The following is a 55,694-nucleotide window of genomic DNA, read 5'->3' as shown; positions in this document are numbered from 1 at the left end:
AGCAGTTTGTCGCTGGTGATGGTGCGCGAGGTCAGGCGCGCCATCTTGTACCGGGAGAGATGGTCGCGCCGGCCGTTGTGGTCGAGCTGGCCGAGCAGGCTCTTGCCGAGCGCGGTGGCGTGCGCGGAGGAGCGGAAGTCGAACCACTCGTTGACGGCCGGGGTGGCGGGGCCCGCGGCGTACTGGTCGACGGTGATCTCGCCGTCCACGTACCGGCTGACGTAGACGGCGGCGCCGATCGAGTCCCGCAGCCGGTCCAGGGTGTGCTGGACGGTCTCGCGCAGGGCCTGCCGGTGTCCCTCGGCGGAGCCCAGGCGGGCGAGCGCGGCGCCGGTGACATAGGCGCCGTCGGCGACCTGCTCGACGTAGCCCTCGCGGCGGAGCATGCGCAGCAGGGGCGTCAGCCGGTCCGCGCCGAGGCCGGTCCTGCGGGCCAGCTCGCCGGCCGTGACGCCGGTGGTGTGCCGTGCCACCGTCTCCAGCACGCGCAGGGCTTCCTGAGCCGAGTGGTAGGGCGCGGTCGGCTCGTGCTTGAGCGCCACGGTGGGTCCCCCCTGGTCGCTTTCCGGCCTGATCCTGTTCCGGCGTGATCCTGACTGTGATCCTTGCTGGCGAATCATTTCCACGATAACGGCCAAGGGGCCCGTGCGGAGGGGTTGTTGACGAGAATCCGTTCCTGTCCGGGACCTCTCAACTGCGGAACCGGCCCGCTGGCATATGCCCGGGGCATCTCCCGTCGCCGGGAGCTGGGACTCTCAGAGCACCGCGCCCAGGAACTCCCGGGTCCGCTCCTCCTCCGGATCGTTGAAGATCTTCTCCGGCGGACCCGACTCCACGATCCGCCCCGCGTCGAACATCAGTACGTGATCCGATATGTCTCGGGCGAAATTCATCTCGTGGGTCACACAGAGCATCGTGATGTCGGTGCTGCGCGCGATGTCCCTGAGCAGATCCAGCACCCCCGCGACCAGTTCGGGGTCGAGGGCCGAGGTCACCTCGTCGAGCAGCAGCACCTGCGGCCGCATCGCCAGCGCCCGCGCGATCGCCACCCGCTGCTGCTGGCCGCCCGACAGCCGGGACGGCCGCGCGTCGCACTTGTCGGACAGCCCGACCAGTTCCAGCAGTTCGCGGGCCCGCTCCTCCGCCTCGTCCTTCGACAGCCCGAGGACCGTGGTCGGCGCCTCGGTGAGGTTTCTGAGCACGCTCATGTTCGGGAACAGGTTGAACTGCTGGAACACCATCCCGATCTTCCGGCGCACCGTCCGGACCTGCCGCTCCGGCGCCGGGAACAGCGCCTCCCCGTCGACGGTGATCGTCCCCTCGTCGGGCTTCGTGAGGGTCATCAGCATCCGCAGGATGGTCGTCTTCCCGGACCCGGACGGGCCGATGAGGGTGACGTGCTCGCCGGGCTTCACGGAGAAGTCCAGACCGTCGAGGACCGTCTGGTCCCCGAAACGCTTGGTGACACGGGTGAATTCAACGGACAAGGCGACGCTCCAGGGTGCGCAGAAGGACGGAGGCGAGGAAGGAGATGACGATGAAGGCCACGCCGATCACGGTGAGGGGCTCGGTGAACCGGAAGCTCGCCTGCGAGAACAGCCGCGCCCGGCCGAGCATCTCCAGCACGGTGATCGCCATCAGCATCGGCGTGTCCTTGAGCATGGCGATGACGTAGTTGCCGAGCGCCGGCACCACCCTGCGGACCGCCTGCGGCAGGATCACCGCACGCCAGGTCCGCGCCCTCGACAGGTTCAGCGCGATCGCCGCCTCCCACTGCCCCGGCGGCACGCCCTCGATACCGGCCCGGTAGACCTGCATGGTGTACGTCGAGTAGTGCAGCCCGATCGCCATCACACCGGTGGTCATCGCGGACAGGGTCAGCCCCCACTCCGGCAGCACGTAGAAGAGGAAGAACAACTGCACCAGCAGCGGGGTGTCCCGGACGAACTCGGTGACGGTCCCCACCGGCCAGCGCACCCACCGGGTCGGCGCCCGCATCAGCAGCGCCCACACCAGGCCCAGCGTGAACGCGATCAGCGACCCGACGGCCAGCGCCTGGAGCGTGACGACGAGCCCGTCCCGGAAGAGGGGCATGAAGTCGCGTACGGCGTCCCAGTCCCAGTTCATCGCAGCCCCGCCTTCAGCCGTGTCTCCAGACCGCGCATCAGCCGGGTGAGCAGGAACGCGATCACGAAGTAGATGAGCAGCACGTACGTGTAGATCTCGGCGCTCTCCTGGAGCGCGAGGCGCACCAGGTTGCCGCTGAACGCCAGGTCGCCCATGCCCATCACCGACACCAGCGCGGTGCCCTTGAGCAGCTCGACCAGGAGGTTCGAGAACGGCGGGATCATCTCCGGCACCGCCTGCGGCAGCAGGATCCGGCGCAGCCGCTGGCCGGGGGTGAAGCCGAGCGCGATCCCGCCCTCGTTCTGCGCCGGGTCGACGGCGAGCAGCGCGCCGCGCACGATCTCCGCGCCGTACGCCCCGTAGGTCAGGCCGAGGGCCAGGGTGCCCGCCCACAGCGGGACGAGCTGCCAGCCGAAGGCGGGCGGCAGCACGAAGAACACCCAGAAGATCATCACGAGGGCCGAGGTCCCGCGGAACACCTCGGTGTAGAAGCCCGCGAGGAAGCGGACCGCCCACCACCGGTGGACGCGCCCGATCCCGGCCACGAAGGCCACGGCGGCGCCGAGCAGCGCGCTGAGCACCAGGAGCTGGACGGTCGTCCAGACCCCGGTGAGCACCAGCTCCCAGAGTCCTGTCGTCATCCGCCGCACAGCTCCTTCGCGGTCAGGTCCGTCATCTCGGCCTCGGTGAACCCGAAGGGCCGCAGGATCCGGAACAGTTCGCCGCTCTTCTTCAGCTTGTGCAGCTCGGTGTTGAAGGCGTCCCGCAGCCGGGTCTCGGTCGGCCGGAACGCGAACGCGCCGCCGTCGACGTGCGGTCGGCCGTCGACGAGCGGGGTGAACGGCTTCGTCGCCTCGGCCTTCGCCGACTTCTTCACGACCTCGCGGGCGGTCAGGGCCGTCCCGGCGAACACGTCGGCCCGGCCGGCCTCCACCGCGTTCAGCCCGGCGACCTGGTCCGGCACGATCAGGATGTCCTTCTCCGGATACCCCGCCTCCACGGCGTACTGGATCTCGGCGTACCCGGTGCCGGTCGCGAACCGGGCCTTTTTCGCCACCACGTCCCGGTAGTCGCGCAGCCCCATCGGGTTGCCCTTGCGGACGATGAACGCGTCCAGCATCTGGTAGTCCGGGTCGGCGAAGATCACCTGCGCGCAGCGGTCCGGATTGACGTACATACCGGCCGCCACGACGTCGAACTGCTGGGAGTTCAGGCCCGGTACGAGCGAGCCGAACTCGGTGGGCACGGGCTGCACCCGGTCCACCCCGAGCCGCTTGAAGATCACCCGGCCCAGCTCGGGCGCCTCGCCGGTGAGCCGCCCGTCCCGGTCGATGTAGCCGAACGGGATCTCGCCGGCGATGCCGAGCCGGACGACTCCGGCCGCCCGCAGCCGCTCCAGCAGGTCACCGCCGTCGGAGGAGGCGGTCGCCACCCGGGAGCAGCCCACCGCCCCCGCCGCGCCGAGCGCCGCCACCCCCGCGAGCAGCGATCGGCGGGTGGTGGTGGCGGGTGGGCGGGTCGTGGCGGATATGGGGTCTCTGGGGTCTCTGCGGTCTCTGGGATGTCCGGTGGGTCGAGCCATGGCGGCGCGGCTACCCGGGTGCCGGCCGGTTATGCGGGGGCGTTCTGTGAGGGGAGTGTGGGGAGGAGGAGCACGTCCGTCACCGGCCGGGCACGTACCCCAGCGCCTTGTCGACGACGTTCTTCAGCGGCCGTCCCGCCGCCCACCGCTCGAACAGGTCCACGAACTGCGCGCCGAGTTCGTCGTGCCGGCCGACCGCGGTGCCGCCCATGTGCGGGGACACCAGCAGGCCCGGCACCCGCCACAACGGGCTGTCCGGCGGCAGCGGCTCGGTGGCCGCGACGTCCACCGCGGCGCCCGCGATCCAGCGGCTGCGCACCGCCCGGACCAGGGCGTCCTCCACGACCAGCCCGCCCCGGCCGACGTTCACGAACCGTGCCGAGGGCTGCATCACCCCGAACCGCCGCACGTCGAACATGCCGGCCGTCCGCTCGGTGAGCGGCGCGGCCGCGATCACCCAGTCGGCGCGGGCGAGCAGCCGGTCGAGGTCGTCGGGGCCGTGGATGCCGGTGCGCGCGACCCGTCCGACGAGCGCGGTGGTCAGACCGAGCGCCTTGAGGGACCGGGCGACCGCCCGGCCGACCGGTCCCGACCCGACGACCACGGCCCGGCCGCCGGCCACCCGCGGGGTCTCCCGGGGCCGCCACTCGCCGCGCCGCTGCGCCTCCCAGGTGCCGGGCAGGTCCTTCGCCATCGCCAGGACCAGGGCGGCCACGTACTCGGCGACCGGCTCCTCGAAGAGACCGCGCGCGGTCGTCACCACCGTGTCGGACGCGGCCAGTTCCGGGCACAGCACCCGCTCCGCGCCCGCGCTCGCCGTGTGCACCCAGCCCGGCCGCGGCCCCTCACCCGGCCAGGCGGCCCGTACGGCGTCCGAGGCGGCGTCCCACACCAGCAGCGCGTCGGCCTCCGGCAGCCGGGCGGCGAGGGTGGTGCCGTCGGCGTGGAGCACCCGCACCCGGCCGGTGAGCCGGCCGAGCCGGGGGAGGGGATCGGCGTCGAGGACGAGGAGCGTGGGGACGACGGCCATCCGGAGCCTTTCGTGACCAGGGCCGACCACGCTCGCAGCCCGGCCCGGCGCCGTCAACACGCCGTGACAGGGCCTGACGGCCGGACAGGTGACGTGCGGGGCGCGGTGCGCCGCGTCGGCTGGGTACCCGGGTACTGCCGGAAACAAGAGCAGCAGCAGGAAGGCTGGACATGACCGCACTCGGATTCCTCTCCCCGGGCCCCTCGGCCGCGGACGACTACCCCCGTATCGAGCAGCTTCTGGGCAGCGACATCCGGCTCGACCTGGTCCGCACGGACCGGCCGGCCGAGGGCGTGGAGCAACTGCGCCTCGCGGGTGTGGAGGCCGTCGTGTGGGTCTGCGCGGACGAGGGCGTCGCCCCGGACCCGGACACCGCCCGGAACCGGCTGCGCGACCTGGCCACGACCGCCGGGACCCCGGCCTCGTCCACGCCCTTCGCGTTCGTGCGCGCGGCCCGGGAGATCGACGCGACGACGGTCGCGGTGAGCGCGTCCGGCACACCGCAGGAGACGGCCCGCTTCGCGGAGTTCCTGCGGGCGGGGGGACTTGAGGTCGTGGGGGACACGGGTGCCGGCCCGGCGGGGGCGGCAGGCGGGGGCGAGACGGCCGACGGGGGCGAGACGGCCGACGGGGGCGAGACGGCCGAGGGGGACGAGGAGGCAGGCGGGGACGAGGAGGCCGCCCTGCTCGCCCTCGCGCGGGCCGCCGACGATCCCCGGGCCCGGGCGGTGCTGCTCCCCGACCCCGACCTGTCCACGGCCGCGCATCTGCCCGCCCTGGAGGCCGCGCTGGGCAAGCCGGTGCTCACCGCGAGCCAGGTCGCCGTCTGGGAGGCGCTGCGGCTGACCGACCGGCGGGTGCACGCGCCGGAACTGGGGGCGCTGTTCACCCGGGAGCCGATCGTGCAGGTGTGAGACACCGGGGGACGGCACGGGGCTCGCGGGAATAAACGGGGACACCCTCCTGTTACGGCGCGTTGGACACCGTAGGCCCCGAGAGCAGGAGGACCCCGTGGCGGCAGACGAGACGGCGGCGGACGCGACCGCGACGGACGGCCCCGCGGCAGACGGTCCCGCGACGGACGAGACCGCGGCGGACGGGATCCGCGGCACCGCGCACGGCACCGCGCCCGCGCCCCTGTCCGTCCTCGACCTGGTCACCGTCGGCTCCGGACACACCGCCACCGACGCCCTGCGCACCAGCGTCGACCTGGCCCGGTTCACCGAGTCCCGCGGCTTCCACCGCTACTGGGTCGCCGAGCACCACTCGATGCCCGGTGTCGCCTCCTCCTCGCCCGCGGTGATCCTCGCCCATCTCGCCGCCCACACCGAGCGCATCCGGCTCGGCTCGGGCGGCGTCATGCTGCCCAACCACGCCCCTCTGGTCATCGCGGAGCAGTTCGGCACCCTGGAGGCGCTCGCCCCGCACCGCGTCGACCTGGGCCTGGGCCGCGCCCCCGGCACCGACGGGGCGACCGCCGCCGCCCTGCGCCGCGCCGACGGACCGCCCGAGGGCGCTGACGACTTCCCCGAGCAACTCGCCGAGCTGACCCGGTTCCTGGACGACGACTTCCCCGCCGGCCACCCCTACGCCCGGATCCACGCCGTGCCGGGACCGGTGCAGGCGACCGCCCCGGGCGGGGTGCAGTCCCGGCACCGCCCGCCGGTCTGGCTGCTCGGCTCCTCCGGTTTCAGCGCCCGTCTGGCCGGACTGCTCGGGCTGCCCTTCGCCTTCGCGCACCACTTCTCCGCGCAGAACACGATCCCGGCGCTCGACCTGTACCGGGAGTCCTTCCGGCCCTCCGCGGCGCTCGCCGAGCCGTACGCCCTGATCGGGGTCTCCGTGCTGGCCGCCGACGACGCGCGCGAGGCCCGCCGCCAGGTGCTGGCGACCGGCCTCAACATGGTCCGGCTGCGCACCGGACGCCCGGGGCTGTTCCCCTCCCCGGAGGAGACCGAGGCCCATGTGTTCACCGAGCTGGAGCGGGAGTTCGTCGACTCCTGGGCGGCGAACATCGTCCACGGCACCGCCGACGAGGTCCGCTCCGGTCTCGACGACCTCCACAAGCGCACCGGCGCCGACGAGCTGATGCTCACCAGCCACGCCCACCGGGGCGAGTTGAGGCTGCGCTCCTACGAACTCGTCGCCGACGCCTACGGGTTGCCGACCGCGTAGGGCGCCGCGCCCAGCAGCAGTTCGGAGATGCGGTCCGGCGGCACCGGACGGGAGTACAGCCAGCCCTGTCCGGTGTCGCAGCCGATGCTGCGCAGCCGGGTGGCCTGCGCGGAGGTCTCCACGCACTCGGCGGTGACGGTCAGTCCGAGCCGGTGGGCGAGGTCGATCATCGCCGCGACGACCACCTCGTCGGCCGGGTTCGGCGCGGCGCCCGTCCCCTCGTACTGGAAACCGCGCACGAACGACCCGTCGAGCTTGAGCACCGACACCGGCAGCCGGCTGAGGTAGGCGAGGTTGGAGTAGCCGGTCCCGAAGTCGTCGATGGCGATGTGCACGCCCATGTCGCTGAGCGCCTGGAGGGCCTGGAGCGGGCGGCCCGCCGAGCCCATCACGGCCGACTCGGTCAGTTCGAGCTGGAGCAGATGCGGGGGCAGCCCCGTCTCCGCGAGGATCTCCGCCACGTCCGCGACCAGATCGGAGTCCCAGACCTGACGGACCGCCACGTTGACGCTGACGAACAGCGGCGGCTCGTCCGGGTTGTCGAGCTGCCAGCGGCGGGCCTGCCGGCAGGCGGTGGCCAGAACCCAGCGGCCGAGCGGCACGATCGAGCCGTCCTCCTCGGCGAGGGCGACGAACCGATTCGGCGGCAGCAGTCCGAACCGGGGGTGGTCCCAGCGCACCAGGGCCTCCACCCCGCGCAGCCGGCCGTCCGCCATGCCCACCAGCGGCTGGTAGTCGAGCCGGAACTCACCGCGCTCGATGGCGGGCCGCAGGGTCGAGGCGAGCGCCTGGCGGGTCATCAGATGGGCGTTGCGCTCCGGGTCGAACAGCGTCCAGCGGTCCTTGCCGTCCACCTTCGCCCAGTACAGCGTGGTGTCGGCGGCCTGCATCAGCCCGGTCGCGGTGGTGCCGGCCGCGTGCCGTTCGACGACCCCGATCGACGCGGAGACGTTGATCCGCTGCCCGGTCAGGTCGAACGGCGCCTGGAGCGCCTTCAGTACGGACTCGGCGAGGTCGGCGAGCTGCTCGGTGCCGGTGGAGTCCTCCACCAGCAGCGCGAACTCGTCCCCGCCGAGCCGGGCCACCAGCGGTACGCTCGGCCGGTTGCGGCCGGCCTCCTTGGCGCACTCCGTCAGCCGCTCGGCGACGGCGGCCAGCAACCGGTCGCCGACCCGGTGGCCGAGGGTGTCGTTGACCGCCTTGAAGCCGTCCAGGTCCAGATAGCACAGGCCGATCCGGCCGGTCCCGCCCTGTTCGTACGACTCCGCCTCCAGCGCCGCCGTCACCCGCTCGAAGAACAGTGTGCGGTTGGGCAGCCGGGTCACCGGATCGTGCATCTGGAGGTGCCGCAGCCGCGCCTGGAGATCACGGCGGGCGCTGATGTCGGCCACCGACAGCAGCACACCGGGCGTGCGGTCGTCCAGCGGGGAGACGGTGATCCGGGCCCACAGGGTGCGCCCGTCGGGGTGCTTGAGCCGCCGGGTGCAGCGCAGCCGGGCCTGCCGGCCGCCCAGTACCTCACGGTAGGCGTGCCAGGTGCGGGCGTCGGAGGCGAGGTCCAGCAGATCGGCGGCGACCCGCCCGGCCAGAGCGGCCGTCGCGGCACCGAGCAGCTCGCCGAGCGCGTCGTTGGCGTCGACCACCGCGCCCTCGCGGTCCACGAGCGCCATGGCGAGCGGGGCGGTCGCGAAGACGGACCGGTAGGCCGCGCCGTTCGCCCTCTTCGTCTTTCCCGCCTCCGGTGCTCCCCGCGCGCCTCCCGTACCAGTGGCAGTCTCGTTGTCACTCTCTGTGACGGCTGACCGGTCGAGGTCTGCCGCGGGCGTCGGCCCTTCGGACGTTCCGCTCACCGCTCGCTCCCGCAGTGCACTCGATCTCTGTCCGCGCAGGAAAGTGTGCCGATCATAGAGGCTGCCCCCGGACCCGCGCAGCCACTGTCCAGTGTCCCGTAACGACCCACGGTTCTGACAGATCGTTTCTGCCCGTAGCCGGACCGGTTCTGCGGACCCCTGACCGCATGTGACGTTCCGTGAGAAGACCGGGGGTGTCGGAAGTGATGCCCGCTTTCGCCCGCCTCACTCTTCTGGGGCAGACAAACAGGGCGTAGTACGACAAATTCACACAGGCTGGGTGGCGGTGTCCCGCGAACCGCTCCCGGAGGTCCGACGTGCCGCGACTCTTCCCGCGCCCCCGACTGCGCAGCACCGCGGCCATGGCCACCACCCTGTCGGCGCTCGTCGCGACCTCCCTGTTCAGCGGCCCCTCGGTCGCCGAACCCTTCGCGACCGCCCCCTGCGCCCTGAAGCGCACCGCCGCCCACCACTCCGAGGGCCTCGACACCTGGAACACCGCCTACCCGCGCCCCGCCCGTTCCCTCGACGCCGTGATGGTCTTCCTGTCCTTCCCGGACCGGGTCCCGACCGTCTCCCCGGCCGAACTGGCCGCCGACCACTTCCCCGCCACCAGCCGCTTCTTCCGGCAGGCGTCCTACGGCCGGTTCACCCTGCGCGCCCACCCGCTGAAGCGCTGGATCCGGATGCCGAAGCCGTCCACCGCCTACGCCATACAGCGCGACTGGAGCCCCGGACACCGGGCCGCCTATCTGCGCGACGCGCTCGCCGCCGCCGACCCCCGCGTGGACTTCTCCCGCTACGACATCGTCTACTTCGTCGCCGACCCGGACGCGCCCGGCGTCGACTCGGACGCCACGAAGGTCGTCAACCTGGACGTCCCGCTGCGCGCCGACGGCACGGACATCCGGCGGGTCGTCACCGTCTTCGAGAAGCATCCGCCGGACCGGCTGGTCCTCGCCCACGAGACCGGGCACGTCTTCGACCTGCCCGACCTGTACCGGCGCCCGGCCGACGGCAAGGGCGACTGGGACACCCATGTCGGTGACTGGGATCTGATGGGCAGTCAGTTCGGGCTGGCGCCGGACCTGTTCGGCTGGCACAAGTGGAAGCTGGGCTGGCTGGAACCCCGCCAGGTGGTGTGCGTGGGCGGTCCCGGTCCGGCCCGGCTGACCCTGGAGCCGCTGGGCGCGGGGCCGGGCGTGCCGGTCACCCGGGCCTCCGGCTCGCCCGCCTTCGGTCTCGGCCACGGCACCAAGCTGGCCGTGGTCCGCACGGGCCCGCGCAGTGTGCTGGCCTTCGAGGCGCGTGAGCCCGTGGGCAACGACCGGCAGGTCTGCCGGGCCGGCATCCTCGTCTACCGGGTCAGCAGCGACGCCCAGTCCGGCCGGGGTCCGGTGGAGGTCGTCGACGCCCACCCCCGCACGGAGGCGTGCTGGGAGTCGTCCGTCTACCCGCCCCTCGCGGACGCCCCGGTCGGGGTGGGGGAGACCTTCACGATCCCCGGCGCGGGCGGCGTCCGGGTGGAGGTGCAGAGCCGTACGGCGGCGGGGGCGTGGACGGTACGGATCACGCCGGCGCACGTGTGAGTGAGGGCGTGCGACAGGTGCGCGGGCATGCGAAAGGCCCCTCGCTTCCACGAGGGGCCTTTCGCTGTCTGTGCGCCGCCAGGGACTCGAACCCCGGACCCGCTGATTAAGAGTCAGCTGCTCTAACCAACTGAGCTAGCGGCGCCTGCTGACGTCGTAGACCTTAGCATCCTGATCCTGGGGAGGAAAAATCGAAATACGCACCGCCGCGCGGGCCGCCCGGACGGCCGCCCAGAGCAGGATCTCGGGGCCCGGCAGCCAGGGCTGGCGGGTGTCCGGGGCGACCAGCCAGCGGGTGCCCGACAGGGCGGGGGCGGCGGGGCAGGTGGGGGAGACCGGCGGGGCGGCGTCGCGCACCGAGGGCACGGTCACCGCGTCGCCGGTGCCGTGGCACAGCAATGGCGGGATCGCGCCCTTGCGGTCGTACTCCTCCCAGCGCAGCAGCGACGGCAGCCGCTGGGCGGTGCCCGGCGCGGCGAACAGCAGGGTCCGGCCGCGGAACACCGCCACCGGCCCGGAACCCGGCCCGTCGCCCCACAGCCGGTCCAGCATCAGCCGCCCGAACACCGCCGGCACGCTGACGACGTCGAAGACGGAACCGCACGGCAGCACCACCGGGGCGTCCGGCCGCTCGTCCCACAGGGCGAGGGTGCTGCGCGGGTAGGTTCCGGCGGAGGCCAGCCAGGCGGCCCCGTCCGCGGTCACACAAGCGCTGCTCATGACCGACAGGTGTACCGGGGGTGAGCACCCGGCTTCCGAGAGTTGCGCAAAGCCGGGACAGGGGGGAGGGGGAGCGGGTATCTTGCCCGCCCGGCATATGCCAGACGGGGCTGCGCGGCTCGCGCGCGCGACGGATGGTGCCTCTCGGGTCGCGGCCTCACGGATCGCGGGCCCCACGGGTCGTGGCCCCACAGATCGCGGCCCCACGGGACGTGGCCCCCACAGGACGTGGCCCCCTGGATCGTGCCCGACGGATGGTGCCTCTCGGGTCGTGACCTCATGGGTCGTGGCCCCACGGATCGCGGCCCCCACGGGACGTGGCCCACGGATCGTGGCCCCACAGGATCGTGCCCCACGGTCCGGTGGTCTACAGGGGGTCGAGATGCCCCCGGCTCTCGGCGTCGCCGCGCAGCAGGTCCCGGCCGAACTCGACCATCTTCTTCGCGTAGTCCTCGGTCCACTCGGCCCGCTCGGCGATGTCCGCGGGCGTCAGCCGGTCGAAGCGGCGCGGATCGGCGAGCTGCGCCGCCGCCATCGCCTGGAACTCCACCGCCCGGTCGGCGGCCGCCCGGAACGCCACCGTCAGCTCCGTCGCGCGCGTCAGCAGCGCGCCGGGGTCGTCTATCGACTCCAGGTCGAAGAAGTGCTCCGGATCACCGGCCGCCTCCGCCGGCTCGAAGAGCAGGGGCGCGGGGCGTAGCCGCGGTTCGTGCCGACGCGGCGTGGGCTCCGCCATGTCTTCTCCTCCTCGTGCGCTGCGAATGCGGACCACCTTCCATTGTCCCCCGGCCCCGCAAGAGGCCCTCGGCTCCACGTTCTGTCGGTGGGGCTTCCGGGGCCCGCTCGTCCAAGGCTTCCCAGGGCCCCCGCCACTCAAGGCTTTCAGGCCACGCGATGTTCCCCGGGGAGCGTGACGAGGTGGTGCGCGCCCGCGCACGGGCCGCTCGACAGGGCGGGTCAAGGCGGCTCGCCGCGCAGTTTTTGTGCAGGTATTGAAGGGGTGTGGGCGTCGCGCCGCCGCTATTTGAGTGACCTGTGTCACCTCTTGCAACTGCACGCGAAATTGCGCCTTCCCGCAAATTTTCGTTGAACCGTCTACGAATCAGCGGATCGCCAGCTTGTGCGGGGTGGCGCGGCGGCGTGCGAGGTGGCGATCCATGGCGTTACGCGACTGCAAATCCGTCGAGAAGTGCGCCGGACGCCATCGGGCGAGGGTCCTTGAAAACTCGTGGCCGGAGGGCTGCACGATCGGGCGTTCCGGTCCGCTTATCTGTTTCTCAGAGCAATCACGCTCAGGCGCGCGACCCACGCCGAACGGGGGGCGGACGTGGTCAACGGCGCCGCTGAAGAAGGAGGAAGGACCACCGGTTCTGTGAACGACGACGTAGGCAGCTCCACGCCCGCGCCCGCCCCCGGCACCGTGGCACGGCCCCTCGTGCCCGGAGGGCGCTCGGGCACCCTGGTTCACCACGGTCCCCCGTCCACCGCGTCCTCGGCCGGCGGCCGGGAGGCCGACGCGGAGAAGGCGATGGCCGAACTCATCGACTCCATGCCGCCGGAGTTCTGGCAGTTCCACGCGCGCTACGCCCGGGCGTACTACGCGTACACGCTGATCCACCTCGGCGACGAGGCCGTCAGCCGCTACCTGGTCGACATGACCTTCGTCTACCTCGCCATGGACTGGCGCCATGTGGCCCCCCGTCCTGACCACTACGCCTGGTCGCTGCTGAAGGACCGGGTGGCCGCCGAACTGGAGGAGCGGGGCCGCACACCGGCCGCGACGGAGACGCTGGCCTTCAGCCGCGCCGTCCAGGCCGCCGCGGCTCCGTTCCTGGCCTCGTTCCGTGAACGCTTCCGCGCGGCCTACGGATGCCGGGACGGCGAACTCGCGGACGAAATAGAGCTGTTCGAGCACATGGCACGGCTCAGCGAGCGCCACTTCGACGTCCTCGTGCTCCAGAAGGCGCTGGGGTTCAGCACCAGGGACACGGCTCTGATCATGGGCGTCAGTCCGGCGACGGTCCGCTCGACCCGCCGCAACGCCAAGGAGCGGCTGGCGGCCGCCATGGGATGCCGGCTCGACCCCGACCCCGACCCCGACGCCGACCCCGACGACTAGAAGACCACGCGAAGACGACCCGAAGGAGAGCACCATGACTCGCTCCCCGCGCACCATCGACGACATCCTCGACCGTGCCCGTGTCCTCCAGGGCCCGTACACCCGCGCGGACCTGGAAGCCGCGCGGGAGACGGTGGCCCGCAGGGTCAACGAGCTGCGCTGGGAGCGTGCCCTGGACGACACGGCGGTGCCGTCCACCCGGTCGGCGGTCCGGCACGAACGGGCGATGACCGACCTGCGTCTGCTGGCCCGCGCCGTCATCCGCGACCCGGGGGCCGTCGGCCGGGTCACGGCGTTCGACGACCACCGCGAACCCGACGGCGCGCTGGCCTTCGCCTGCCTGCTCTATGTCGCCGAGCCGGACGGCGGCGCCCAGTTCTGGTGGGAGTACGCGGCCGGGGCGGGCAGTGTCACCGGCGCGCTGTGCCTGTATCTGATGCACCTCAGCCGCAGCGAGCTGCGGGACGCCAGGCACTGGGCGCATCAGATAGGCGATCTCCGCGACCTGGGCTGGGACGGCTATATGCCGGTCGACCATCGGGCGGAACGGGTGGACGCCGACCCGCTGTTGGGCACGGCCGTCCGCTACGTCCTGCCGCCCGGGCGGGCGGTGCCGGAGGCGGCGGTACGGGACGCGGTGGGCCGGCTGGCGGCGGAGGACGCCGGGCTGGGACCCGTACGGCAGCCCACCGCCGATCTCGCCGGGCGCTGGTGCGACCTGGCGTCGGTATGAGGCGGTTCGACGCGTACGCGCGGCGACGGTACGCGCGTACCTGGACAAGGAGTTCGCTTGCACTTCCCTTTTGACGGTGACGGACGGTCGGCTCCCCTCGGCGCGGACGGTGTGACAGCCCGCGCCGCGCACGCCGCGCTCCTCGAACTGGACGCCCTGAGGCGGGAGACGGCCCGAGGGCAGGAACCCGCCCCGGACCTGCCGCCTTCGGGTGTCCCCCGCCAGACCGAGTACTGGGTCGGCAAGGCCGTCCGGGCGAGGCGTCGTCTCACCGATGCCGTGGCGAAGAACCTGCGCGCGGTGTCCAACGTCGCCGGCCGGCCGGTGACCGTGCTCGGCGCCGACGGCTGCCTGGACGAACGCATGCTGGCCTTCCGGGCCCGCGTCGCCCGGGACGAGCCGGTCGTGTCCGTCTCCGACAGCGGATGCCTGCGCCGCTGGCTGTCCACCACCGACGGCAACGCCGCGTCACTGTCGATCATCACGTACGTCCCGGGCCGGCCGCTTTACGCCGCCGTCGTCACCGCAGGTGCCGCGCTGCTGTCGGACTGCTCCGGCTCCTGGCGCCTGACCCTCGCCGACGGCTGGCAGGCGATGACCGGAGAACCCCTGGTCGCCGATCCCGACCCCGACCACATCGTCCTGCCGCAAGCCCTGGAGCATCTCGCACCCGGGCTGAGCAGGCACTACGCGGAACCCATCTTTCCCCGTGACACCAGCTCCGCCATCGCCCGGGCCGTCCTCGGCGGTGCTGTGCCCGTCGCCGTCCACTTCACCGAACACGTCCTCAACTCGGCGATACTTCCCGTCGCCGTCGGTCATGGCATGGCCGTCCGCGTCGACAGCGGCAGGCTCATCGAGAAGCCCTGGGACGCCAGCCGTCACCTCTACCAAGCCCTCACCGGCGAGATCCCCTTCGGTGAGGAACACGTCATCGCCCGCGACATGTGGGCCATCAAGCGCGCCACGCGCGTCCTGGCCCGCGAACGACACCTGGCGGCGCGGACGCATCCGCTCGACGCGCCCTTCGACACCGCCTACGAGGACGACCTCTTCGGCTTCGACTTCGACGACTTCGGTGACGACGTCTGACCGTCGCGCCGCCCTCCCACCCCGCCTCCGCAAGGACAGTGCAGTGACCGACCACCTCAACCTCGTCACCGACGAGCCGGCTCCGACCACCGGATGGCGCTTCAGCGTCGTCCCGCCCAAGGACGTGTGGACCACCTGGTACCGCACCGCGAAAACCGTCCGCCGCCCCGCCGGCAGCCTCGCCCTGCCGGCCATCGCCACCACCGCCACCCTGCACTTCACCCACACCCTGCACCGGGGCGACAGCCTCATGGCCCTCGGACTGACCGCCCTCACCGTCGGCTACGACGCCGTCATCGCCGTCTGCCGCACCCGCCAGAAGACCGCCGACCAACAGCACCCCGCCGTACCCGACGGCACCCGCCAGGCGGCCTGAGTCAGGGGCTCCACCGCACCCGATGCTCCCCGAGGTGTGCCAGCACCGCGTGGCTCGCCTCCCAGCCGTCCGGGGCTGTATTCGTCGGCCGCCTCCGGCGGCGTGCCGGACGCCGTCCGGCGGGGAGGGCGGTGGAGGGGCTGCGGCTGGATCGCCGGGGGCGGCCACGTTGGGGTGGGGTGCGCGGCGCGCGTCGGTCGCCGGGGAGGTCAGGGGCTCCACCGCACCCGATGTTCCCCGAGGTGCGCCAGCACCGCGTGGTTCGCCTCCCAGCCGTCGGGGAACTTCACCAGCGTTCCCAGTTGGACCGGTTCCGTGGACGGGTAGTCGTCGAGGAGGTCGCCGACGCCCGCCCGGCAGACCACCACGCACGCGTGCCGGTGGCGGGAGGCCAGGACGCACAGGCGGCCGGTCTCCAGGTGGAAGGCGGTGGCGTCCGGGCGGCCGGAGAGCGGGTGGAGGACGACCGTGACGTCGAACTCCATGCCCTGGAGCCGGTTCGCGGTGTCCACGGTCACGTCCGTCACCCCCAGCTCGGCCAGCGCGGCGCGCACCGCCGCCGCCTGGTCGCGGTGGGCGGTGCCGACGGCCACCCGGTCCGCGGTCAGCGGGCTCGGGTCCGGTGAGCGCTCCGACGTCGCCGCGCCGCCCCGGTCGAGGAGCCGCCGTACGACGACGGCCACCGCCCGGACCGCCTCCGGGTCGGTGCGGGGCGTGTGCCGCGCGGGCAGCTCCAGCAGGCCCCAGCCGGACTCCGCCGCCTCGTCGATCACCCGGTCGGGACCGGAGCCGTCCGAGGGCACGGCGAAGGAGAGCCGGCGGTCGCCGTGCCCGGTGCCGCTGCGGAACGGCGTGTACGGGTAGAAGGCGTCCGAGACCAGCGGCGCCGCCGACGCCGGGAGCCGCCAGGACACCGGCAGCCGGTGCTGCGGCAGTTCGGGGTTGTGGGCCAGCAGGGTCGTCACCGCCGAGGCCGACGGGTCGTACGACAGGCCCGCCCACTGCTCGCTGCCCACGATCGCGAACGGGTCGAGCTGCCCCGGGTCGCCCACGAACAGCGCCCGCTCGAACAGCCCGGCCACCGCCAGCAGCCCGTCCGAGCGCATCTGGTACGCCTCGTCCACGATCGCGTGCCGCCACGGCTCGTCGACCTTCACATGCGCCCACTTGGCCGCCGTGGAGATGACGACCGGCAGCCCGGCGAGATCGGCGGCCTTCGCCGACTTGCGGACGTTGTCCAGCGCGTCGAGCGCCTTGTCGTAGGGGTCGGCGTCACTGCTGTGCAGCCGGCCCACCGGCAGCCCGGGGCTCTTCTCGGCGAGCCGCAGCACCAGGTCGTCCACCTGCGCGTTGGTCTGCGCGACCACCATCAACGGGCGCCCCACGTCGGCGAGTTCCAGCGCCGCGCGGACCACGAGCGTGGACTTGCCGGCCCCGGGCGGGGAGTCCACGACCACCCCGCGCGCGGTGCCGTGCAGGGTGTCCCGCAGGATCGCGTCCGTCGCGCGTCCGGCGGCGGTACCGGGGTCGAGGACGGCCCCGGCCCCCGCCGCGCCTCCCTCGACGCCTTCCTCGACGGCTTCCTCGATGGTCACAGGACGTCCTCCTGGGTGACGGAGTCGGGGGCCTCGGGGGCCCGCTCCCCGGGCGGACCGCCGTGCGTCCACGGCGTCTCCTCCGGGTCCGGCAGCTTCGCGCCGCCGCGCTGCTCGTGCTCGAACAGCGTGAAACAGAGCCGGTCGCCCTTCTCGGGCACCGACCCCGGCTCGGGCTCCTTGCCGCGGCCCATCTTGTCCACGATCCGCAGCACCAGCAGATCCTCGGCGGGCCGCTCCACGAACTCCGCCGCCTGCGGCTTCCCGCCCAGCGACCGGAACACCTTCGCCCGCTCGGCGAGATGCGGCCGGTCGTCCGTGCGGACGGTCACCAGTGGGCGCGGACTGGGCCGCTTCCCCTCGCTGTACGCCATCACGACGTCGACGACCTCGCCCGCGAACGCCTCCCCGGCGAGCCGCCGCCCCGCCATCACCAGCGGGTCGTCCAGCGCCTCCTGCGCCTCGAGCCGGGCCTGCTCCCGCTCGCGCGTGGCCAGTTTGTTCGCGGCGGTCACCGCGTCGTCCCGGCGCGGCTGCGGGGGCTCGCCGGCCACGACCCGGTCCCGGTGGCCGGTGAACGACCAGCGGTCACGGGTCCACCGCTCCTCGACATGCGCCCCCTCGGGCAGCGCCCGCAGCAGGTCGAGGCCCTCCCACACCCGCTCCCAGGTGGGCAGCGTGCGGCTGCGCACCAGCTCGTGGATCTCCCGCTCGGCGCCGGTCAGCGCGCCCAGCCGGTCGTCGGCCTCCAGGCCGTCCTCCGCGGCGGCGAGGGCGGTCCGCGCGCGGTCGTAGCGCTCGATGGCCGGGGCGAGCAGCTTGTTGTCGAACGCCGGGTCGGTGGCCGGGCCGGCCGGCGGGCACAGCAACTGCCCGCCCGCGTCCCGCGCCAGCTCCGCGCGCAGGGCCGCCTCGGCGCCCGTCGTACCGTCCGGCGGGGCGATCCAGGCGAGCAGCGCGCCCAGATGCTGGTCCTCCAGGCCGGACTGCCCGGTCGCCCAGTGCCGGCCGAGCACGTCGGTGAGCGCGAGGAGCAGCGACGAGCCGGGCACCCGCGCCCGCTCCCCGAAGTGCGTCAGCCACCGGCCGAGCAGCGGCACGCGCGGGGGCGCGGGGTACGGGGTCTCCGGGTCCTGCTCCGCCGTACGCCGGAAGCGCATCGAGCGGCCGAGGAGGCGGATGTACTCGACGCCCGCGCGGCTCGGCACGACGAGCTGCGGCGCGTCGGAGCACAGCTCGACCTCGACCTTGACGCGCTTGCCGGTCTCGGGGTCGGTGTCGGTGCGCTCGGCGGCCTCCACACCGTCCGCGTAGGAGTCGATGTACGGCAGCACCACGTCGGCCAGTTCGGCCAGGAACGCGAACCTGAGGTCGCGGTCGCGCGGCTGCGGCACGGCCAGCAGCCGCGGCGCGTCCCGGTCGGTGCCGACGAGCGCGCCGAGCGGGGCGCCCGCCTCACCGGCGGTGGTCAGCGGCACGAAGACCAGCGGCCGGTCGGAGAGGTGCCGGTGCCGGACGGTGGCGGCGGGCTGGGCGCGGCCGGTGGTCAGGGCCTCGAGACGGGCGAGGGAGGCGATCAGGGACACATCGCCCCCAGTGCCTCGGCGCGCAGCCGGGCGGCCCGGCGCAGGGCGGCGACGGCCGGGTCCTCGGGGTCCCCGGCCTCGCCGCGCGCGGCCGCCAGGACGTCGTCGACCCGGCTCAGCCCGCCCAGGTCGGCGCGGACGGACCGGCCCAGGCTGGTCACCGCGCCGGCCGCGCGGGCCCGGTCCCGGCAGTGGAACGCCAGCTCGCACGCGGCCAGGCACTCCGGCGCGTACGTCGCCGGGACGGCCTCGACGGCCGCCGTGAGCTGCTCGGCGGGCAGTTCGGGGGAGAAGCAGATCCCTTCGGGGAGCGCGTCGGCGATGTCCTGGACGCGGGTGAGCCGGGCGAGCTGGCGGCTGGTGACCGCGCGCTGCTTGCGCACGTCCACGGCGGACGCCGTCGGCAGGTTGGAGAAGTCCTTGGGGCAGACCAGCAGCACCCGGTGGCGGACCTTCGGCGCGGGGTCGAGCCGGGCGGCGACCTCCTCCAGGGCCAGCACGTAGACGGCGGCCTGCCGGGCGGCGGCGCCGACCTTCGCGGGGTCCGCCGAGCCGTCCAGCATCGGGAAGGACTTGATCTCCACGACGGTCCAGGTGCCGTCCGGGTGCACCACCACGGCGTCCGGCTCCAGGAAGGCGGGGGAGCCGGCCACCTCCAGCGCGAGCATCGGGTGGTCGAGCAGGGTCCAGGTGCCGCGCGCGGGACCGGTGGCCTCGCGCAGTGCCAGCGCCGTCCGCGCGGTACGGCCCTCGGGGCCGGACGCGGTGAGGTCGGGGACGCTCGCGGAGGCCGGGGGCTCAGCCCCCGGGTCCAGCCGTTCGTGCACCAGGCGGAGCAGTTCGGCACCGCCGTCCGCCTTCACCTTCGCCTCGAAGGCGTTGCCGCGCGTGAGGGCGAACTGGGACTGCCCGAAGGCCGACGGGGAGCCCAGCGCCCCGGCCAGCGCCGCCTTGTTCACCCCGGCGCCGTCGAGCAGGGCGCGGCGCTTGCAGCCCGGGTTCGCGGCGAGCGCCGCGAGGGCCCGGGCGTCCAGCGCCTTCGCCGGGACGTCGGGGCCGCGCAGCTCAGCGAGCCGCTGCCGGAGCGCCGTCCCCCGCGTCCGAGGGGGAGGCACCGGGTTCGGTTCCGGACCCGAACCCTGAGTCGCGCTGCCGTGGAATTCGCTCACCCGTGGAAGTCTGGCATCCGCCACTGACAATCGAGGCGGATGCGCCCAGGGAGTCCGCCGGGACCGGCGGTACGGCGACGGCACCGGCGGTCGTGGAGCGGGCCGCGAAGGCCGCCTTGACCCGGTCGGCCGCGCGCATCACGAGCGGGGCCAGCAGCAGGCCGACGCCCATCACGGCCGCGCCCGCGGCCGCGTCGAGGAAGTAGTGGTTGGCGGTGCCCATCACCACGATCGTCGTCACCAGCGGGTACACGATCGCGGCGGTCTTCGCCAGCCGGGTGCCGCCGTGCCGCCACAGGATCACACCGCACCACAGCGCCCAGCCCACGTGCAGACTCGGCATCGCCGCGTACTGGTTGGTCATGCCGCCCATCCCGCGCGGGGCGCTCGCCTCGCCGCCCCACCAGCCGTACGAGCTGTACTGGGCCATCGTGTCCACGAAGCCGTGGCTCTCGGCCAGCAGCCGGGGCGGGCAGGTCGGCAGCAGGGTGAAGCCGATCAGACCTATGAAGGTCGACGTCATCAGCCAGGTGCGGGCCGCCCGGTATATCTCCGCGCGCGAGCGGAACAGCCAGACCAGGATCGCCGGGGTGACCACGTAGTGCAGCGAGGCGTACCAGAAGTCGGCCGGGACGCCGAGCCACGCCTCGCGTGTGAACAGGCGGTTCAGCGGATGCTCGGCGTTGAGGTACAGCGCCTTCTCGAAGCGCAGGATCGCCAGGCCGTGGTCGACGGCGGTCGTCACGTCGCCCCGCGCCAGCAGCCGGCCCGCCGAGTAGCAGGCGTACACCAGCAGGATCAACGGCAGCTCGGTCCACCAGCGCAGCCGGGTGCGTGGGGCCGCCTCGGTGCCCGGTGTCTCGGTCTGCGGCAATCCGATCGCCTCCCCCTTCATGTCGCGCGGCGCGCGGAACGAGCCACTTTACGTCGTACGAACGCGCCCGGTCCGAGCGCCCCCGGCACTCAAAGACGCTCAGATCGCCCCCCGGGTTGCCCCCTCCCAGGGTGCGCGATGATGGAGGGGTCCCGCCCCCGATTTCTCCCCGATCCCTCTCGGGGTCGTCCCGGAAAGGTCCCCCATGGCACCGCGCATCCTGCTGGCCCGGCACGGACAGACGGAGTGGTCGCTGTCCGGCAAGCACACCGGCAGGACCGACGTGCCGCTCCTGGAGGAGGGCCGCCGGGGAGCGAAACTGCTCGGCGAACGGCTGCACCGGGCGCCGTTCGACGGCCTGGACGACGTCGAGATACGCACCAGCCCGCTGGCACGCGCGCGGGAGACGTGCGAGCTGGCGGGCTTCGGTGAGCGCGCCGACACCTGGGACACGCTCATGGAGTGGGACTACGGCGCCTACGAGGGCATGACCCCCGCCGAGATCCAGGCGGTCCGGCCGGGCTGGCTGATCTGGCGCGACGGCGTCCCCGAGGGCGAGTCCCTCGCCGAGGTCACCGCCCGCGCGGACGAGGTCGTGGCCTGGGCGCGGTCCGCCGACCGGGACGTGCTGGTCTTCGCCCACGGGCACATCCTCAGGTCGATCGGGGCGCGGTGGCTGGGACTGCCGCTGGACTTCGCGGCCCGGATCCGGCTGAACCCGACCTCGCTGTCCGTCCTGGGCTGGGCGTACGGCGAGCCGGCCGTCGAGAGCTGGAACGACCTGGGACACCTCGCGGGCTGACCGCCGGGCCGGCTCCTCCGGGCCACGAGGGGGCTACGCGCTGCGCGGCGCCGGTACCTGCTGCCGTTCCCCGGGTGCCGAGGCGTGCCGCTCCAGGAAGGCCGACACCCCGCTCGCCCGCCGGTGCGGCGCCAGCACGCGTGCGGTGCCGTCCAGCATCCCCTGCACCCGTGACGACTGGACCTGGTCCAACAGGTCCAGCACCCGCAGCCCCGCCGTCGCCGCCTCGTCGGGGCGCCCCCCGCGCGCGAGGTCGTCCGCCAGCTCGGCCGTGTAGAGCGCGATGTTCCGGGTGAAGTGCGGGTCCTGGAGTCCGGCCGCCCGGCTCGCGTGCCGTGCCGCCCGCCCCCAGTCGCCCAGCGTCGACCAGCACTGCGCCTCCAGGCCCTCCAGCTCGGCCTCGCCGTAGAAGCTCATCCACTCGGGGTCGTCGTCGCGGGGGCCCTGTCCGAAGAGGGCCTGGGCGCGGATCAGGGCCTGTTCGCAGCCGGCCCGGTCGGCGAGCCCGGCCCAGCCGCCCGCCTCGCGCAGCGCCAGCAGGGACATCAGCCGGGGTGAGCCGAGGGGGCGCGCGACGCGTTGCGCGGCCTGCGCGGCGCGCACCGCCTCACGGGGGCGCCCGGCGTCGCGCGCGAGGAACGCCGTGTTGCAGAAGGCGTGCGCCTCCAGCGCCTGGTCGCCGGTCATCCGGGCGGTGGCGAGGGCCTCGGCGTAGTGCGAGCGCGCGTCCTCGAAGCGGCCCGAGTCATGGGCCAGCCAGCCCACGGAGATCGCCAGCTCCCCGGCGCCGGAGTGCAGCCGTTCGGCGGTGGCCTGCCGGGTCGCCCCGGCGTCCAGCAGCGCGTACGCGGCCCGCAGGGGTGCGGCCGCCCGCCGGTAGAGGCCGTCGGCGCCGTGCCGGTCGTCCAGCAGCCGGATCCTGCGGACCGCCTCCTCCAGGGCGCTCGCCTCCCGGGCCCCGACCGGGCGGACCCGGCGCTCCGCCGCGACGGCGTCGGCGGTGAACCCCAGCGGGCCCAGCGAGACGGCGGCCACGGCGGCGCCTCCGCCCGTCATGAATGCGCGACGCAGCACGTCGCTCTCCTCGTCGTTGTGGTGCGTGTCGTACGGGTTCTGCGTGTCATACGGCTCGTACGCCCCGCGCGTCTCACCCGCCCCACGCGTCTCACCCGTGAGGTGCGCGGGGCTCGTGGTGTGCGCACCGGGCGTGACCTCCGGGGCGCGCGCCCCGCGTCCGCGTACGGAGGAGCGGGGCGCGAAGCCCAGATCGGTGAGCGTGCGGCCGGGGAACATGTGCAGGAACACCCGCTCGTACGCGTAGTTGGGACAGCGGATCTCGCCCGCCTCGACCCGCCCGATGTAGCGCGCGTCACAGCTCACCCGCTCGCCGATCTCGCGCGCGGCCCGCCGCACGAGCGCGGCGAACTCGGCCGGCGAGCGCTGTCCGCGCAGGTGCCGGAAGGCGAGGTTGGGTCGGGATGGCCGGTTGGGCCGGGGTGGGGTCACCGTCGACGACGCCATGGCCGGGTCCTCTCGTGCGAACCGTCGAACCATGCCGGGATCGGGGCGGGTCGACCGATTTTCGACGTGATCACCCTGATGTCCGGCGGGCAAGAACGTACCTGCTGCGATTGGGCCGCCATGCGGTGTTTGGCTACAAACCGGATATCTCATCCGGGATCTGCCATGAACTGCCATCCTTTGCGGCGGACTTCCGCCGTAGCCGTTGACGGCGTGACGCGTTGAATGCTGTGGACGACAGGCGGGCTGCGCGGTGGAGGCCGGGATGGAGACCAGCCAGAGCAACGATTTCTGTACGTCGTCGGTGACGGCGTGCGACCTCGTGACGGTGCCGACCCGGCAGGGTCTGGAGGCGGTCGACATCCTGCGGCGGGGGGACGGGGAGGTGGTGGGGCCCGTTCTGCACGACGACGGCGACGACACGCTCGCGTTCCTCGTGCCGCCCGGCACCGCGGCCGCCTGGGACGTGCCCGGCAGCGTCTGCACCGAGACCGACGGCCAGGGACTGAGACTCGCCCCCGAGCCGGTGGCGGGCTCGGACTGGCTGGTGCCGCCCGGCGAGGCGGACCTCGCGACGGACCCCGCGGTCCTGCGCCGCGCCCTCGGGGAGGCGGCCCGTCTGATCGAGGCGGCGGACAGTTGCCGGTGACGCCCGCCCGGTGCTGAGCCGCCGGTGACGCGGGTCCCCCATGGATCGGCGCCGCCCGTGCGCCCTCCCCGGCCTGCGACCATGGACGTATGGGAAAGTCCAGGAGCAGCAGCCGGCGTGAGCGGGACCGTGAGCGGGACGCCGCGGCCGCCGCCCCCGAGGCCGTCGACGGCGGGTCGGCGCGGTTCGTGCCCGATCCGGACCGGGCGCGGGCCTGGACACTGCTCATCGACGACGCGCCGCAGTCGCACGTCGACCTCGACGACCCGGCCCATCTCTCCTTCGAGTACCAGCGCCGCCTCGGTCATGTCATCGACCTCACCGCACCGCCCGGCCGCCCCCTGCACGTCGTGCACCTCGGCGGCGGCGCCTTCACCCTGGCCCGCTACGTCGCCGCCACCCGGCCCCGCTCCACCCAGCAGGTCGTCGAGCGGGACGCCGCGCTCGTGCGGCTCGTGCGCGAACGGCTGCCGCTGGACCCCGGCGCGCGGATCCGGGTGCGCTCCCTCGACGCGCGGGAGGGGCTCGGCAAGATCCCGGACGGCTGGGCCGACCTCGTCATATCCGATGTGTTCAGCGGCGCCCGCACCCCCGCCCACCTCACCTCCGTCGAGTTCCTCGACGAGGTCCGCAGAACCCTGAAGCCGGGCGGCACTTACGCCGCCAACCTCGCGGACGGCCCACCGCTCGCACATCTGCGCGGCCAGATCGCCACCGCCGCCGCCCGGTTCGCCGAACTGGCACTGGTCGCCGACCCGACGGTGCTCCGGGGGAAACGGTTCGGCAACGCGGTCCTCGTCGCCTCCGACCTGCCGCTGCCGGTCGCGGAACTGACCCGCAGGGCCGCCTCCGACCCGCACCCCGGCCGCGTCGAACACGGCCGGGCGCTCACCGACTTCACCGGCGGGGCGGTACCGGTGACGGACGCGTCGGCGGTCGCTTCCCCGGCGCCACCGCCGTCGGTGTTCCGCTGAGACCCCAGCGTCTCGCCGCCCCGGTCAGTACGTGCCCACCTCGACCCGGGGCGGGCCGTCGTGCCAGGTGCAGAAGACCGACACCCGGTCCGCTCCCGAGGCGAACTCCACCCGGATCCATGCCTCCGTCTTCCACACCTGCATCGACCAGCCCGCGCCCGGCGTCGCCGAGACGAGCGTCGCGTAGGTCTTCCGGAGGTCGAAGACGACCCGGCCGCCGTCGGTGTCGTAGCTCTTGACCGTCCCGGAGGAGGCGGCGGGGGAGGAGGGCGCGGTGCTCGGCGAGGACGACGTGGAGGCGTCGGGGGTGCGGCTCGGGGCCGGGGCCGTCGCGGACGGGACGCGCGAGGGGCCGGGGGAGGGAGACGTCACGCTGTTCCCGGAGGGCAGCGGCCGGGAGTCCTGCGAGGTCGCGGTCGCCTCCGCCGCCGTCAGCGGAAGGGCGCGCGGAGGATCGTAGGCGGTGCCCGCCATCACGGTGTGGACACCCCACCACGACAGCGTGACCGCCGCGCCCGTGGCGAGCAGCCAGGCCAGTACGTGTACGAGTCCTCTGCGCATCGCGGGCCATCTTGCCCCACCCGCCCCACGGGTGTCGCCCACCGGGTCACCGGTTGTCCACAAGACGGGAGTTGTCCACAGGCCCCGACCGGGCTCGTCGGCATGGCGTACGGTGCGGCGCATGGCAAGTGTGCTCGTGGTCGAGGACGACCAGTTCGTACGCTCGGCGCTCATCCGGCATCTGACCGACGCCTCGCACACCGTGCGCAGCGTCGGGACAGCCCTGGAGGCGCTGCGCGAGGTCGCCCATTTCCGTTTCGACGTGGTCGTCCTGGACCTCGGACTGCCCGACCTGGACGGCTCCGAGGCGTTGAAGATGCTGCGCAGCATCACCGACGTCCCGGTCATCATCGCGACCGCGCGCGACGACGAGACGGAGATCGTCCGCCTGCTCAACGCGGGCGCGGACGACTACCTGACCAAGCCGTTCTCGGTGGAGCACCTGTCGGCGAGGATGGCGGCCGTGCTCCGCCGCTCCCGCTCCGCCGCCGGCGAGGCCCCGCCCTCCTCGGTCATCCGGGTCGGCGGTCTGACGGTCGATCCGCTGCGCCGTCAGGCCGAGCTGGACGGCGCCCGACTCGACCTGACCCGGCGCGAGTTCGACCTCCTGGCGTTCCTCGCCGGCCGGCCCGGGGTGGTCGTGCCGCGCCGGGAACTGCTGGCCGAGGTGTGGCAGCAGTCCTACGGCGACGACCAGACCATCGACGTCCATCTGTCCTGGCTGCGCCGGAAACTGGGCGAGACGGCGGCCCGGCCGCGCTATCTGCACACCCTGCGGGGTGTCGGCGTGAAGCTGGAGCCGCCGGCGGAAGCGGGGTGGGCGGGATGAGATGGGCCCTGGTCAAGGTCTGCCTGGCGGTCACCGCGATGGTCGTGGTCGCCTTCGCGGTGCCGCTCGGTCTGGTCATCAAGGAGATGGCCCGCGACCGCGCGTTCTCCAACGCCGAGCGGGAGGCGGCGGTCGTGGTCCCGGCGCTGTCCATCACCACCGACCGCGAGCAGTTGGAGCGGGTCGTGGCCTCGGCCGGCTCGGACGACGGGATGGCGGTGCACATCCCGGCGGGTGACGGCCGGGGCGCCGTCGACCTCGGCCGGCAGCGCGCCGCCGACGCCGACATCGCCGCCGTACGGAAGCTGGGCCGGGCCTCCACGGCCGAGGTGCCCGGCGGGTCCGCGCTGCTCCAGCCGGTCGCGCTCAGCCTCGGCACGGTCGTGATCGAGGTGTTCGTCCCCGAGTCCGCCGTGAGCAACGGCGTGGCCACGGCCTGGGCCGTACTCGCGGCCGTCGGGGCGGGCCTGGTGGTCGGCTCGGTCGCGGTCGCCGACCGGCTGGGGGTGCGGATGGTCCAGCCGGCCCAGCGCCTGGTCGAGGGCGCGCACGAACTGGGGGAGGGCAAGCTCGGGGCGCGGGTGCCGGAGGAGGGGCCGAACGAACTGCGGCTGGCGGCCGTGGCGTTCAACTCGATGGCCGACCAGGTGGTCCAGCTCCTGGCGAACGAACGGGAGCTGGCGGCGGACCTGTCCCACCGGCTGCGCACCCCGCTGACCGTGCTCCGGCTGAACGCGGCCTCGCTCGGCGACTCCCCGGCCGCCGAGCAGACCAGGACCGCGGTCGCCCAGTTGGAGCGCGAGGTCGACACCATCATCCGTACGGCCCGGGAGGCCAAGCCGCAGACGGCGGCGGCCGGACCCGGCGCCGGGTGCGACGCGGCCGAGGTGGTCCGGGAGCGGATGGCGTTCTGGTCGGCGCTCGCGGAGGACGAGGGCCGCAAGGTGCGTCTGGCCGGGGTGGACCGTCCGGTGCGCATACCCGTGGCCCGCGCCGATCTGGCCGCCGCGCTGGACGCCCTGCTCGGCAATGTCTTCCGGCACACCCCGGAGGGCACCGCCTTCGCGGTCGACGTGCACAACGGCGACGACGCGGTGATCGTCCTGGTGTCCGACGCGGGTCCCGGCATCCCCGACCCCGAGACGGCGATGGCGCGCGGCCGGGGTTCGGGCGCCGCCGGCTCGACAGGGCTGGGCCTGGACATCGTGCGCCGCCTCGCCGAGTCCACCGGCGGTGACGTCCGGATCGGCTCGTCGGTCCTCGGCGGCACGGAGATACGCCTGTGGCTCCAGCTCGACGGCCGCGAGCCGGTCCGCAGGGGGCACCGGGGTGCGATGCGCAGACGGAGACGGGCGGCGGCGGCCGGGTGAGCCGGGGGAGCCGGGTAGGCCGGGTGGGCCGGGGGACGGCGATTCTGACACCGGGCGGCTTTCGATCAATCCCGATCGCTGTCGTTCGAACTCGGTCCGTCACGATCGTTTAACCGTCCCCGATGTGCTCCTTAAGCGCGCCCTAAGGCCGTCGACGGCCGTCCCTGTCGGGCGATTTGCCGGGTTCGGGATCGCTAGCGTGCTGCCGCGTCCCACCCCGTGAACAGTGAAGGCAGGCAGCCCATGAGTACGCACCGGCGCAGGGTCAGTGGTCGGAACAAGGTGATCGGCGGGGCGGTCGCCGCGGCGGTGGTCGGCGGCGCGGTCGTCCTCGTGACCGGGACCGCGCAGGCGGCCGGGGTCGGGGCGGCGTACACCAGGACGAGCGACTGGTCGACCGGGTACACCGCGCAGTACGTCGTCACCAACAACAGCGGTGCGACCAAGGGCGATTGGAAGCTGGAGTTCGATCTGCCGGCCGGGGCGAAGCTCGGCTCTCTCTGGAACGCCGGGTCGAAGGTCAGCGGACAGCACATCACCGTGGGCCCGCCGTCCTGGGACACCGACGGGCTCGCCGCCGGGGAGTCGGTCACCGTCGGGTTCGTCGTCAACGGCACGGCGGATCCGGTCGGTTGCCGGATCGACGGCACGTCGTGTTCGGCGGACGGCGGCGCCACGCCCGAGCCCAGCGGCAGGCCGACGACGGCACCCTCCCCGAGCGCGAGCCCCAGTGCCAGCGCCAGCGCCAGCGCCAGTCCGAGTGTGAGCGCGAGCCCGAGCACCGGCGCGAGCCCCAGTTCCGGCGGGACCCCCACCGGCGGCACCGGCACGACCGCCTCCGCCGGCTTCGCGCCGTTCGTCGACACCTCCCTCTACCCGGCCTTCGACCTGCTCGCGCACACGGCGGCGACCGGCGTGAAGGAGTACAACCTCGCCTTCGTCACCGACGGCGGCGGCTGCACACCGAAGTGGGGCGGGGTCACCGACCTCGCGAGCGACGGCGTCGCCTCCCAGATCGGCGCGCTGCGCGCCAAGGGCGGTGACGTCCGGGTCTCCTTCGGCGGCGCGGCCGGCTCCGAACTGGCCACCACCTGCTCCTCGGTGGACGCGCTGACGGCGGCGTACACCAAGGTCGTGGACGCCTACGGGCTGACCAAGGTCGACTTCGACGTCGAGGGCGGCGCGCTGCCGAACGCCGCGGCGAACACCCGCCGCGCCCAGGCCATCGCCCGGCTCCAGCGCAGCCACCCCGGCCTCGACGTCTCCTACACCCTCCCGGTGATGCCCGAGGGGCTGACCCAGGACGGCGTGAGCCTGCTCGCCGACGCGAAGGCCAACGGCGTGGGGATCGCCACCGTCAACATCATGGCGATGGACTACGGCCCGGCGTACAGCGGGGACATGGGCACGTACGCGGAGCAGGCCGCCACCGCGACGCAGGCGCAGGTCAAGAGCGTGCTCGGGCTGAGCGAGAGCGCGGCGTGGAAGACCGTCGCGGTGACCCCGATGATCGGCGTGAACGACGTCGTCACCGAGATATTCACGGTCGAGGACGCCACCCAGCTCGTCGCGTTCGCCAAGGCCAAGGGGCTCGGCTGGCTGTCGATGTGGTCGGTCACCCGGGACAAGCAGTGCCCGGGCGGCACCAAGAACCAGGCCGACGCCACGTGCAGCTCGATCCTCCAGAGCGACTCCGCCTTCGCGAAGGCGTTCGCCGCCTACAAGTGACGTGACAAGGGCGCCTCTTGGCGTGACGAGGCGCTCTTGTCGTGGCCGGGCCGGACTCCTAACCTGCTCCTCCTGCACGCGTCTTCCGGCGGCGAGGGGGAACGGCGTTGGCCACGGCACCGTCCAGGGAAGAGATCCTCAAGGCCGTCGAACGGCACATCGCCCGGCGCGGCGGTGGCGTCCACGTCACCGCGGCCGGTGCGGCGGACTTCTCCTGGCAGTCGCTGTTCGACTGCCAGGTCCTGCGGTCGATCGAGCGCCGGGAGGAGACGTCCCGCAAGGACAAGGGACGGCGCGCAGGCCCGGCGCGGCTGCCGACCTACACCGACCTCGACGCGTACACCGTCCCGCCGCCCGCGCACCCGGGGCTTGCGAAGCGGTACGAACTCGTCCGTGAGGGCTCGCTGGACGAGCTGGAATGCCCGGACTGCGAGGACGGCAGGAAGGACTGCGGCACCTGCGAGGGGCGCGGCGGCCGGGACTGCCCCCGCCATGTCGAGTGCGCGGTCTGCCACGGCGGCCCCGACACCTGCTGGGAGTGCGACGGCACCGGGCATCCGCGCAGCCGCCGGGCCCGTGCCGCCGCCGCGTCCCGCCCGGACGCGGCGGAGGTGGAGCGGGCCACCTGCACACGGTGCCGGCGCCCGGACGTGGCCTGTCCGAACTGTCTCGGCCGGCGGCAGACCACCTGCCCGGCCTGCTCGGGGACCGGTCTGGCCCCCTGCGCGGACTGCAAGGGCGCGCGGCGGGTGCGGGACGAGGCGTGCGGCGGCACCGGCCGCTTCACCGTGTGGACCCAGGGCGTCATCACCCACACACCCGACCGGGAGGAGACGAAGGTGTCCGCGCCGGCCTTCCTCCGGGTCCGCACCGACCAGTGGAACCACCGCACGCTGTGCGACGTCGGCGCGGAACTCCCCGACTTCCTCGACGACGAGCACCGCAAGCTGGCCGCGCCGCTGCTCGCGGTGAAGGACGGCGAGATCCTGCGACGCGTCACGCTCCGCCATCTGCCCCTCGCCCGGGTGGCCCTGCGCGCCGATCCCGACCGGGTGTACTACGCCTACCCAGGGCCCGGCGGGATCGTGGTCCACCGCCGCCCGAGCAAGGAGCGTGTGACCGCTCTGGTCTGGGCCGCGCTGACTGTAGTTGCATTGGTCACCGTGGTGGCCCTGACGGTCCTGCGGTGACGAGCCACAAGGGGGAGCAATGATCGAACTCGCCGACATGATCCGCGAGTTGAGAACCCAACTGAGCACGGCCCTGGCGGACGGCGAGGGCGAGGCGCTCCGCTTCGAACTCGGCCCGGTCGAGATCGAGGCGTCCGTCGCGGTGACCCGCGAGGCGGGGGCCGACGCGAAGGTACGCCTCTGGGTGATCGACGCGGGCGCCTCCGGCCGGTACGGCCACGCGGAGACCCAGCGGATCACCCTCACCCTGACCCCCAGAACGGCAACGGCCCCGTCCGGCACGGTCCTGATCACGGGCGAGGAGTCCCCGACGGAACGCTGACCTCCGTCAGCTCCGGAGGCCGCCGCGCTTGACCGCGCGGAGGAGGTGTGCGAGGGCGTGGGGTGTGGTGGCGGTCGTGTCGCGGGGGTGGTCGCTCTCACGGAGGTGGACGAGAGACGAGCCCGACGCGGCCAGCTCGACGCAGTTGCCCTTGCCGCCGCCGCTGAACGAGGACTTCTGCCAGGTGAGTCGGGGCATTCGAGGGTCCTCTCGGAGGGTGGTTCAGGTCCGGAGACCGCCGCCCTTGAGCGCGTGGAGGAGAAGCGCGAGGGCACGAGGTGTGGTGGTGGTCGTGTCGTGGGGGTGGTCGCTCTCGCGGAGGTGGATGAGGGACGGGGCGGATATGGCGACCTCCACGCACTCGCCCTCGCCGCCCGTGCTGAACGATGACTTCTGCCAGGCGAGTTGAGGCACGACCGGGTCCTTTCAGAGGGTGTACATCACATGCTGGATGAGGCTCAGGGAGTCGCGTGACGCATGGGACTCGGGTGAGGACTCCGGGTCCACGGGTGCCAGCGCCAGCTCCGCGAGCCGCTCGAACATCTTGGCGTACTCGTCCAGTTGGACTCCATCCCACAGGAACTGCGAGTCCGTGGGGTGCTCCAGGTAGACCGTGTCGAGGTCGGGGACTCCGGTGCCGAAGAGGACGAACGACCGGCTGTGGGCGGCGTAGATGCCTGCCTCGAACGGGTAGATCTGCACGGTCACATGGTGCTGCCGGGACACCTCCATCAGCCGCAGGAGTTGCTTCCGCATGATCTCGGGGCTTCCCACCCGGGTGTGGAGCGCCGCTTCGTGGATGATCGCGTGGTACGTCACGGGTGAGCCGCCGGTCAGTACGCGCTGGCGGCCCAGGCGGAAATCCGCGTAGCGGTCGGCGCGTTCAGGATCGGGCTCGGTCGCGGCGAGGACGGCTCGGGCGTACTCCCTGGTCTGAAGCATGCCGGGGATCACCAGGGGATTGTGGGTGCGCAGCACGGTCGAGCGGGATTCCAGTTCGGCCAGGTCCCGGCCCGCCGGGCCGATGGTGTCGCTGAACCCGTTCCACCAGCCGCGTCCGCTCTCGTGGGCCATGTCCATCAGGCTGTCGAAGTACGCGCCCTCGGGGCACTGGTAGGCGCGGAGCAGCTTGTAGAGGCCGTTGCGCGGGACGTCGACGCGTCCGCGCTCGATGTGACTGATCCGCGTGCGCTCGGCGCCGATCAGGCCGGCGGCTGTGTCACCCGACATCCCGGCCCGGACACGCAGTTTGCGCAGCTCCGCGCCCAGACGCCGCTGGCGCTCGCTGGGGCTCGTCCTCGGTGGCATGTGGTCCTTCCCTGTGGCCGGTGCGCAGTGTGCCGGGACCTCGGCGCGGGCGTCCACCGGCTTGCGACGGTGTCACCCGTGAGGGGGGAAGTGGCCGTACACGGTTGTAACTCTCCCACGCGTGGCCCTACTTTCGGCGACAGGTCGCCCCCCCTCGACACAGGAGCCCCCATGGAAGACCCACCCCGCGTCTCCCTCACCTTCCCGCCCCACCCCGTCTGGGTCCGCGCCGCCCGGGAGGCCGTTCGTACACTCCTCGTCGCCTCCCCGCGGCCCGAACTCGCCGACAGCGCCGTCCTCCTCACCTCGGAGGCCGTGACCAACGCGATCAACGCCTGTGCCGACAAGGGCTGCACCACCCCCGTCACTCTCCACGCCGGATGGACCGACCCCCACCGCCGTCTCCGTGTCCTCGTCCACGACCAGGCCCCGGGCCTGCCCGCCCTCCGCACCGCGACGCCCGACGAGGAGCACGGCCGCGGCATGCACCTGATCTCCACCGGCTCCGCCGCCTGGGGCATCTGCACCCACGGCCCGTCCGGGGGCAAGGCGACCTGGTTCGAACTGGGAGAACACTGATCGACATCGACGAGGAGCTGAACGCCGCACTCCAGGAAGGCGTCGAACGCAAGAAGCGGGCCCTCGCCCTGGCGCGGCTCGCAGCCCGGGCGGACGCGGGTGACTTCCACCTGCTGCTGGACAAGGAGAACATCCTGAGGCGGCCGACCCGTGCTCTCTGGGAGAAGTCCTTGGCCGAGGACTGACCACCCCGAACCCCAAGGGGCGCGGCAGACCCCCACAGTCCGCCGCGCCCCCCTCCCATCCCCCTGCCCCGGAGCCGGGTCAGGCGGTCTCGGTGGGGTCGGGGAGGGTGCCGGTGCGGGCCGCGCGTGCGTACCAGAGGGCGCTGGACTTCGGCGTGCGGACCTGGGTCGCGTAGTCGACGTACACCGCACCGAACCGCTTCTCGTAGCCGTACGCCCACTCGAAGTTGTCCAGCAGGGACCACAGGAAGTAGCCCCGTACGTCCGCCCCGTCGGCGATCGCGCGCCGCACCGCGGAGAGGTGGCCGTGCAGATAGGCGACGCGCTCCGGGTCGTGGACGCGGCCGTCCGGGTCGGGCTTGTCGTCGTAGGCCGCGCCGTTCTCGGTGATGTAGAGCGGCAGGCCCGGCGCGTCCTTCGTGTAGCGCATGATCAGGTCGTGCAGGCCGGTCGGGTCGATCGTCCAGCCCATCTCCGTGCGCTCGCCCGGCGTCTGGTGGAAGGCGACGTCGTCCGCGCCCGGCCAGGGCGAGTGCTCGCTCGCGCCGTGACCGTCGGTGCGCGGACCCCGTACCGTCTCGTCGGCCGCCGAGACCAGCGTCGGGGTGTAGTAGTTGAGGCCCAGCGCGTCCAGCGGCTGGTGGATCGCGGTCAGGTCGCCGTCCTGGACGTACGACCAGTCGGTCAGGGACCGGGTCGCGGCGAGCAGTGTCTCGGGGTAGGCGCCGCGCAGGATCGGGCCGTGGAAGATCCCGTTGGCCAGGTCGTCGATCTTGCGGACCGCCGCCAGGTCGGCCTGCGTCGGCGAAAGGGGGCGCACCACCGACGAGTTGAGGCTGATCGCCACCGTGTTGCGGGCCGGCATCACCGAGCGCAGCGCCGACGTGCCCAGGCCGTGGGCGAGGTTGAGGTGGTGGGCGGCGCGCAGGGAGGCCACCGGGTCGGTGCGCCCGGGCGCGTGCACCCCGGACGCGTAGCCGAGGAAGGCGCTGCACCAGGGCTCGTTGAGCGTGATCCAGTTCTCCACGCGGTCGCCGAGCGCCTCCCCGACGATCTGCGCGTACTCGGCGAACCGGTACGCGGTGTCCCGCTCCGGCCAGCCGCCCGCGTCCTCCAGCTCCTGCGGAAGGTCCCAGTGGTAGAGGGTGACGGCCGGCTTGATGCCCTTCGCGAGCAGCTCGTCCACCAGACGGCGGTAGAAGTCCAGGCCCACCTGCACCGCGGGGCCGCGGCCGGTCGGCTGCACCCGCGACCAGGAGATCGAGAAGCGGTACGCCGACAGACCCAGGTCCGCCATCAGCGCCACGTCGTCGCGGTAGCGGTGGTAGTGGTCGACAGCGATGTCACCGGTCTCGCCGCCGGCCGTCTTTCCCGGCGTATGGCTGAAGGTGTCCCAGATGGAGGGCGTACGGCCGTCCTCCCGCACCGCCCCCTCGATCTGGTACGCGGAGGTCGCCGCGCCCCAGAGGAAGGCGGGAGGAAAAGCCACCGGGGTCACCGGTGCCACCGGGGTCACCGTGGTCACCGGGGCCGTGGTCACCGGGGCAGCCGTGGTCACCGGGGTGGCCGGCTGTGCGGACTCAGTCATGGAAGCGCTCCCATGGAAGGTCGTCGAGGTCCGTCGAGACCGACCGACGAGTTGGGGGGAAGAAGTGCGACGTGCGGGACGGGGGCCGGGGCGACGATGGCCCGACCCCCTCGGGTCGTGCGGCGGGCGGCGTCAGCCCTTCACCGCGCCCTGCATGATGCCGCCCACGATCTGCTTGCCGAAGATCGCGAAGACCAGCAGCAGCGGCAGCGTGCCCAGCAGCGCGCCCGCCATGATCAGGGACTGGTCGGGGGTGTACCCGCGGCCGAGGCCCGCGACCGCGACCTGCACGGTCGGGTTGCCGGTCTGGCTGAGCACCAGGAACGGCCACAGGAAGTCGTTCCACGTCTGGACGAACATCAGCATGCCGAGCACGGCCATCGCCGGGCGCGCCGCGGGGAACACCACGTGCCACACCACACGCCAACTGCTCGCGCCGTCCACCCGGGCCGCCTCGATGATCTCGTCCGGCAGCGCCTGGATCAGGTACTGCCGCATGAAGAACACACCGAACGCGCTGACCAGCGACGGCAGGATCACCGCCTGGAGCTGGTCGGTCCACTCCAGCTTCGCCACCATCATGTACAGCGGGATGATGCTGAGCTGCGGCGGCACCATCATCGTGCCGATCACGATCAGCATCATCGCGCCGCGGCCCCGGAAGCGGAGCTTGGCGAAGGCGAAGCCGGCGATCGTCGACAGGAAGACGATCGTCGCCGCCGAGGTCCCGGCCACGATCGTCGTGTTGACGAACGCCTTGCCGAGGTTGGCGTCGTTCCAGGCGATGTCCAGGTTCTTGAAGAGGTTGGAGCCGAACCAGAACGGCGGCGGGGTCTGCGCCAGCCGCTGGTTGTCACGGGAGGCGGCGATCGCGGTCCACACCAGCGGGAACAGCGAGCCGAACGTGAACACGGCGAGGATCACGTACGCGATCGGGCCGCCGTGCATCTGTCCGCCGGCCCGCGCGGACCGGGGGCGCCGCACTCGGGGGGCGGTGGGCGCGGCGTCGTGGGGCTCGGGCTTCGTCAAAGTCGTCGTCACGGCCGGTACTCCTAACTACTGGCGCGCAGCCGGCGCGAGATGACGTAGTTGACGATGCCGATCACGATCAGGATCAGGAACATCGTCCAGGCGATCGCCGAGGCCCGGCCCAGGTGCTGGTTGATCCAGCCCTGCTCGTACAGGTAGAGGCCCAGCGTCTGGAACTGGTGCTCCGCGCCGCCCGAGGCGCCCTTGTTCGCGTCGAACAGGAGCGGCTCGCCGAAGACCTGGCTCGCGCCGATCGTCGAGACGACGACCGTGAAGAGGATCGTCGGACGCAGCGACGGCAGCGTGACATGGAAGAACTGCTGCCAGCGGCTGGCGCCGTCCAGCGCCGCCGACTCGTACAGATCCTGCGGGATGGCCTGCATCGCCGCCAGGTAGATCAGCGCGTTGTAGCCGGTCCAGCGCCAGATGATGATCGTGGAGACCGCTATCTGGGAGGGCCACTTGTCGTTCTGCCAGTCGACCGGGCTCACCCCGACCGCGTCCAGCGCCCAGTTGATCATGCCGTAGTCACGGCCGAAGAGCAGGACGAAGACGAGCGAGGCGGCGGCGATCGAGGTCGCGTACGGCGCGAGCATCGCGACCCGGTAGAACGTCGACGCGCGCAGCCGGTAGTTGAGGATGTGCGCGAGGCCCATCGCCATCAGCAACTGCGGGACGGTCGAGATGACACCGATCGTCAGCGTGTTGCGCGCCGCGTTCCAGAAGAAGTCGTCGTCGAAGATCCGCGTGTAGTTGCGCAGCCCCACCCAGTTCATGTCGGTGGGGGCCGTCATCTCCACCTGGTGCAGCGACGCCCAGCCCGTGTAGATCAGCGGGAACAGGCCGAAGGCGAGGAACAGCAGGAAGAACGGCGAGACGAACGCGTACGGGCTCCAGCGGATGTCCCGCTGCCAGCGGCGCGAGAGCCGGGCCCGGCGCCGCGCCTCCGCGTCCACGGGTGCCGCGGGCGGGCGGCCCGGGGCCGCGCCCCCCTCCTTGGCGGGGGGCGCGGCGGTGTCGTGGGTGGACATACGGGTCACTTGTCCAGGTTGTTGTCGATGGTCTTCGTGGCCGTCTCCCAGGCGTCCTCGGGCGACTTGCCCTTCGTCACGAGGATGACGCCGTTGTCCGCGAGACCCTGCCCGATGATCTGGTCCTTCGGGCCGATGACCTGGACCGGGGCGGCCTTGGCGGCCTCGGCGAAGATCGTGCCGATCGGGGCGTCACCGGTCATCTCGTTCTTGGCGCCGGTGACCTCGGGCAGCGTGTACGTGCCCGGCGCGCTCGGGAAGGAGCCCTGCACCTTGAACAGCTTGGCCTGCTGCGCGGGCGCGGTGAGCCAGGCGGCGAGCTTCTCCGCCTCCTTCACGTTCTTGCCGCTGGAGGGCACGGCGAGGAAGGAGCCGCCCCAGTTCGCGGACTTGGGTGCCACGGCGACGTCCCACTTGCCGGCCGACTCGGGCTTCGACTTGCCCTTGATGTAGCCGAGCATCCACGGCGGGCACGCCATCGCGGCGAACTTGCTGTTGGCGATGGTGGTGTCCCAGGCCGGCTGGAACTGGGTCTGGTTGCCCACCAGGCCCTCCTGGGCGGCCTTCGCGGTGAGGTCGAAGGCGGCCTTCACCGCCGGGTTGGTCTTGTAGATGACCTTGCCGGAGGAGTCGTAGAAGCGCTCCGACTCGCTGCCGAGGATCGCGCTCAGCAGACCGCCGGGGGAGTCGGCGAAGGTGGTGCCCTTGGGCGCCTTCGCCTTGTACTGCTCGCCGACGTCGACGAACTTGGCCCAGTCGCCCGCCCAGAGCTTGCCGACCTCGGTGCGGTCGGTGGGCAGTCCGGCGGCCTCGAAGAGGTCCTTGCGGTAGCAGATGGCCATCGGGCCGACGTCCGTGCCGAAACCGATCGTCTTGCCGTCCTGGGTGGTGGCCTGCGCCCACTTCCAGTCCAGCCAGTCGCTCTTCTTCACGCCCGAAACCTTGGACAGGTCCTGGAACTTGTTCGCCTGGGTGGCGACGACCTCGGCGATGTTGCCGACCTCGACGGCCTGGATGTCCTGGAGACCGCTGTTGGTGGTGAGGTGGTTGACGAGCGCGGGGTAGTAGTTCTCGTTGCGCTCGGTGACGTTCTCGGCGATCTTGATGTTCGGGTTGAGCTTCTCGTACTCGGCGTAGAGCCCGGCCTCCTTGAAGCCGAACGTACCGAAAAGCCCCAGCGTGATCGTGGTCTTGCCCTTGCCGTCGCCGGACGACCCGTTGGATGAGTCGTCGCCGCCGTCGTCGGCACAGCCGGCCAGCAGCCCGGCGCCCAGCGACGCGACGGCCGCGAGGACAACCACCCGGCGGGCGGTTCGGGTACGTGCTCGCATTACGTCCTCCTGTTGCCCTGACGTGCCGACCCCCCGGCCAACTGCATTGTTGGGCCCGTTAGTTTCTCGCTGCGGCTCGGGCGGGGAACGTGCGGGATGTGTATGTGTCAGGTACCGTGGGAGCGCTCCCACAAGTGATGTGTTGAAGAGTCGTCGGTTCGGGCGGGGGTGTCAAGGGTGAGGACACGACGAGACGCCATCAGTTATCCGGCCGTTAGATAAGCCGGGTGCACGGTCGACATATGGTCCATTTCGGTACGTAACGCTCGCGCCGGTGGCCGTGCGCGCGAGCGAGGTCGGCGGCGGCCACCCGAACAGCGGGGACTGTTAGATTCCTGGCCAGAGTAAGACGACGTCGGGAAGGCGGAGCCCATGGCAACCCACGGAACGCGGGGCCGCAGCGGGGGTCGGCCGACTCTCGAGGAGGTGGCCGCCCGGGCCGGCGTGGGCCGCGGCACGGTCTCCCGCGTGATCAACGGCTCGCCCCGGGTCAGCGACGCGACCCGCGCCGCCGTGGAGGCGGCGGTCGCCGAACTCGGCTACGTCCCCAACACCGCCGCCCGCGCGCTCGCCGCCAACCGCACCGACGCCATCGCCCTCGTCGTCCCCGAGCCGGAGACCCGGTTCTTCGCCGAGCCGTACTTCTCCGACATGGTGCGCGGTGTGGGCGCCGAGCTCGCCGACACCGAGATGCAGTTGCTGCTGATCTTCGCGGGCAGCGACCGTGAGCGGCAGCGGCTGGCCCAGTACCTCGCGGCCCACCGGGTGGACGGCGTGCTGCTGGTCTCCGTGCACGCGGACGACCCGCTCCCCGACCTGCTCTCCCAACTGGAGATCCCGGCCGTGATCAGCGGCCCGCGCTCCGCCGCGGAGACGCTCCCCTCGGTCGACTCCGACAACTACGGCGGCGGCCGCTCGGCCGTCGAGCACCTCCTCGCCCAGGGCCGCACCCGGATCGCCCACATCACCGGCCGCCTCGACGTGTACGGCGCCCAGCGCCGCGTCGACGGCTACCGCGACGCCCTGCGCGACGCGGGGTACGAGGCAGGCGGCCTGGTCGAGCCCGGCGACTTCACCGAGGAGGGCGGCCGCCGCGCGATGGCCGCGCTGCTCGCCCGCGACCCGTCGCTCGACGCGGTGTTCGCCGGCTCGGACGTGATGGCGGCCGGCGCCCGCCAGGCGCTGCGCGAGGCGGGCCGCCGGATCCCGGAGGACGTGGCGCTGGTCGGCTACGACGACTCGGCGATAGCCCGCCACATGGACCCGCCGCTGACCAGCGTCCGCCAGCCCATCGAGGAGATGGGCCGCCGCATGCTGGCCCTGCTCCTCACCGAGATCGCGGACCGCCGCCCGGCGGCCTCCCGCGGCCTGGAACGCCGCCAGGTGGTCCTGGCGACGGAACTGGTACCGCGGGCGTCGTCCTGAGGGTTCCTCGCGTTCTTGCCCGTGTACGGCAGTCCGGCATGCGCTGATCATGCCGGAATCCGGAATGACGGCCGGGCCGTCGGCCGTGGCTCAATGGCGTCGTCGGCAGGGGGACGGGACGACCGGGAGGGGCGCGTGGTGGGTGAGGCGCGGGTGGTGACGTGGGGTGAGGCGGGGCGGATCTTGGTGTGGTGTTCGGTGGTGTGCGGTGTCGTCTGGGCCGTGCTCGCGCTGTTGGGGGAGTATCAACTGCCGGTCGCCGCGCCTGTTGTGATGCTTCTGGTCCAGTGGTTCTGGGACCGGCACCGTCACTGGGGTGCCGGTGTGGCGGCGGGGCTCAGCGGTGCGGCGGTGGTGTTCGTGCTTGTCGACGGTCTCCGTCCGCATCTGGACCGGCTGGCCGCCGACGCGCTGGCCACCGAGGCGGGGGCCGCCGTCGCGCTCGTCGTCTTCACGGGCTGGGCCCGGCTGCGGAGGGCCTGACGTGCTCCGGTACCGCTGCGGGGGAGTCTGCCTCGCGCTGCTCGGGCTCGCCCTTGTCCTGGTCGGTGCGGTCGGCGTGCTGATCGTGCCCGACCTCGTGGCCGACGAGCGCGCCTTCCGCGCGGCCCGGCCCTGCGTGGGCGCGGCCACCGGCGACTGTCTGCGCTCGGTGCCGGCCACCGTGCGCGGCACGCTGATCCGGGAGCGGCCCAGGAACTACGCGTACGTGCTCGAACTCGACGGTCCCCGCCCGGTCCCCGGCGACCTCGACATGGGCGGAGCCGACCCGCTGCTCAAGGATCTGCGCGCGGGGGACCGGGTCACCGTGACCCTGTGGCGCGACTACGCGATCGCCGTCGGCAAGGACGGGGTGACCCAGTACTCGTCCGACAGTCCCGAGGGCGAACCACAGGTCATCTTGGCCCTCGCGCTCGCCTTCCTGCCCTTGGGCGCGTTCGCCGCCCACGCGGGCGGAAAGCTCGTGGTGCGTGCCCGCGACTACGCCGCCCAGGGGCCGCCCGGCCACCTCGTGCCGCTCGGGAAACGGGCCCTCGGCGCCGCCGTCTGCGCCCTGCCCGCGGGTCTGTTCGGCCTGTGGTGGGGCGGGCCGATCGCGGTGGCGGTGATGTGGGTGCTGCTGGCGGGAGCGCTGTGGGTGCTGACCGGGAGGCGCGAGACCACGGGCGGCGGGCGTCATGCGCGGCCCCTCGAAAGCCCCCGGTAACGCGATCAGGCGGTGACTTCCCTTTCGGGAAGTCACCGCCTGATGACACAGGGTGAGTGACGGGACTCGAACCCGCGGCATCCTGGACCACAACCAGGTGCTCTACCAGCTGAGCTACACCCACCACGACCGGCGATCGAACTTTGCGGTTTTCCGACCGGCCGAGAAAAAGTGTACAGGGTCCGCAGGGGTGCTCGCGCACGCCTTTTACCGGGCGGGCAGGACGTGCTTCGCGGCGATCGTGCGGGCGGTCTCGGAGTCGGGACCGGGCTGCGGGACGAAGACGGCCTCGCGGTAGTAGCGCAGTTCCGCGATGGACTCGCGGATGTCGGCGAGGGCGCGGTGGTTGCCGTTCTTCTCGGGGCTGTTGAAGTACGCCCGCGGGTACCAGCGGCGGGCCAGCTCCTTGACCGAGGACACGTCCACGATCCGGTAGTGCAGGTAGCCCTCCAGGGACGGCATGTCCCGGGCGAGGAAACCGCGGTCGGTGCCGACGGAGTTGCCGCACAGCGGCGCCTTGCCGGGCTCCTTCACATGCCGGCGGATGTAGGCCAGCACCTGCTCCTCGGCCTCGGCGAGCGTGGTGCCGCCGGCCAGCTCCTCCAGGAGCCCGGAGGTCGTGTGCATCTGGCGCACCACCTCGGGCATCGTCTCCAGGGCCTTGGCCGGCGGCCGGATGACGATGTCGACCCCGTCGCCGAGGATGTTCAGCTCGGAGTCGGTGACGAGGGCGGCCACCTCGATGAGAGCGTCGTCGGACAGCGAGAGGCCGGTCATCTCGCAGTCGATCCACACCATGCGATCGTTCATGCGACCACCCTAAGGGCGGCGGGGGCATCCACAACGCCCCCGCCGCCCTCGGGCTTCGGTCCTACAGTCCGCTGCGCTGTCCCGGCACGCTCGCCCGGGCCGCGTACGCCTCCCGGGCGTGGTCGGCCAGGGCCGGCGCGGAGCCGAGCGCGCTGGTGGTCGCGGCGGTCCGCCGGAGCTGCGGCGGCACCGGACCCGGCCCCTCCGGGTGCAGGCCGGCCGGCGCGGGCGGTGATGACGGCTCGGAGTCCGTCACCCGCTCACCCTGCGGCCGCCGTGCCCGGTAGGCCGCCCGGTACGCCGCGGGCGACGAGCCGAGCTGCCGCCGGAAGTGCCCGCGCAGCGCCACCGGCGAACGGAAGCCGCAGCGCCCCGCGACCTCGTCCACCGAGAAGTCGGACGTCTCCAGCAGCCGCTGCGCCTGGAGCACCCGCTGCGTGATCAGCCACTGCAGGGGTGCGCTGCCGGTCAGCGAGCGGAACCGGCGGTCGAACGTACGGCGGCTCATATAGGCGCGTGCCGCCAGTGTCTCCACGTCGAACTGCTCGTGGAGGTGTTCCAGCGCCCAGGCGACGACCTCGGCCAGCGGGTCGGCGCCGATCTCCTCTGGTAAAGACCGGTCGAGGTAGCGCTCCTGACCGCCCGACCGGCGCGGCGGGACCACCAGACGCCGGGCCAGCGCGCCCGCCGCCTCGTTGCCGTGGTCCGTCCGCACGATGTGGAGACAGAGATCGATTCCGGCCGCCGTCCCGGCCGACGTCAGCACGTCGCCGTCGTCGACGAACAGTTCCCGCGGATCCACGTGGACCGACGGATAGCGCTTGGCCAGCGTCGGTGCGTACATCCAGTGGGTGGTGGCCGGGCGCCCGTCCAGCAGACCCGCGGCGGCCAGCACGAACGCGCCGGTGCACAGGCCCACGATGCGGGCTCCTTCTTCATGCGCGCGCCGCAGTGCGTCGAGCGCCTCCTCCGGTGGCGGAGAAGTGATCGAACGCCAGGCCGGCACGACGACCGTGCCCGCCCGCGAGATCGCTTCCAAGCCATGCGGTGCGGAGAGTTCCAGGCCCCCTGTGGTCCGCAGCGGGCCGTCCTCGCCGCCGCACACCAGTAGTCGGTAGCGCGGCACGCCGGCGTCCTGGCGGTCAATCCCGAACACCGACAGCGGTATGGAACTCTCGAAGATGGGCCCGCCGCTGAACAGCAGCACCGCGACGATCTCCTTGCGGCGTCGCCCGGAAAGTTTCCGGGCCGCGGCTTCCGGCGCGGCAGTGGAGTCGTGGCTCATCCTGCTAAGCCCCCCTCGGTGGTCGCGGCTCCTCGGTTGTGTCGCTCCTGCACGTTTCCCCTCGGTCCTGCACGAGTCCCCCGCCGTAGACAGTCTCAAGATCGAATCTACTGTGTCGCGTGATGCCGACGTGGCCAGTTCAGCACCCGGCCGATTGTCGACTTGGCAACTTGGCGTGAAGCATTCGATCACGAAGCGTTGCACTCGTGGGGCGTGCAGGGAAGTGCGCCTCGTCGTGGTGGCCAATCCCCGTAGGGTGCACAGGGTCCCCGGAGCCCTTTCTTCGCAGGTGGGACCGGGGGTGGGGGGTGGTGGGGGCAAGAGATGCGCACCGACCGGAAGTTGGCTGAAAACATACGTGCGCGTGCGTGAAAACCGGTCAGTCGACCGGTGTGTTTCCCCCGGAGTGACGACCGCCACGGTGCGACCCCGATCCGGCGCGCTGACGGCGGCCCCGGGAGGGCGCGGCGGCCGGCGGTTCCACGGCGGGCGTACGGGCCGCGACCCGCTCGGACCGGCGCAGCAGCAGCCGGCAGACGGCGGTGACGGCGGCCAGGCCGAGGGCGGTGCCGGCGGCTCCGGCGAGCGAGGAGCCGTACCAGAGGAGGACGACCGGTACGAGGACCGTGCTGAAGGCCGCCCAGCGGATCAGGTCGGTGGAGCGATCAGTGGGCCGGTAGGTGGAGCGGTCGGTGGAGCGGTCGGTGGAGCGGTCGGCGCCGGGCCGGCTCCCGGGCGCGGGGCGGCCCTCGGTGCCGCGCCCGGTGCGGCTTCCGGCGCGGCTGTCGGGGTCGGGGCGGGACGCGGACATACGGCGGGCTCCTCCCCGGGGTGGTGACACGGCACGGGGTTCAACGCGGGCGCGGCCGGTCGGTCACTGGGGGCGGCGTGGTTGAAGCCTGTGCAAACCGGCTGTACGGGGCAGCAACCGTTGCGTCGCGGGCGTCGGCTCGTGCATGCTCCCTGGAACCCCCACCGAGGGTGCTCGCGATCTGGGCGTCGAAGGCGTGGCGCCGTACCCTTGGGGGTATGGGGTCGGGAAGACCATTCCCGGACACACAGCTCCGCCGCTCACCGCCGTCCCACCCATACAAGGATCGATTCGCCGAGACAGTCATGGCCGGTCACGAATTCTTCGAACCCGCGGACCGCAAGCGGCCCGTCGCCGACCCCACGGCGGCCGAGCCCCTGGCGGCGGAAGAGACGCGCCCCACCTGCGATCCCGCCTTCAAGCACGGTGTGGTCGTCGGCTTCGACGGCTCCACCTCCAGTGAGCGCGCGCTCGCGTACGCCATCGGCATGGCCCACCGCTCCCGGGCGGGCCTGATCATCGTGCACGTCGCCAACCGGCTGCCCACGACCGTGTGGGCGGGGTGCGAGCCGCCGGTCTTCGTGGACGTCCCCGATCACCGCACCGAGGTCCTCGGCCTGGAGCTGGCCTGTGCGGACTATCTCGCCGAGGTGCCCTGGATCCTGGTCGAGCGCGGCGGTGACATCTGCCACGAACTCGAAGAGGTGGGGCGGGAGTACGAGGCCGACGCGATCGTCGTCGGGTCGACCCACGGCCTGGTGGGGCGGCTGTTCGGCTCGGTCGCCGGGCGGCTCGCCAAGCGCGCGAAGCGCCCCGTCATCGTGATTCCCTGAGGCATCTCCGAGGCATCTCCCGGGCATCTCCGGGGGATCTCCGGGGAGTTGCCCCGAGGCCCGCTCAACTCCCTTTGCCCGGTGTGCGAAACGCGTACGAATCTCTTCGCGCGCGGAGGTGTTTGTGCTCTTGTGAAGGGCATATATCGGTCACCGCGCATCGCACAACTGCATGAAGGGAGCCCGCCGTGGACAACGACGTCTCTGCGGGAAGCACCGGGAGCACCACCACCATCGCCGGCCGACTCGCCCTGGGAATCACCCTGTTGGCGTTCGGTCTCGGGTACACCGATCTGATCGACGGCGTGACGGCGGCGGACGCCGTGTCCATCGCCCACTACGTCGGCGGCGTCGCGCTGTTCATCGCCGGCCTGTTCGCCCTCCGCGACCGCGACACGGGCGACGGCACCGCGTTCACCGTCCTCGGCGCCCTCTGGTTCACCTGGGCCGTCTCGGCGGGCGCCCAGGTCTCCGACAACGCGGCGGGGCTGTTCCTGCTGCTGTTCGCCCTGGTGACGCTCTCCCTCACCGCGGCGGGCGGGGACCAACTCACCCGTGGCACCTACGGGTTGTTCCTGGTCGGGCTGGTGCTGATGGCCGTCGCCCGGTTCGCCGACAGCGATGTGCTCACCCAGGCCGGCGGCTGGTTCGCCGCCGCGGCCGGGGCGGTGGCCTGGTACGCGGCGACGGCCGCGCTGGCGCACTGGCCCACGGCGCTTCCCAGGCGCGCTGCCGGCCGTGGTGTGACGGCCACCGGCTGATCGGCAGCGGAGGCCGGGGAGTTGGGCTTCCCCGGTGAACATGGGCGGACCCCCGGTGACAGGTGGCGTCACACGGGGGTCCGTTCCGTCGTCTCATGGGTTCCGACGGGTTCCGGCTACTCGACCGTGACCGACTTCGCCAGGTTGCGGGGCTTGTCGATGTCCCGGTCCAGGGCCTTCGCCGTGTAGTAGGCGAGGAGCTGGAGCGGGATGCCCATCAGGATCGGGTCCAGCTCGTCCTCGTTCTTCGGGACGACGATCGTCTGGTCGGCCTTCTCCTGGTGCTCGTGGGCCACCGCGAGGATCCGGCCGCTGCGGGCCTTGATCTCCTCCAGGGCCGCGCGGTTCTTCTCCAGCAGGTCGTCGTTGGGGACGATCGCGACCGTCGGCAGGGCGGGCTCGATCAGGGCCAGCGGGCCGTGCTTCAGCTCGGAGGCCGGGTACGCCTCGGCGTGGATGTAGCTGACCTCCTTGAGCTTCAGGGAGGCCTCACGGGCCACCGGGTAGCCCCGGACGCGGCCGATGAAGAGCATCGAGCGGGCCTCGGCGAACTCGTCGGCCAGCTTCTTGATCTCCTCCTCGTGGGAGAGGATCTCGGCGATCTGGCCGGGCAGCTTGCGCAGGCCCTCGATGATCCGCTTGCCGTCGCGGACCGAGAGGTCACGGGTGCGGCCCAGGTGCAGGGCGAGCAGCGCGAAGGCGACCGTGGTGTTGGTGAAGCACTTGGTGGAGACGACGCACACCTCGGGTCCCGCGTGCACGTAGATGCCGCCGTCCGCCTCGCGGGCGATCGCCGAGCCGACCACGTTGACCACACCGAGGACCCGGGCGCCCTTGCGCTTCAGCTCCTGGACGGCGGCCAGCACGTCGTACGTCTCACCGGACTGGGAGACGGCGATGTAGAGGGTGTCGGGGTCGACGACCGCGTTGCGGTAGCGGAACTCGGAGGCCGGCTCGGCGTCGGCGGGGATCCGGGCCAGCTCCTCGATCATCTGGGCGCCGATCATGCCCGCGTGGTACGAGGTGCCGCAGCCGAGGATCTTCACCCGGCGGATCTGGCGCGCCTCGCGGGCGTCCAGGTTGAGGCCGCCGAGGTGCACGGTGGAGAAGCGGTCGTCGATACGGCCGCGCAGCACGCGGTCCACGGCGTCGGCCTGCTCGTGGATCTCCTTGTGCATGTACGTGTCGTGGCCGCCCATGTCGTAGGAGGCGGCCTCCCACTCCACGGTGGTGGGCTCCGCGGTGGTGCGGGTGCCCTCGGTGGTGTAGGTGCGGAAGTCGTCGGCCTTGAGGGTGGCCATCTCGCCGTCGTCGAGGGTGACGATCTGGCGGGTGTGGGCGACCAGCGCGGCGATGTCCGAGGCGACGAACATCTCCTTCTCGCCGATGCCGAGGACGACGGGGGAGCCGTTGCGGGCGACGACGATCCGGTCGGAGAAGTCGGCGTGCATCACGGCGATGCCGTAGGTGCCCTCGACCACGCGCAGCGCCTCGCGGACCTTGTCCTCCAGCTTGTCGGCCTGCGAGCGGGCGATGAGGTGGACGAGGACCTCGGTGTCGGTCTCGGAGAGGAACTCGACGCCGTCCGCCTCCAGCTTGCGGCGCAGGTCGGAGGCGTTGTCGATGATGCCGTTGTGGACGACGGCGACCTTGTGGTCGGCCGACATGTGCGGGTGGGCGTTCACGTCGGAGGGGGCGCCGTGGGTGGCCCAGCGGGTGTGGGCGATACCGGTGGTGCCCTTGAAGCGCGCCGGGACCTTGGCCTCCAGGTCACGGACCCGGCCCTTGGCCTTGACCATCTTCAGGCCGGCGGTCTTCGGGGTGGTGACGACGATGCCCGCGGAGTCGTAGCCGCGGTACTCCAGCCGCTGGAGTCCTTCGAGCAGCAGGGGCGCGACGTCACGCTTCCCGATGTAACCGACGATTCCGCACATATAAACGTATCCCCAAGCTTTCTGGTCACCCGCGGTCCCCCGAAGGCGATGGTTCACCCGTAGACGATGCGCCGGAGCTGTCTGAGCGTCAGCTCCGGCGGGGCCACCGCACGGTATTTCAGGTCCGCCCCGATCCGTTCGAAGATCTCCGCGTTCACCAGGCCCTGGGCCTGGAGCTCGCGGTGGCGGCGACGGACGTAGTCCTCGGTCGTCTCGTCGAAGTAGGCGAGCACGTCCTGGATCACCCGCAGCGCCTCGCCCCGCTGGAGGGGGGTGGATCGCATCAGATGATCAACGAGTTCGTCGTGCACCCGGTAGATCCTGAGGTACCGAAGCGGGTTTCGCAAGAATCCTGCCCGATATCGGGCAGGCCCCTGTTAACGACCCTTGGGGGAACGTTGAATGTGTTATGAGCGCCTGTTCGCGCGCCGTCCATACGGCGTCCGGCGTCCCGTTGCCCCGGGCGACGACTTTCGGACGTCATGGACACACCTCGCATGGGCGTACCCGACCGGCTCGCCGCGCGCATGAGCATGGCCGAGCAGCACGAGTACCTGCGCGCCCGCTTCTCCCGCCGCACCCTGATCAGGGGCGGCACGGTCACGCTGGGCGCCGTCGCGGGCGGCGCGTTCGTCACGGGCGCCACGGCCCGGGCCGTCCCCGGCACCTTCACGGGCACCGGCACCGGCACCGCCACCCGCACCGAGCGGGTCGACGGCTCCTTCGTCGCCCCCTTCGGCCGCCACCTCGCCTTCGGCGCCGACCCCCGCACCGAGATCACCGTCTCCTGGCAGGTCCCCGTCGCCGTACGGAAGCCGTTCATCCGGATCGGCGCCCACCCCTGGGACCTCTCCCGCCGTATCGAGGCGGAGGTCCGCTCCCTGCACACCCCGGCCGGGGTCGGCGCGAGCGGCGACCACACCCAGTACTACCTGCACGCGAAGCTCACCCACCTGCGCCCCGGGAGGACCTACTACTACGGCGTCGGCCACCAGGGCTTCGACCCGGCCGAGCCGCATCTGCTGGGCACCCTCGGGACCTTCACCACCGCCCCCGACCGCAAGGAACCCTTCACCTTCACCGCCTTCGGCGACCAGGGCGTCAGCTACCACGCGCTGGCCAACGACAGCCTGATCCTCGGCCAGAACCCCGCCTTCCATCTGCACGCCGGCGACATCGCCTACGCCGACCCGGCCGGCCAGGGCAAGACCTCCGACGCGGTCTTCGACGCGCGCACCTGGGACCAGTTCCTCGCCCAGACCGAGTCCGTCGCCAAGTCCGTCCCCTGGATGGTGTCGTACGGCAACCACGACATGGAGGCCTGGTACTCGCCCAACGGCTACGGCGGCGAGGAGGCCCGCTGGAGCCTGCCCGGCAACGGGCCGGACCCGAAAAACCTGCCGGGCGTCTACTCCTTCGTGTACGGCAACACGGCGGTCGTCTCGCTGGACCCCAACGACGTCTCCTTCGAGATCCCCGCCAACCTCGGCATCTCCGGCGGCACCCAGACCACCTGGCTGGAGGAGCGGCTCAGAAAGTTCCGGGCGGCGAAGGACATCGACTTCGTCGTCGTCTTCTTCCACCACTGCGCCTACTGCACCTCCACCGCGCACGCCTCGGAGGGCGGGGTCCGCCAGGAGTGGGTGCCGCTGTTCGAGAAGTACCAGGTCGACCTGGTGATCAACGGCCACAACCACCAGTACGAGCGCACGGACGTCATCAAGGGCGGCGAGGTCACCCGCAAGCTCCCGATCGGCGGCACCGCCTACCCGGAGACCGACGGCGTGGTCTACGTCACCGCGGGCGCGGCCGGCCGCAGCCTGTACGCCTTCAGCGCCCCGGACTCCTACGAGGGGCACGAGAACGAGGTCGACTCCGTGGCCTCCTTCGTCAACCTCAAGGACGGCAGGAAGAACGAGACGGTCACCTGGTCCCGGGTCCGCTACCTGAACTACTCCTTCCTGCGGGTCGACGTCACCCCCGCGCCCAAGGGCCGCCCCACCACCCTCACCGTCCAGGGCATCGCCGAGACCGGCGACCGCATCGACCACTTCACGGTGTCCCGCCGGGCCAAGTAGCCCCCGCCCGTCCGTCCGGTGTCAGGCGGTCCGCACGCGCCTCACATGCGCTTGAGGACCGCCTGCTTGGCCAGGCTGAACTCGTCGTCCGTCAGCACCCCGTCCCGGTGCAGCTCGCCCAGCTCCCGCAGCCGCCGCAGCAGCGCGTCGTGGTCGCTGCCGGACGCCTGGGCGCCCCCCGCCCCCGCCCCGGCCCCCGCCGGCGCGGGCAGCGACCGTACGGCGTCCCCGTCCCGGTCCCCCGGGTGCGGCAGCCGGGCCTGGACGGCCGCCGCGACCAGCGCCATCAGGGGGTCCTTCTTGAAGCCCCACAGCTCCACGGCGTTCGGGTCGTACTTCGGCGGGGCCTTGGTGGGCGCGTGCCGGACGGTGAACCGCAGATGGCCGTTCTCCAGGCCCGCCGCCGGATGCCATTCGACCGCCGTGATGTCCTCGACGGGGATCGTCCGGGCCCCGGCGGACGCCTTCGCGTCCTCCGTCTTCCAGTTCCACTCCAGCCGCACCCGCTCGCCGTCGAAGCTCGCCGTGCCGTCCCCGGCGGAGCAGGACAGCGGCACGGACGGGCCGGGCAGCAGATACGTGTCCACCGGGCCGCCCGGCACCTCGTCCAGCGTCAGCGCCCGGCGCACCTCGTCCACCACATACTCGGCGACCCCGTACCGGTCGGACTCGACAAGGAGCTGGTACGGGTCGTGCGGCTCGGACAGCCGTCCGCCGGTGGCGTGCAGCAGCGGGTCGGCGCCGTCCCGCAGCCGCAGTCTGAGCCGTCCGGACCGCTTCCCCTGCTCGAACGAGATGCCCGCCAACGCCCCGAGGGGGACGACGAGTTCGCCGAGTTCGCGGCGCAGCAGCCCGACGTTCTTGTCCCGCCCCGGCGTCAGCCGCAGGGCGTCCCCGTCGAAGACCCAGGTGCCGTCCTTCTGGATAATCTCCGCCATGGGCCGATTGTTCCAAACCGGCCCGGACACGACGACGGGCGCCCCGGGGACCGTACCCGGGGCGCCCGCCCGTGTGATCAGAACCCTGCGACGGGATTTTTCAGGGTGCCGATCAGTTGGAGGGCCCCGGCCGGGTCCGACAGGTCGACCATCTGGCGGTTGTCGCGCAGTTGGAGCCGGTTCAGACAGGACAGGGCGAACTCGGGGGCGAACAGGTCGTACTGGCGGAACTTGTCGGCCAGTTCGGGGTGCGCCTCCTGGTAGGCGCGGCTGACCTCGGCGACCGTGCGCCAGAAGTCGTCCTCCGTCAGGACGCCTTCGTCGGCGAGGGCGGCCGCGAGGAACCGGAAGAAGCAGTCGAAGACGTCCGTGAAGACCGACAGCAGCTTGGTGTCCTCGGGGACGTCGACGCGGATCCGCCGGACCTCGGGCGGCAGCACCGCGTCCGGGTCCATGACGGCGATCTCCTCGGCGATGTCCTTGTAGATCGCCCGGCGCACCACCCCGTCCTCCAGGACCAGGATCGTGTTCTCGCCGTGCGGCATGAACACCAGGTCGTAGGCGTAGAAGCTGTGCAGCAGCGGGGTGTAGTACGCCTCCAGGTAGGTGCGCAGCCACTCGGTGGGGGCCAGGCCCGAGCGCTCGATCAGGGCGCCCGCCACCGACCTGCCCTCGTGGTCGACATGGACCAGCGCGGCCATGGTGGCGAGCGACTCGCCGTCCCGGAGGGAGGGGACCGGGCTCTCCCGCCACAGCGCGGCCAGCATCTTGCGGTACGGCGAGTACCGGTCGGTGGCGGCCTCGTACTCCAGGTGCCGGTAGCCGACGGCCGCCCGCTCCCGGATGATCGACAGGCCGGACGCCTTGAGCACCGGGTCGTTCTCGATGAGCTGGGCCAGCCAGTCGTTGATCGCCGGGGTCGCCTCCATGTACGCCGCCGACAGGCCGCGCATGAAGCCCATGTTGAGCACGGACAGGGCCGTCTTCACATAGTGCTTCTCGGGGTGCGAGGCGTTGAAGAAGGTGCGGATGGACTGCTGGGCCAGGTATTCGTCGTCGCCCTCGCCCAGGCACACCAGATGGCGGCGCGCGACCTCGGCGGCGAAGGTGACCGACAGCTTGTTCCACCACTGCCAGGGGTGGACCGGGATGAGGAGGTAGTCGGCCGGGTCGAGGCCCTGCGCGCGCAGGACCGTGGCGAACCGCTCGACGGTCGCCTCGCCCAACTCCTCGCGCACGAACGACTCGTAGTCGATGCCGACGCCCGCCGTGAACGCGGCCCGGGAGCGGTGCGCGGCCAGCCAGACCAGCCGGACCGGGTTCGCCGTCTCCGGGGCGTAGGCCAGGTACTCGTGGACCCCGAAGCCGAGCCGCCCGTTGTTGGCGACGAAACAGGGGTGGCCCTCGGTCATGCCGGTCTCGACGGCCTGGAAGTCGGCGCGCGCCAGCTCGGCCGAGGTGACCTCCGGTTTGGCCAGCTTGTAGCAGGTGCCGGAGAGGGTGGAGGAGATCTCCTCCAGGTAGACCGGCAGGATCTCGTCGCTGAGGTGGAGGGACTCCTTCAGCTCGATGAAGAAGTCCAGCGCGGCGAGGGGGAGTTCGGCCCCGGCCTGGACGCGGGTGATGGAGTCGGCGTCCACCTGCCAGTGGTCCAGGGCGCGCCGGACGGCGGTGTAGCGGTAGGCGGTGAGCCCGTCGTCGCTGCGGACGACGTACTCCTCGCCGTCCCGCTGTGGGCTGATCAGCCGCTCGTGGGCGAACTCCGCGAGCGCCTTGCGGATCAGCAGACGGTTGGCCCGCTCCCAGCGCTCGGGGGTCAGATGGGCGACGGAGTCGGCGAGGGTCATGCGGACACCCCCACGGCGGCGGTGAACTGCTCACGGGTGCAGAAGCTCAGCAGCGCCGGTTTCTCGGGCTTGACGATCTCGCGTTCGGCGACGAACCCGACGGCCTCGTTCAGGGCGTGCACCGCCGTGTTGGAGACGTCCGGCTCGACGACGACCCGGGAGGTGGCCGGGTCGTCGAAGAGCCGGGCCATCACCGCGGTGATGACGGACCGGGTGAAGCCGTGCACCGGCTTGTCGGTGGCCGGCACCAGGAAGTGCATGCCGACGTCACCGGGCAACGGCTCGTACAGACCCACGAGTTCGCGGTAGCGGGGGTCGTAGTACTCCATCAGGAAGGCGGGTTCGCCGTCCTGGAGGCCGAGCAGCGCGTGGTGGTGCTCGTCGGCCGCGATCTCCATGTAGGCGCGCTCGACGTCCTCCGGCCGGGCGTCCTGCATCATCCAGTACGCCGCTTTGGGGTGGGTGACCCAGGCGTGCAGCAGCTCGCCGTCCTCGACGGGGTCGAGCGGGCGGAAGGTGAAGGTCATACGGCGAACTCCTGGAACGCGATGGTCTTCTCGACCGGGTAGTACTCGCTGCCGAGCAGCTCACGGATGATGGCGCTGTTGCGGTAGGCGCCCATGCCGAGGTCGGGGGAGGTGATGCTATGCGTGTGCACCCCGGCGTTCTGGAGGAAGACGCCCCGGCCCGTGGTGTCGATCGCGTAGTTGCGGGCGACGTCGAAGTTGCCGTGCGCGTCGCGCACCAGCCGGTCCTGGATCGGGGCGAGGAAGGCGGGCTCGGCGTAGTGGTAGCCGGTGGCCAGCACCAGGCCCTGGGACTCCAGGGTGAAGTCCTTGCCCTGCTCCTCCTGGCGGAAGGAGAGGGTGTAGGTGCCGTCGTCGTAGCTCGCGCCGTGCAGCGCGGAGTTGGTGAGCAGCCGGGTGGGCACCGGACCGCCGAGGTTCTTCTGGTACAGCAGATCGAAGATCTCGTTGATCAGATCGCCGTCGATCCCCTTGAACAGGCCCTTCTGCTCGGTGGTGAGCCGGTAGCGGGTGGCCTCGGGCAGCGCGCGGAAGTAGTCGATGTACTCCGGCGAGGTCATCTCCAGCGTGAGCTTGGTGTACTCCAGCGGGAAGAAGCGCGGGGAGCGGGTGACCCAGTTCAGCCGGTAGCCGTGGACGTCGATCTCGCTGAGCAGGTCGTAGTAGATCTCGGCGGCGGACTGCCCAGAGCCGACCAGGGTGATCGAGTCCTTCTTCTGGAGCTCCGCCTTGTGCGCCATGTAGCGGGAGTTGTGCAGGAAGTCCCCGCCGAGGTCCCGGCATGCCTCCGGGACGTACGGGCTGGTGCCGGTGCCCAGGACCAGACGGCGGGCCCGGTAGACGTCCCCGTCGGTGGTCCGTACGGCGTACAGCGCGTCGCCCTCGTCGTACGTCACCTCGGCGACGGTCGTCGAGAAGCGCACGCTGGTCAGCTTGTTCGCGGCCCAGCGGCAGTAGTCGTCGTACTCGACGCGCAGCGGGTAGAAGTTCTCGCGGATGTAGAACGAGTACAGCCGGCCTTTGTCCTTCAGGTAGTTGAGGAAGGAGTACGGCGAGGTCGGGTCGGCGAGGGTGACCAGGTCCGACATGAACGGCGTCTGGAGGTGGGCGCCTTCGAGGAACATCCCGGCGTGCCACTCGAAGTCCGGCTTGGACTCCAGGAAGACGCCGTCGAGCATGTCGATGGGCTCGGTGAGGCAGGCGAGGCCGAGGTTGAAGGGGCCGAGCCCGATGCCCACGAAGTCGTAGGTCTTGGTGCGGGGCTCAGGAAGCGCGGTCAAGGGACTCTCCCAGGTACTGCTCGGCGTGGCCGGCGATCAGATCGAGGACGGCGGCCATGTCGGCCGGGGTCGTCTCGGGGTTGAGCAGGGTGAACTTCAGGTAGTGGCGGTCGTTCACCTTGGTGCCGGCGACCACCGCGTCACCGGAGGCGAACAGGGCCTTGCGGGCGTACAGGTTGGCGCGGTCGATCTCGGCCGGGTCGGTGACGGTCCGCGGGATGTAGCGGAAGACCAGCGTGGACAGCGACGGCTGGACGACGACGTCGAAGCGGGGGTCGGCGGCCAGCAGGTGCCAGCCCTCGACGGCCAGGTCGCAGACCTCGTCGAAGAGTTCGCCGATGCCGTCGGCGCCCATGGTGCGCAGGGTCATCCAGAGCTTGAGGGCGTCGAAACGGCGGGTGGTCTGGAGGGACTTGTCCACCTGGTTGGGGATGCGCTCCGCCACCATCCGCCGCGGGTTGAGGTACTCGGCGTGGTAGGTGGCGTGCCGCAGGGTGGCCGCGTCCCGGACCAGCAGGGCGGAGGAACTCACCGGCTGGAAGAAGGACTTGTGGTAGTCGACGGTGACCGAGTCGGCGCGCTCGATGCCGTCGATGCGGTCCCGGTACTTCACGGAGGCGAGCAGTCCGCAGCCGTAGGCGGCGTCCACGTGCATCCAGGTGGAGAACTGGGCGCAGAGTGCGGCGATCTCGGGCAGCGGGTCGATGGAGCCGAAGTCGGTGGTGCCGGCGGTGGCGACGACCGCCATGGGCACGAGTCCGGCCGCCGTGCAGCGCTCCAGCTCGCGGGCGAGCGCGACGGTCCGCATCCGCTTGTCCTGGTCCACCGGGATCGACACGACCGCGTCCTGGCCGAGGCCGAGGAGTTTCGCCGACTTCTTCACGCTGAAGTGGCTGACCTCGGAGGCGAAGATGCGCAGTTTCGCGAGCGAGTCGGTCTTGGCCTCCTCGCGCGCCAGCAGCAGCGCCTGGAGGTTGGACTGGCTGCCGCCGGAGGTGAACACGCCGTCGGCGGCGGGGCCGAGGCCGATCCGTCCGGTCGTCCAGTCGACCAGCCGACGCTCGATGAGGGTGCCGCCGGCCGACTGGTCCCAGGTGTCCAGGGAGGAGTTGACGGCGGAGAGCACCGCCTCGCCGAGCACCGCCGGTATGACGACCGGGCAGTTGAGGTGGGCGAGGTAGCGGGGGTGGTGGAAGTAGACCGCGTCGCGGAGGTAGACGTCCTCCAGCTCGTCCAGCACCGCCGAGGTGTCGTGCAGCGGCCGGTCCAGGTCGATCCGCTCGATGAGGGGGGCGAGGGCGTCGACCGTGACTCCGGTGAACGGACGGTCGGTGGCGGCGAGTCTGGCCGCCACCCGCTCGACTCCTTCGGTCACGGAGCGGCGGTAGTGCTCCGCGGTCGTGTCATTGAGCAGGTGCGAGCGCATGGTGGGGGTCCTCCGGTGGGGCCGGTCGGCTTCAACTTAGGTAAGCCTAACCTAAGTTTGATCGCGCACGGCATGCCTCACCCGTGACAGTGATCACTCGGGCCGCGGGGGTTCCGGCGTGCGTGAGGGCACGGGGTGGGTCCCCCGTGCCCTCACGGATGGGTCGTCGTCGGTACGGGTCGCCCCGCCCGGGTCAGGCGACCTTCTTGGCCTTCTCCAGCGCCTCGGCGAGGTTCTCCAGGAGCGGCGCGCACTTGGCGTACGACAGGATCGGCTCGGCGGAGCGGGGGATGACCTGACCGGCCTTCACCGCGGGCAGCTTCTTCCAGGTCGCCTCGGTGATGTCGGCGGGCTGGATGGTCTGGGAGCGGTCGTCCATCATGATGATGTCGGCCGCGTACTTGTCGACGTTCTCCCAGCTCAGCGACTCGAACCAGCCGCCGCCCAGCTTCTTCGCGCTCTCCGGCGGCTCGACGAAGTTCACGCCGAGGGACTTGAAGTACTCCAGGTCGACGGAGAGGTTGGTGCCGGAGACGTAGAACAGCTCGGCGCTCGCGGAACCGGCCAGCACCTTGATCTCGGGCTTGGCCTTGGCCGCGGCGCGCAGCCGGGTGGCCGCCGCCTCGAAGCGCTTCTTGGCGTCGGTGACCGCGGCGGCCTTCATGTCGGCGCCGAGGGACTCGGCCAGCTCCCACACGCGCTCCAGCGGCGCGGTGAGCTGACGGTCGTAGACGGAGACGCCGACGCTCGGGGCGAGCTTGGCGATCTTGTCCTTGGATGCCTCGGGGACGTACCAGAGGGTGCCGGCGTCGTCGTACATGGTGGAGATGAGGACGTCCGGCGCGAGGGCGGCGTACTTCTCGACGTTGAACTCGTCCCAGACGTTGCCCAGGATCTCGACCTTGCTGACGTCCATGT

55 protein-coding genes and 2 tRNA genes (2 of these 57 running past the window's edge) are annotated in these 55,694 nt (G+C 72.0%); 22 read left to right on the top strand and 35 right to left on the bottom strand.

All coding sequences use genetic code 11. The annotated features are described in order from the left end of the window. The 6 genes from AFM16_RS14915 to AFM16_RS14890 all read right to left on the bottom strand — a co-directional run. Positions 1 to 542: the 5' portion of an IclR family transcriptional regulator gene (locus AFM16_RS14915; RefSeq protein WP_078633609.1), read on the bottom strand. The gene continues 217 nt to the left of window position 1, outside the view; 542 of the gene's 759 nt are visible here — the first part of the coding sequence; the start codon lies at positions 540 to 542; the stop codon falls past the left edge of the window. Positions 543 to 755: 213 nt separating this feature from the next. Then, positions 756 to 1,487 carry an ectoine/hydroxyectoine ABC transporter ATP-binding protein EhuA gene (gene ehuA / locus AFM16_RS14910; RefSeq protein WP_030780077.1) on the bottom strand — a complete coding sequence of 244 codons (732 nt, stop codon included), beginning with the start codon at positions 1,485 to 1,487 and terminating at the stop codon, positions 756 to 758. Next, the gene (gene ehuD / locus AFM16_RS14905) at positions 1,477 to 2,127 is read right to left on the bottom strand and encodes an ectoine/hydroxyectoine ABC transporter permease subunit EhuD (protein WP_030780074.1); all 651 of its coding nucleotides are present in this window, start codon (positions 2,125 to 2,127) and stop codon (positions 1,477 to 1,479) included. Before ehuD ends, ehuA begins: the two co-directional genes overlap by 11 nt. Then, entirely contained in the window at positions 2,124 to 2,768 is a 645-nt protein-coding gene (ehuC, locus tag AFM16_RS14900; protein ID WP_051780038.1) for an ectoine/hydroxyectoine ABC transporter permease subunit EhuC, read from the bottom strand. Before ehuC ends, ehuD begins: the two co-directional genes overlap by 4 nt. Beyond that, positions 2,765 to 3,601 carry an ectoine/hydroxyectoine ABC transporter substrate-binding protein EhuB gene (gene ehuB / locus AFM16_RS14895; RefSeq protein WP_245177975.1) on the bottom strand — a complete coding sequence of 279 codons (837 nt, stop codon included), beginning with the start codon at positions 3,599 to 3,601 and terminating at the stop codon, positions 2,765 to 2,767. Before ehuB ends, ehuC begins: the two co-directional genes overlap by 4 nt. A gap of 187 nt (positions 3,602 to 3,788) precedes the next feature. Beyond that, the gene (locus AFM16_RS14890; RefSeq protein WP_078633607.1) at positions 3,789 to 4,739 is read right to left on the bottom strand and encodes a D-2-hydroxyacid dehydrogenase; all 951 of its coding nucleotides are present in this window, start codon (positions 4,737 to 4,739) and stop codon (positions 3,789 to 3,791) included. 170 nt (positions 4,740 to 4,909) lie between these two features. Between AFM16_RS14890 and AFM16_RS14885 the strand changes: the two genes are divergently transcribed. Continuing rightward, positions 4,910 to 5,653: a decarboxylase gene (locus tag AFM16_RS14885; protein ID WP_078633606.1), complete on the top strand. Its 744-nt coding sequence runs from the start codon at positions 4,910 to 4,912 to the stop codon at positions 5,651 to 5,653. A 97-nt stretch (positions 5,654 to 5,750) separates the two neighbouring features. After that, entirely contained in the window at positions 5,751 to 6,914 is a 1,164-nt protein-coding gene (locus tag AFM16_RS14880; protein WP_078633605.1) for an LLM class flavin-dependent oxidoreductase, read from the top strand. On the opposite strand, the gene AFM16_RS14875 is transcribed toward AFM16_RS14880, so the two are convergent. Then, complete coding sequence (locus tag AFM16_RS14875) at positions 6,893 to 8,764, bottom strand: putative bifunctional diguanylate cyclase/phosphodiesterase (RefSeq protein WP_078633604.1); 1,872 nt, start codon at positions 8,762 to 8,764, stop codon at positions 6,893 to 6,895. The genes AFM16_RS14880 and AFM16_RS14875 overlap by 22 nt on opposite strands. A gap of 317 nt (positions 8,765 to 9,081) precedes the next feature. On the opposite strand from AFM16_RS14875, the gene AFM16_RS14870 reads away from it, so the two are divergent. Further along, entirely contained in the window at positions 9,082 to 10,353 is a 1,272-nt protein-coding gene (locus AFM16_RS14870) for a M6 family metalloprotease domain-containing protein (protein ID WP_078633603.1), read from the top strand. Between the two features lie 71 nt (positions 10,354 to 10,424). Here AFM16_RS14870 and AFM16_RS14865 read toward each other — a convergent pair. From AFM16_RS14865 to AFM16_RS14855, 3 genes are all read right to left on the bottom strand, one after another. Further along, a tRNA-Lys gene (locus AFM16_RS14865) sits at positions 10,425 to 10,498 on the bottom strand. Further along, on the bottom strand, positions 10,489 to 11,073 hold the full coding sequence (locus tag AFM16_RS14860; RefSeq protein WP_030780052.1) for a bifunctional DNA primase/polymerase: 585 nt from the start codon (positions 11,071 to 11,073) through the stop codon (positions 10,489 to 10,491). Before AFM16_RS14860 ends, AFM16_RS14865 begins: the two co-directional genes overlap by 10 nt. A gap of 367 nt (positions 11,074 to 11,440) precedes the next feature. Further along, complete coding sequence (locus AFM16_RS14855) at positions 11,441 to 11,809, bottom strand: DUF8844 domain-containing protein (RefSeq protein ID WP_030780050.1); 369 nt, start codon at positions 11,807 to 11,809, stop codon at positions 11,441 to 11,443. Between the two features lie 636 nt (positions 11,810 to 12,445). Here AFM16_RS14855 and AFM16_RS14850 point away from each other — a divergent pair. From AFM16_RS14850 to AFM16_RS14835, 4 genes are read left to right on the top strand one after another with little or no spacing between them, the layout of a single operon-like run. Next, entirely contained in the window at positions 12,446 to 13,192 is a 747-nt protein-coding gene (locus AFM16_RS14850; RefSeq protein WP_078633602.1) for a sigma factor-like helix-turn-helix DNA-binding protein, read from the top strand. A gap of 34 nt (positions 13,193 to 13,226) precedes the next feature. Beyond that, positions 13,227 to 13,925: a hypothetical protein gene (locus AFM16_RS14845; protein WP_078633601.1), complete on the top strand. Its 699-nt coding sequence runs from the start codon at positions 13,227 to 13,229 to the stop codon at positions 13,923 to 13,925. 57 nt (positions 13,926 to 13,982) lie between these two features. Continuing rightward, on the top strand, positions 13,983 to 15,017 hold the full coding sequence (locus tag AFM16_RS14840; protein WP_143648360.1) for a hypothetical protein: 1,035 nt from the start codon (positions 13,983 to 13,985) through the stop codon (positions 15,015 to 15,017). A gap of 43 nt (positions 15,018 to 15,060) precedes the next feature. Further along, complete coding sequence (locus tag AFM16_RS14835; protein ID WP_078633599.1) at positions 15,061 to 15,393, top strand: hypothetical protein; 333 nt, start codon at positions 15,061 to 15,063, stop codon at positions 15,391 to 15,393. A 209-nt stretch (positions 15,394 to 15,602) separates the two neighbouring features. Here AFM16_RS14835 and AFM16_RS14830 read toward each other — a convergent pair whose 3' ends face one another. The 4 genes from AFM16_RS14830 to AFM16_RS14815 are packed head-to-tail and all read right to left on the bottom strand — an operon-like array spanning position 15,603 to position 20,617. Continuing rightward, complete coding sequence (locus AFM16_RS14830; protein WP_078636960.1) at positions 15,603 to 16,982, bottom strand: AAA domain-containing protein; 1,380 nt, start codon at positions 16,980 to 16,982, stop codon at positions 15,603 to 15,605. A 2-nt stretch (positions 16,983 to 16,984) separates the two neighbouring features. Further along, the gene (locus AFM16_RS14825; RefSeq protein ID WP_078633598.1) at positions 16,985 to 18,574 is read right to left on the bottom strand and encodes a hypothetical protein; all 1,590 of its coding nucleotides are present in this window, start codon (positions 18,572 to 18,574) and stop codon (positions 16,985 to 16,987) included. Then, positions 18,565 to 19,689, bottom strand: coding sequence for a hypothetical protein (locus AFM16_RS14820; protein ID WP_078633597.1), 1,125 nt, complete (start codon positions 19,687 to 19,689; stop codon positions 18,565 to 18,567). The genes AFM16_RS14825 and AFM16_RS14820 overlap by 10 nt, the downstream gene beginning before the upstream one ends. Beyond that, on the bottom strand, positions 19,640 to 20,617 hold the full coding sequence (locus AFM16_RS14815; protein WP_078636959.1) for a phosphatase PAP2 family protein: 978 nt from the start codon (positions 20,615 to 20,617) through the stop codon (positions 19,640 to 19,642). Before AFM16_RS14815 ends, AFM16_RS14820 begins: the two co-directional genes overlap by 50 nt. A 205-nt stretch (positions 20,618 to 20,822) precedes the next feature. Here AFM16_RS14815 and AFM16_RS14810 point away from each other — a divergent pair, with 205 nt between their 5' ends. Continuing rightward, positions 20,823 to 21,419, top strand: coding sequence for a histidine phosphatase family protein (locus AFM16_RS14810; protein WP_078633596.1), 597 nt, complete (start codon positions 20,823 to 20,825; stop codon positions 21,417 to 21,419). Between the two features lie 33 nt (positions 21,420 to 21,452). Here AFM16_RS14810 and AFM16_RS14805 read toward each other — a convergent pair whose 3' ends face one another. Then, the gene (locus tag AFM16_RS14805) at positions 21,453 to 22,940 is read right to left on the bottom strand and encodes an NsdA family TPR-like regulatory protein (RefSeq protein WP_078633595.1); all 1,488 of its coding nucleotides are present in this window, start codon (positions 22,938 to 22,940) and stop codon (positions 21,453 to 21,455) included. A 265-nt stretch (positions 22,941 to 23,205) separates the two neighbouring features. Between AFM16_RS14805 and AFM16_RS14800 the strand changes: the two genes are divergently transcribed. Together AFM16_RS14800 and AFM16_RS14795 are read left to right on the top strand one after the other, a co-directional pair. After that, complete coding sequence (locus AFM16_RS14800; protein WP_030780018.1) at positions 23,206 to 23,589, top strand: hypothetical protein; 384 nt, start codon at positions 23,206 to 23,208, stop codon at positions 23,587 to 23,589. Positions 23,590 to 23,678: 89 nt separating this feature from the next. Next, a complete protein-coding gene (locus AFM16_RS14795) occupies positions 23,679 to 24,563 on the top strand; it encodes a spermidine synthase (RefSeq protein WP_030780016.1) in 885 nt (294 codons plus the stop codon). Between the two features lie 24 nt (positions 24,564 to 24,587). Here the strand turns inward: AFM16_RS14795 and AFM16_RS14790 are convergent, their stop codons facing one another. Next, the gene (locus tag AFM16_RS14790) at positions 24,588 to 25,124 is read right to left on the bottom strand and encodes a hypothetical protein (RefSeq protein WP_030780014.1); all 537 of its coding nucleotides are present in this window, start codon (positions 25,122 to 25,124) and stop codon (positions 24,588 to 24,590) included. Positions 25,125 to 25,245: 121 nt separating this feature from the next. On the opposite strand from AFM16_RS14790, the gene AFM16_RS14785 reads away from it, so the two are divergent. The 5 genes from AFM16_RS14785 (at position 25,246) to AFM16_RS14765 (ending at position 30,563) form a co-directional block, all read left to right on the top strand. Next, positions 25,246 to 25,953 (top strand): response regulator transcription factor, encoded by a 708-nt coding sequence (locus AFM16_RS14785; RefSeq protein WP_030780012.1) that lies wholly within the window; start codon positions 25,246 to 25,248, stop codon positions 25,951 to 25,953. After that, complete coding sequence (locus AFM16_RS14780) at positions 25,950 to 27,323, top strand: sensor histidine kinase (protein ID WP_078636958.1); 1,374 nt, start codon at positions 25,950 to 25,952, stop codon at positions 27,321 to 27,323. The genes AFM16_RS14785 and AFM16_RS14780 overlap by 4 nt, the downstream gene beginning before the upstream one ends. Before the next feature lie 243 nt (positions 27,324 to 27,566). Next, positions 27,567 to 29,051, top strand: a complete 1,485-nt coding sequence (locus AFM16_RS14775; RefSeq protein ID WP_078633594.1) for a glycoside hydrolase family 18 protein — start codon at positions 27,567 to 27,569, stop codon at positions 29,049 to 29,051. A gap of 107 nt (positions 29,052 to 29,158) precedes the next feature. Continuing rightward, positions 29,159 to 30,241: a hypothetical protein gene (locus tag AFM16_RS14770; protein ID WP_078633593.1), complete on the top strand. Its 1,083-nt coding sequence runs from the start codon at positions 29,159 to 29,161 to the stop codon at positions 30,239 to 30,241. 19 nt (positions 30,242 to 30,260) lie between these two features. Then, positions 30,261 to 30,563, top strand: coding sequence for a trypco2 family protein (locus tag AFM16_RS14765; RefSeq protein ID WP_078633592.1), 303 nt, complete (start codon positions 30,261 to 30,263; stop codon positions 30,561 to 30,563). A 6-nt stretch (positions 30,564 to 30,569) separates the two neighbouring features. On the opposite strand, the gene AFM16_RS14760 is transcribed toward AFM16_RS14765, so the two are convergent. Genes AFM16_RS14760 through AFM16_RS14750 form a run of 3 tightly spaced genes read right to left on the bottom strand, consistent with a single transcriptional unit; the run spans position 30,570 to position 31,871 of the window. Further along, complete coding sequence (locus AFM16_RS14760; protein WP_078633591.1) at positions 30,570 to 30,761, bottom strand: DUF397 domain-containing protein; 192 nt, start codon at positions 30,759 to 30,761, stop codon at positions 30,570 to 30,572. A 24-nt stretch (positions 30,762 to 30,785) separates the two neighbouring features. Continuing rightward, a complete protein-coding gene (locus AFM16_RS14755) occupies positions 30,786 to 30,977 on the bottom strand; it encodes a DUF397 domain-containing protein (protein ID WP_078633590.1) in 192 nt (63 codons plus the stop codon). A gap of 12 nt (positions 30,978 to 30,989) precedes the next feature. Then, positions 30,990 to 31,871 carry a helix-turn-helix domain-containing protein gene (locus tag AFM16_RS14750; RefSeq protein WP_030779993.1) on the bottom strand — a complete coding sequence of 294 codons (882 nt, stop codon included), beginning with the start codon at positions 31,869 to 31,871 and terminating at the stop codon, positions 30,990 to 30,992. 171 nt (positions 31,872 to 32,042) lie between these two features. Here AFM16_RS14750 and AFM16_RS14745 point away from each other — a divergent pair, with 171 nt between their 5' ends. Further along, the gene (locus AFM16_RS14745) at positions 32,043 to 32,450 is read left to right on the top strand and encodes an ATP-binding protein (protein ID WP_030779991.1); all 408 of its coding nucleotides are present in this window, start codon (positions 32,043 to 32,045) and stop codon (positions 32,448 to 32,450) included. A 264-nt stretch (positions 32,451 to 32,714) separates the two neighbouring features. Here the strand turns inward: AFM16_RS14745 and AFM16_RS14735 are convergent, their stop codons facing one another. The 4 genes from AFM16_RS14735 to AFM16_RS14720 form a co-directional block, all read right to left on the bottom strand. Next, positions 32,715 to 34,223 carry a GH1 family beta-glucosidase gene (locus AFM16_RS14735; protein WP_370628034.1) on the bottom strand — a complete coding sequence of 503 codons (1,509 nt, stop codon included), beginning with the start codon at positions 34,221 to 34,223 and terminating at the stop codon, positions 32,715 to 32,717. A gap of 132 nt (positions 34,224 to 34,355) precedes the next feature. Then, complete coding sequence (locus tag AFM16_RS14730; protein WP_030779987.1) at positions 34,356 to 35,264, bottom strand: carbohydrate ABC transporter permease; 909 nt, start codon at positions 35,262 to 35,264, stop codon at positions 34,356 to 34,358. Between the two features lie 11 nt (positions 35,265 to 35,275). Continuing rightward, positions 35,276 to 36,283, bottom strand: coding sequence for a carbohydrate ABC transporter permease (locus tag AFM16_RS14725; RefSeq protein WP_078633589.1), 1,008 nt, complete (start codon positions 36,281 to 36,283; stop codon positions 35,276 to 35,278). A gap of 5 nt (positions 36,284 to 36,288) precedes the next feature. Further along, positions 36,289 to 37,614 (bottom strand): ABC transporter substrate-binding protein, encoded by a 1,326-nt coding sequence (locus AFM16_RS14720; protein ID WP_078633588.1) that lies wholly within the window; start codon positions 37,612 to 37,614, stop codon positions 36,289 to 36,291. Between the two features lie 372 nt (positions 37,615 to 37,986). Between AFM16_RS14720 and AFM16_RS14715 the strand changes: the two genes are divergently transcribed. The 3 genes from AFM16_RS14715 (at position 37,987) to AFM16_RS14705 (ending at position 40,246) form a co-directional block, all read left to right on the top strand. Then, positions 37,987 to 39,039, top strand: coding sequence for a LacI family DNA-binding transcriptional regulator (locus AFM16_RS14715; RefSeq protein WP_078633587.1), 1,053 nt, complete (start codon positions 37,987 to 37,989; stop codon positions 39,037 to 39,039). Between the two features lie 135 nt (positions 39,040 to 39,174). Continuing rightward, entirely contained in the window at positions 39,175 to 39,522 is a 348-nt protein-coding gene (locus AFM16_RS14710) for a hypothetical protein (RefSeq protein WP_143648358.1), read from the top strand. A 1-nt stretch (position 39,523) separates the two neighbouring features. Beyond that, the gene (locus AFM16_RS14705; protein WP_078633586.1) at positions 39,524 to 40,246 is read left to right on the top strand and encodes a hypothetical protein; all 723 of its coding nucleotides are present in this window, start codon (positions 39,524 to 39,526) and stop codon (positions 40,244 to 40,246) included. A 51-nt stretch (positions 40,247 to 40,297) separates the two neighbouring features. Here the strand turns inward: AFM16_RS14705 and AFM16_RS14700 are convergent. From AFM16_RS14700 to AFM16_RS14685, 4 genes are all read right to left on the bottom strand, one after another. Then, positions 40,298 to 40,370, bottom strand: a tRNA-His gene (locus AFM16_RS14700). Positions 40,371 to 40,453: 83 nt separating this feature from the next. After that, positions 40,454 to 41,056, bottom strand: a complete 603-nt coding sequence (orn, locus tag AFM16_RS14695) for an oligoribonuclease (RefSeq protein WP_078633585.1) — start codon at positions 41,054 to 41,056, stop codon at positions 40,454 to 40,456. Positions 41,057 to 41,117: 61 nt separating this feature from the next. Further along, a complete protein-coding gene (locus tag AFM16_RS14690; RefSeq protein ID WP_030779971.1) occupies positions 41,118 to 42,341 on the bottom strand; it encodes a helix-turn-helix domain-containing protein in 1,224 nt (407 codons plus the stop codon). A 379-nt stretch (positions 42,342 to 42,720) separates the two neighbouring features. Further along, positions 42,721 to 42,993: a hypothetical protein gene (locus AFM16_RS14685; RefSeq protein WP_078636954.1), complete on the bottom strand. Its 273-nt coding sequence runs from the start codon at positions 42,991 to 42,993 to the stop codon at positions 42,721 to 42,723. Positions 42,994 to 43,457: 464 nt separating this feature from the next. Between AFM16_RS14685 and AFM16_RS14675 the strand changes: the two genes are divergently transcribed. Together AFM16_RS14675 and AFM16_RS14670 are read left to right on the top strand one after the other, a co-directional pair. Further along, entirely contained in the window at positions 43,458 to 43,985 is a 528-nt protein-coding gene (locus AFM16_RS14675) for a universal stress protein (protein ID WP_030779966.1), read from the top strand. Between the two features lie 188 nt (positions 43,986 to 44,173). Continuing rightward, positions 44,174 to 44,746 (top strand): GPR1/FUN34/YaaH family transporter, encoded by a 573-nt coding sequence (locus tag AFM16_RS14670; RefSeq protein WP_078633583.1) that lies wholly within the window; start codon positions 44,174 to 44,176, stop codon positions 44,744 to 44,746. 116 nt (positions 44,747 to 44,862) lie between these two features. Here the strand turns inward: AFM16_RS14670 and glmS are convergent, their stop codons facing one another. Together glmS and AFM16_RS14660 are read right to left on the bottom strand one after the other, a co-directional pair. Continuing rightward, complete coding sequence (gene glmS, locus AFM16_RS14665; RefSeq protein WP_030779961.1) at positions 44,863 to 46,680, bottom strand: glutamine--fructose-6-phosphate transaminase (isomerizing); 1,818 nt, start codon at positions 46,678 to 46,680, stop codon at positions 44,863 to 44,865. 53 nt (positions 46,681 to 46,733) lie between these two features. After that, complete coding sequence (locus AFM16_RS14660; protein WP_030779958.1) at positions 46,734 to 46,991, bottom strand: hypothetical protein; 258 nt, start codon at positions 46,989 to 46,991, stop codon at positions 46,734 to 46,736. A gap of 186 nt (positions 46,992 to 47,177) precedes the next feature. Between AFM16_RS14660 and AFM16_RS14655 the strand changes: the two genes are divergently transcribed. After that, on the top strand, positions 47,178 to 48,758 hold the full coding sequence (locus AFM16_RS14655; RefSeq protein WP_078633582.1) for a purple acid phosphatase family protein: 1,581 nt from the start codon (positions 47,178 to 47,180) through the stop codon (positions 48,756 to 48,758). A gap of 41 nt (positions 48,759 to 48,799) precedes the next feature. Here the strand turns inward: AFM16_RS14655 and AFM16_RS14650 are convergent, their stop codons facing one another. The 6 genes from AFM16_RS14650 to AFM16_RS14625 form a co-directional block, all read right to left on the bottom strand. Next, the gene (locus AFM16_RS14650) at positions 48,800 to 49,696 is read right to left on the bottom strand and encodes a DUF4429 domain-containing protein (RefSeq protein ID WP_078633581.1); all 897 of its coding nucleotides are present in this window, start codon (positions 49,694 to 49,696) and stop codon (positions 48,800 to 48,802) included. A gap of 77 nt (positions 49,697 to 49,773) precedes the next feature. Then, entirely contained in the window at positions 49,774 to 51,543 is a 1,770-nt protein-coding gene (locus AFM16_RS14645) for an IucA/IucC family protein (protein ID WP_078633580.1), read from the bottom strand. Beyond that, positions 51,540 to 52,070: a GNAT family N-acetyltransferase gene (locus AFM16_RS14640; protein WP_030779947.1), complete on the bottom strand. Its 531-nt coding sequence runs from the start codon at positions 52,068 to 52,070 to the stop codon at positions 51,540 to 51,542. The genes AFM16_RS14645 and AFM16_RS14640 overlap by 4 nt, the downstream gene beginning before the upstream one ends. Next, positions 52,067 to 53,350: a lysine N(6)-hydroxylase/L-ornithine N(5)-oxygenase family protein gene (locus AFM16_RS14635; protein WP_078633579.1), complete on the bottom strand. Its 1,284-nt coding sequence runs from the start codon at positions 53,348 to 53,350 to the stop codon at positions 52,067 to 52,069. The genes AFM16_RS14640 and AFM16_RS14635 overlap by 4 nt, the downstream gene beginning before the upstream one ends. Then, positions 53,334 to 54,776: a lysine decarboxylase DesA gene (desA, locus tag AFM16_RS14630; RefSeq protein WP_030779941.1), complete on the bottom strand. Its 1,443-nt coding sequence runs from the start codon at positions 54,774 to 54,776 to the stop codon at positions 53,334 to 53,336. The genes AFM16_RS14635 and desA overlap by 17 nt, the downstream gene beginning before the upstream one ends. Before the next feature lie 193 nt (positions 54,777 to 54,969). Further along, positions 54,970 to 55,694: the 3' portion of an ABC transporter substrate-binding protein gene (locus AFM16_RS14625; protein ID WP_078633578.1), read on the bottom strand. It continues 325 nt past the right edge of the window; only the last 725 of its 1,050 coding nucleotides appear in the window; the start codon falls outside the window, past its right edge; the stop codon is at positions 54,970 to 54,972.

Source organism: Streptomyces antibioticus, assembly GCF_002019855.1.
GTDB classification, from domain to species: domain Bacteria; phylum Actinomycetota; class Actinomycetes; order Streptomycetales; family Streptomycetaceae; genus Streptomyces; species Streptomyces antibioticus_B.
The sequence above is the reverse complement of the archived record's forward strand: the minus strand, read 5'-3'. Positions and strand labels throughout refer to the sequence as shown.

Bases quoted from the DNA above. Each gene is read 5' to 3' on its own strand.
- ehuD (WP_030780074.1), bottom strand. From the start codon at position 2,127: ATGAACTGGGACTGGGACGCCGTACGCGACTTCATGCCCCTCTTCCGG.
- ehuC (WP_051780038.1), bottom strand. From the start codon at position 2,768: ATGACGACAGGACTCTGGGAGCTGGTGCTCACCGGGGTCTGGACGACC.
- AFM16_RS14890 (WP_078633607.1), bottom strand. From the start codon at position 4,739: ATGGCCGTCGTCCCCACGCTCCTCGTCCTCGACGCCGATCCCCTCCCC.
- AFM16_RS14885 (WP_078633606.1), top strand. From the start codon at position 4,910: ATGACCGCACTCGGATTCCTCTCCCCGGGCCCCTCGGCCGCGGACGAC.
- AFM16_RS14860 (WP_030780052.1), bottom strand. From the start codon at position 11,073: ATGAGCAGCGCTTGTGTGACCGCGGACGGGGCCGCCTGGCTGGCCTCC.
- AFM16_RS14855 (WP_030780050.1), bottom strand. From the start codon at position 11,809: ATGGCGGAGCCCACGCCGCGTCGGCACGAACCGCGGCTACGCCCCGCG.
- AFM16_RS14845 (WP_078633601.1), top strand. From the start codon at position 13,227: ATGACTCGCTCCCCGCGCACCATCGACGACATCCTCGACCGTGCCCGT.
- AFM16_RS14810 (WP_078633596.1), top strand. From the start codon at position 20,823: ATGGCACCGCGCATCCTGCTGGCCCGGCACGGACAGACGGAGTGGTCG.
- AFM16_RS14805 (WP_078633595.1), bottom strand. From the start codon at position 22,940: ATGGCGTCGTCGACGGTGACCCCACCCCGGCCCAACCGGCCATCCCGA.
- AFM16_RS14800 (WP_030780018.1), top strand. From the start codon at position 23,206: ATGGAGACCAGCCAGAGCAACGATTTCTGTACGTCGTCGGTGACGGCG.
- AFM16_RS14795 (WP_030780016.1), top strand. From the start codon at position 23,679: ATGGGAAAGTCCAGGAGCAGCAGCCGGCGTGAGCGGGACCGTGAGCGG.
- AFM16_RS14790 (WP_030780014.1), bottom strand. From the start codon at position 25,124: ATGCGCAGAGGACTCGTACACGTACTGGCCTGGCTGCTCGCCACGGGC.
- AFM16_RS14785 (WP_030780012.1), top strand. From the start codon at position 25,246: ATGGCAAGTGTGCTCGTGGTCGAGGACGACCAGTTCGTACGCTCGGCG.
- AFM16_RS14780 (WP_078636958.1), top strand. From the start codon at position 25,950: ATGAGATGGGCCCTGGTCAAGGTCTGCCTGGCGGTCACCGCGATGGTC.
- AFM16_RS14775 (WP_078633594.1), top strand. From the start codon at position 27,567: ATGAGTACGCACCGGCGCAGGGTCAGTGGTCGGAACAAGGTGATCGGC.
- AFM16_RS14765 (WP_078633592.1), top strand. From the start codon at position 30,261: ATGATCGAACTCGCCGACATGATCCGCGAGTTGAGAACCCAACTGAGC.
- AFM16_RS14760 (WP_078633591.1), bottom strand. From the start codon at position 30,761: ATGCCCCGACTCACCTGGCAGAAGTCCTCGTTCAGCGGCGGCGGCAAG.
- AFM16_RS14750 (WP_030779993.1), bottom strand. From the start codon at position 31,871: ATGCCACCGAGGACGAGCCCCAGCGAGCGCCAGCGGCGTCTGGGCGCG.
- AFM16_RS14745 (WP_030779991.1), top strand. From the start codon at position 32,043: ATGGAAGACCCACCCCGCGTCTCCCTCACCTTCCCGCCCCACCCCGTC.
- AFM16_RS14735 (WP_370628034.1), bottom strand. From the start codon at position 34,223: ATGACTGAGTCCGCACAGCCGGCCACCCCGGTGACCACGGCTGCCCCG.
- AFM16_RS14725 (WP_078633589.1), bottom strand. From the start codon at position 36,283: ATGTCCACCCACGACACCGCCGCGCCCCCCGCCAAGGAGGGGGGCGCG.
- AFM16_RS14720 (WP_078633588.1), bottom strand. From the start codon at position 37,614: ATGCGAGCACGTACCCGAACCGCCCGCCGGGTGGTTGTCCTCGCGGCC.
- AFM16_RS14715 (WP_078633587.1), top strand. From the start codon at position 37,987: ATGGCAACCCACGGAACGCGGGGCCGCAGCGGGGGTCGGCCGACTCTC.
- orn (WP_078633585.1), bottom strand. From the start codon at position 41,056: ATGAACGATCGCATGGTGTGGATCGACTGCGAGATGACCGGCCTCTCG.
- AFM16_RS14690 (WP_030779971.1), bottom strand. From the start codon at position 42,341: ATGAGCCACGACTCCACTGCCGCGCCGGAAGCCGCGGCCCGGAAACTT.
- AFM16_RS14675 (WP_030779966.1), top strand. From the start codon at position 43,458: ATGGCCGGTCACGAATTCTTCGAACCCGCGGACCGCAAGCGGCCCGTC.
- glmS (WP_030779961.1), bottom strand. From the start codon at position 46,680: ATGTGCGGAATCGTCGGTTACATCGGGAAGCGTGACGTCGCGCCCCTG.
- AFM16_RS14655 (WP_078633582.1), top strand. From the start codon at position 47,178: ATGGGCGTACCCGACCGGCTCGCCGCGCGCATGAGCATGGCCGAGCAG.
- AFM16_RS14650 (WP_078633581.1), bottom strand. From the start codon at position 49,696: ATGGCGGAGATTATCCAGAAGGACGGCACCTGGGTCTTCGACGGGGAC.
- AFM16_RS14645 (WP_078633580.1), bottom strand. From the start codon at position 51,543: ATGACCCTCGCCGACTCCGTCGCCCATCTGACCCCCGAGCGCTGGGAG.
- AFM16_RS14640 (WP_030779947.1), bottom strand. From the start codon at position 52,070: ATGACCTTCACCTTCCGCCCGCTCGACCCCGTCGAGGACGGCGAGCTG.
- desA (WP_030779941.1), bottom strand. From the start codon at position 54,776: ATGCGCTCGCACCTGCTCAATGACACGACCGCGGAGCACTACCGCCGC.